Source organism: Sedimentitalea sediminis, from assembly GCF_042687825.1.
GTDB lineage: Bacteria > Pseudomonadota > Alphaproteobacteria > Rhodobacterales > Rhodobacteraceae > Sedimentitalea.
Map to the genome: position 1 here is coordinate 1 of NZ_JBHUQE010000007.1, position 57,671 is coordinate 57,671.

The 57,671-nt window shown below is 65.0% G+C and carries 47 protein-coding genes; 17 read left to right on the top strand and 30 right to left on the bottom strand.

Going from position 1 to position 57,671, the window contains the following annotated elements; all coding sequences use genetic code 11:
• Window positions 1-19: 19 nt before the first annotated feature.
• From ACFMPD_RS07575 to ACFMPD_RS07585, 3 genes are read right to left on the bottom strand one after another with little or no spacing between them, the layout of a single operon-like run.
• A complete protein-coding gene (locus ACFMPD_RS07575; protein WP_380993195.1) occupies window positions 20-742 on the bottom strand; it encodes a GNAT family N-acetyltransferase in 723 nt (240 codons plus the stop codon).
• A gap of 59 nt (window positions 743-801) precedes the next feature.
• Window positions 802-1,974, bottom strand: coding sequence for a DUF1501 domain-containing protein (locus ACFMPD_RS07580; RefSeq protein ID WP_380993196.1), 1,173 nt, complete (start codon window positions 1,972-1,974; stop codon window positions 802-804).
• 10 nt (window positions 1,975-1,984) lie between these two features.
• Window positions 1,985-3,361: a DUF1800 domain-containing protein gene (locus tag ACFMPD_RS07585; RefSeq protein WP_380993197.1), complete on the bottom strand. Its 1,377-nt coding sequence runs from the start codon at window positions 3,359-3,361 to the stop codon at window positions 1,985-1,987.
• A gap of 223 nt (window positions 3,362-3,584) precedes the next feature.
• On the opposite strand from ACFMPD_RS07585, the gene ACFMPD_RS07590 reads away from it, so the two are divergent.
• Together ACFMPD_RS07590 and ACFMPD_RS07595 are read left to right on the top strand one after the other, a co-directional pair.
• The gene (locus ACFMPD_RS07590; RefSeq protein WP_380993340.1) at window positions 3,585-4,217 is read left to right on the top strand and encodes an MT-A70 family methyltransferase; all 633 of its coding nucleotides are present in this window, start codon (window positions 3,585-3,587) and stop codon (window positions 4,215-4,217) included.
• A 25-nt stretch (window positions 4,218-4,242) separates the two neighbouring features.
• A complete protein-coding gene (locus ACFMPD_RS07595) occupies window positions 4,243-4,980 on the top strand; it encodes a BglII/BstYI family type II restriction endonuclease (RefSeq protein WP_380993198.1) in 738 nt (245 codons plus the stop codon).
• A gap of 33 nt (window positions 4,981-5,013) precedes the next feature.
• Here the strand turns inward: ACFMPD_RS07595 and aspS are convergent, their stop codons facing one another.
• Window positions 5,014-6,792, bottom strand: a complete 1,779-nt coding sequence (gene aspS / locus ACFMPD_RS07600) for an aspartate--tRNA ligase (protein ID WP_380993199.1) — start codon at window positions 6,790-6,792, stop codon at window positions 5,014-5,016.
• Window positions 6,793-7,176: 384 nt separating this feature from the next.
• On the opposite strand from aspS, the gene carB reads away from it, so the two are divergent.
• The 3 genes from carB to ACFMPD_RS07615 all read left to right on the top strand — a co-directional run bounded on the left by carB (window position 7,177) and on the right by ACFMPD_RS07615 (window position 11,590).
• On the top strand, window positions 7,177-10,509 hold the full coding sequence (gene carB / locus ACFMPD_RS07605) for a carbamoyl-phosphate synthase large subunit (RefSeq protein ID WP_380993200.1): 3,333 nt from the start codon (window positions 7,177-7,179) through the stop codon (window positions 10,507-10,509).
• Window positions 10,510-11,229: a hypothetical protein gene (locus ACFMPD_RS07610; protein WP_380993201.1), complete on the top strand. Its 720-nt coding sequence runs from the start codon at window positions 10,510-10,512 to the stop codon at window positions 11,227-11,229.
• A 112-nt stretch (window positions 11,230-11,341) separates the two neighbouring features.
• Complete coding sequence (locus ACFMPD_RS07615) at window positions 11,342-11,590, top strand: ParB N-terminal domain-containing protein (RefSeq protein WP_380993202.1); 249 nt, start codon at window positions 11,342-11,344, stop codon at window positions 11,588-11,590.
• A 9-nt stretch (window positions 11,591-11,599) separates the two neighbouring features.
• Here ACFMPD_RS07615 and ACFMPD_RS07620 read toward each other — a convergent pair whose 3' ends face one another.
• The 3 genes from ACFMPD_RS07620 to ACFMPD_RS07630 form a co-directional block, all read right to left on the bottom strand.
• The gene (locus ACFMPD_RS07620) at window positions 11,600-13,120 is read right to left on the bottom strand and encodes a malonate--CoA ligase (RefSeq protein WP_380993203.1); all 1,521 of its coding nucleotides are present in this window, start codon (window positions 13,118-13,120) and stop codon (window positions 11,600-11,602) included.
• A 166-nt stretch (window positions 13,121-13,286) separates the two neighbouring features.
• Window positions 13,287-13,967: a DUF1045 domain-containing protein gene (locus ACFMPD_RS07625; RefSeq protein ID WP_380993204.1), complete on the bottom strand. Its 681-nt coding sequence runs from the start codon at window positions 13,965-13,967 to the stop codon at window positions 13,287-13,289.
• A gap of 238 nt (window positions 13,968-14,205) precedes the next feature.
• A complete protein-coding gene (locus ACFMPD_RS07630) occupies window positions 14,206-14,571 on the bottom strand; it encodes a hypothetical protein (protein WP_380993205.1) in 366 nt (121 codons plus the stop codon).
• Window positions 14,572-14,734: 163 nt separating this feature from the next.
• Between ACFMPD_RS07630 and ACFMPD_RS07635 the strand changes: the two genes are divergently transcribed.
• The gene (locus ACFMPD_RS07635) at window positions 14,735-16,429 is read left to right on the top strand and encodes a hypothetical protein (protein ID WP_380993206.1); all 1,695 of its coding nucleotides are present in this window, start codon (window positions 14,735-14,737) and stop codon (window positions 16,427-16,429) included.
• A 31-nt stretch (window positions 16,430-16,460) separates the two neighbouring features.
• Here ACFMPD_RS07635 and ACFMPD_RS07640 read toward each other — a convergent pair whose 3' ends face one another.
• The 17 genes from ACFMPD_RS07640 to ACFMPD_RS07720 form a co-directional block, all read right to left on the bottom strand.
• A complete protein-coding gene (locus ACFMPD_RS07640) occupies window positions 16,461-16,994 on the bottom strand; it encodes a DUF2478 domain-containing protein (protein WP_380993207.1) in 534 nt (177 codons plus the stop codon).
• A gap of 109 nt (window positions 16,995-17,103) precedes the next feature.
• The gene (locus tag ACFMPD_RS07645; protein WP_380993208.1) at window positions 17,104-19,170 is read right to left on the bottom strand and encodes an ABC transporter permease; all 2,067 of its coding nucleotides are present in this window, start codon (window positions 19,168-19,170) and stop codon (window positions 17,104-17,106) included.
• Window positions 19,167-20,228, bottom strand: a complete 1,062-nt coding sequence (locus ACFMPD_RS07650) for a quaternary amine ABC transporter ATP-binding protein (RefSeq protein WP_380993209.1) — start codon at window positions 20,226-20,228, stop codon at window positions 19,167-19,169. Before ACFMPD_RS07650 ends, ACFMPD_RS07645 begins: the two co-directional genes overlap by 4 nt.
• 10 nt (window positions 20,229-20,238) lie before the next feature.
• Window positions 20,239-21,189: an ABC transporter substrate-binding protein gene (locus tag ACFMPD_RS07655; RefSeq protein ID WP_380993210.1), complete on the bottom strand. Its 951-nt coding sequence runs from the start codon at window positions 21,187-21,189 to the stop codon at window positions 20,239-20,241.
• Window positions 21,190-21,287: 98 nt separating this feature from the next.
• Entirely contained in the window at window positions 21,288-22,184 is an 897-nt protein-coding gene (locus tag ACFMPD_RS07660) for a bile acid:sodium symporter family protein (protein ID WP_380993211.1), read from the bottom strand.
• A 120-nt stretch (window positions 22,185-22,304) separates the two neighbouring features.
• On the bottom strand, window positions 22,305-22,952 hold the full coding sequence (eda, locus tag ACFMPD_RS07665; RefSeq protein WP_380993212.1) for a bifunctional 4-hydroxy-2-oxoglutarate aldolase/2-dehydro-3-deoxy-phosphogluconate aldolase: 648 nt from the start codon (window positions 22,950-22,952) through the stop codon (window positions 22,305-22,307).
• A gap of 3 nt (window positions 22,953-22,955) precedes the next feature.
• A complete protein-coding gene (gene edd, locus ACFMPD_RS07670; RefSeq protein WP_380993213.1) occupies window positions 22,956-24,767 on the bottom strand; it encodes a phosphogluconate dehydratase in 1,812 nt (603 codons plus the stop codon).
• Window positions 24,768-24,897: 130 nt separating this feature from the next.
• Window positions 24,898-26,193 carry an amidohydrolase family protein gene (locus ACFMPD_RS07675; protein WP_380993214.1) on the bottom strand — a complete coding sequence of 432 codons (1,296 nt, stop codon included), beginning with the start codon at window positions 26,191-26,193 and terminating at the stop codon, window positions 24,898-24,900.
• An 11-nt stretch (window positions 26,194-26,204) separates the two neighbouring features.
• The gene (locus ACFMPD_RS07680) at window positions 26,205-27,146 is read right to left on the bottom strand and encodes an ABC transporter permease (protein WP_380993215.1); all 942 of its coding nucleotides are present in this window, start codon (window positions 27,144-27,146) and stop codon (window positions 26,205-26,207) included.
• On the bottom strand, window positions 27,146-28,210 hold the full coding sequence (locus ACFMPD_RS07685) for an ABC transporter permease (RefSeq protein ID WP_380993341.1): 1,065 nt from the start codon (window positions 28,208-28,210) through the stop codon (window positions 27,146-27,148). The genes ACFMPD_RS07680 and ACFMPD_RS07685 overlap by 1 nt, the downstream gene beginning before the upstream one ends.
• Window positions 28,210-29,727 (bottom strand): ABC transporter ATP-binding protein, encoded by a 1,518-nt coding sequence (locus ACFMPD_RS07690; protein ID WP_380993216.1) that lies wholly within the window; start codon window positions 29,725-29,727, stop codon window positions 28,210-28,212. The genes ACFMPD_RS07685 and ACFMPD_RS07690 overlap by 1 nt, the downstream gene beginning before the upstream one ends.
• 41 nt (window positions 29,728-29,768) lie before the next feature.
• Window positions 29,769-30,761: a BMP family protein gene (locus ACFMPD_RS07695; protein ID WP_380993217.1), complete on the bottom strand. Its 993-nt coding sequence runs from the start codon at window positions 30,759-30,761 to the stop codon at window positions 29,769-29,771.
• Window positions 30,762-30,886: 125 nt separating this feature from the next.
• The gene (gene upp / locus ACFMPD_RS07700) at window positions 30,887-31,519 is read right to left on the bottom strand and encodes a uracil phosphoribosyltransferase (protein WP_380993218.1); all 633 of its coding nucleotides are present in this window, start codon (window positions 31,517-31,519) and stop codon (window positions 30,887-30,889) included.
• A 78-nt stretch (window positions 31,520-31,597) separates the two neighbouring features.
• Window positions 31,598-32,809, bottom strand: coding sequence for a phosphopentomutase (locus ACFMPD_RS07705; RefSeq protein WP_380993219.1), 1,212 nt, complete (start codon window positions 32,807-32,809; stop codon window positions 31,598-31,600).
• On the bottom strand, window positions 32,806-34,116 hold the full coding sequence (locus tag ACFMPD_RS07710; RefSeq protein ID WP_380993220.1) for a thymidine phosphorylase: 1,311 nt from the start codon (window positions 34,114-34,116) through the stop codon (window positions 32,806-32,808). Before ACFMPD_RS07710 ends, ACFMPD_RS07705 begins: the two co-directional genes overlap by 4 nt.
• A gap of 4 nt (window positions 34,117-34,120) precedes the next feature.
• On the bottom strand, window positions 34,121-34,513 hold the full coding sequence (locus ACFMPD_RS07715) for a cytidine deaminase (RefSeq protein ID WP_380993221.1): 393 nt from the start codon (window positions 34,511-34,513) through the stop codon (window positions 34,121-34,123).
• The gene (locus ACFMPD_RS07720) at window positions 34,510-35,601 is read right to left on the bottom strand and encodes a cupin domain-containing protein (protein WP_380993222.1); all 1,092 of its coding nucleotides are present in this window, start codon (window positions 35,599-35,601) and stop codon (window positions 34,510-34,512) included. The genes ACFMPD_RS07715 and ACFMPD_RS07720 overlap by 4 nt, the downstream gene beginning before the upstream one ends.
• Window positions 35,602-35,747: 146 nt before the next feature.
• Here ACFMPD_RS07720 and ACFMPD_RS07725 point away from each other — a divergent pair, with 146 nt between their 5' ends.
• The gene (locus ACFMPD_RS07725; protein ID WP_380993223.1) at window positions 35,748-38,021 is read left to right on the top strand and encodes an NADP-dependent malic enzyme; all 2,274 of its coding nucleotides are present in this window, start codon (window positions 35,748-35,750) and stop codon (window positions 38,019-38,021) included.
• Between the two features lie 231 nt (window positions 38,022-38,252).
• Here the strand turns inward: ACFMPD_RS07725 and ACFMPD_RS07730 are convergent, their stop codons facing one another.
• A complete protein-coding gene (locus tag ACFMPD_RS07730; RefSeq protein WP_380993224.1) occupies window positions 38,253-39,281 on the bottom strand; it encodes an endonuclease/exonuclease/phosphatase family protein in 1,029 nt (342 codons plus the stop codon).
• A 153-nt stretch (window positions 39,282-39,434) separates the two neighbouring features.
• Here ACFMPD_RS07730 and ACFMPD_RS07735 point away from each other — a divergent pair, with 153 nt between their 5' ends.
• Entirely contained in the window at window positions 39,435-40,856 is a 1,422-nt protein-coding gene (locus ACFMPD_RS07735) for an amidase family protein (protein ID WP_380993225.1), read from the top strand.
• A 329-nt stretch (window positions 40,857-41,185) separates the two neighbouring features.
• On the opposite strand, the gene ACFMPD_RS07740 is transcribed toward ACFMPD_RS07735, so the two are convergent.
• Window positions 41,186-41,947, bottom strand: coding sequence for an NAD kinase (locus tag ACFMPD_RS07740; RefSeq protein ID WP_380993226.1), 762 nt, complete (start codon window positions 41,945-41,947; stop codon window positions 41,186-41,188).
• Window positions 41,948-42,122: 175 nt separating this feature from the next.
• On the opposite strand from ACFMPD_RS07740, the gene glyA reads away from it, so the two are divergent.
• Both glyA and ACFMPD_RS07750 read left to right on the top strand, forming a co-directional pair.
• Window positions 42,123-43,418 (top strand): serine hydroxymethyltransferase, encoded by a 1,296-nt coding sequence (gene glyA / locus ACFMPD_RS07745; protein ID WP_380993227.1) that lies wholly within the window; start codon window positions 42,123-42,125, stop codon window positions 43,416-43,418.
• 201 nt (window positions 43,419-43,619) lie between these two features.
• Entirely contained in the window at window positions 43,620-44,732 is a 1,113-nt protein-coding gene (locus ACFMPD_RS07750) for a TFIIB-type zinc finger domain-containing protein (RefSeq protein ID WP_380993228.1), read from the top strand.
• A 15-nt stretch (window positions 44,733-44,747) separates the two neighbouring features.
• On the opposite strand, the gene ACFMPD_RS07755 is transcribed toward ACFMPD_RS07750, so the two are convergent.
• Window positions 44,748-45,167, bottom strand: coding sequence for an Hsp20/alpha crystallin family protein (locus tag ACFMPD_RS07755; protein WP_380993229.1), 420 nt, complete (start codon window positions 45,165-45,167; stop codon window positions 44,748-44,750).
• Between the two features lie 152 nt (window positions 45,168-45,319).
• Between ACFMPD_RS07755 and ACFMPD_RS07760 the strand changes: the two genes are divergently transcribed.
• The 7 genes from ACFMPD_RS07760 (at window position 45,320) to ACFMPD_RS07790 (ending at window position 52,936) form a co-directional block, all read left to right on the top strand.
• The gene (locus ACFMPD_RS07760) at window positions 45,320-46,000 is read left to right on the top strand and encodes a nitroreductase (RefSeq protein WP_380993230.1); all 681 of its coding nucleotides are present in this window, start codon (window positions 45,320-45,322) and stop codon (window positions 45,998-46,000) included.
• A complete protein-coding gene (gene dtd / locus ACFMPD_RS07765) occupies window positions 46,000-46,437 on the top strand; it encodes a D-aminoacyl-tRNA deacylase (RefSeq protein ID WP_380993231.1) in 438 nt (145 codons plus the stop codon). Before ACFMPD_RS07760 ends, dtd begins: the two co-directional genes overlap by 1 nt.
• Window positions 46,438-47,541 carry a glycerate kinase type-2 family protein gene (locus ACFMPD_RS07770; protein WP_380993232.1) on the top strand — a complete coding sequence of 368 codons (1,104 nt, stop codon included), beginning with the start codon at window positions 46,438-46,440 and terminating at the stop codon, window positions 47,539-47,541.
• 290 nt (window positions 47,542-47,831) lie between these two features.
• On the top strand, window positions 47,832-49,418 hold the full coding sequence (locus ACFMPD_RS07775; protein WP_380993233.1) for an ABC transporter substrate-binding protein: 1,587 nt from the start codon (window positions 47,832-47,834) through the stop codon (window positions 49,416-49,418).
• Window positions 49,419-49,420: 2 nt separating this feature from the next.
• Entirely contained in the window at window positions 49,421-50,377 is a 957-nt protein-coding gene (locus ACFMPD_RS07780; RefSeq protein WP_380993234.1) for an ABC transporter permease, read from the top strand.
• Window positions 50,378-50,483: 106 nt separating this feature from the next.
• Window positions 50,484-51,299 (top strand): ABC transporter permease, encoded by an 816-nt coding sequence (locus ACFMPD_RS07785; RefSeq protein WP_380993235.1) that lies wholly within the window; start codon window positions 50,484-50,486, stop codon window positions 51,297-51,299.
• Window positions 51,299-52,936 (top strand): ABC transporter ATP-binding protein, encoded by a 1,638-nt coding sequence (locus ACFMPD_RS07790; RefSeq protein ID WP_380993236.1) that lies wholly within the window; start codon window positions 51,299-51,301, stop codon window positions 52,934-52,936. The genes ACFMPD_RS07785 and ACFMPD_RS07790 overlap by 1 nt, the downstream gene beginning before the upstream one ends.
• 182 nt (window positions 52,937-53,118) lie before the next feature.
• On the opposite strand, the gene ACFMPD_RS07795 is transcribed toward ACFMPD_RS07790, so the two are convergent.
• The 3 genes from ACFMPD_RS07795 to ACFMPD_RS07805 form a co-directional block, all read right to left on the bottom strand.
• Window positions 53,119-53,445, bottom strand: a complete 327-nt coding sequence (locus ACFMPD_RS07795; protein ID WP_380993237.1) for a hypothetical protein — start codon at window positions 53,443-53,445, stop codon at window positions 53,119-53,121.
• A gap of 28 nt (window positions 53,446-53,473) precedes the next feature.
• Entirely contained in the window at window positions 53,474-55,363 is a 1,890-nt protein-coding gene (locus tag ACFMPD_RS07800) for an acyl-CoA synthetase (protein ID WP_380993238.1), read from the bottom strand.
• Window positions 55,364-55,659: 296 nt separating this feature from the next.
• Entirely contained in the window at window positions 55,660-57,480 is a 1,821-nt protein-coding gene (locus ACFMPD_RS07805) for an ABC transporter transmembrane domain-containing protein (RefSeq protein WP_380993239.1), read from the bottom strand.
• Window positions 57,481-57,671: the final 191 nt, after the last annotated feature.

The following is a 57,671-nucleotide window of genomic DNA, read 5'->3' on the forward strand; positions in this document are numbered from 1 at the left end:
AAGCTGATCTCTTCACGCGCTAGAGCGTCGGATCCGAGGCGACCCGGATCGACCGGGTCAGATCACCCAGGCGCAGGATCTGCCGGCCGTTTCCGTCGAAATTCGCCGGCTCCAGCCAGCGGTCATAAGCCGCCCGCAAGCGCGGCCATTCCGAGTCGATGGCCGCGAACCAGGCGGTATCGCGGTTGCGGCCCTTGACGATCAAGGCCTGACGGAACACCCCCTCATAGCTCAGCCCCAGGCGCTGCGCGGCCCGCCGCGACGGCGCATTCAGGGCGTTGCATTTCCATTCATACCGGCGATAGCCGGCCGCAAAGGCCCAGCCCGTCATCAGCGTCATCGCCTCGGTCGCGGCGCGCGTGCGCTGCAGCACCGGGGCGAAACTGATGTTCCCCACCTCGATCGAACCCGCCTGGGGATTGATCCGCAAATAGCTGGCCATTCCGCCAAGCTGTCCGGACTGCAGATCGGTGATCGCATAGAACCGATGCGCCGGATCGGCGACAGTATCCCGCACCCAGCGCGCGAATTCATCGGCGTCGGCAAATGGCCCGGCCCCCATGTAGTCCCACAGCGCGTCATGGCCGGCATAGGCCTGGAACAGCGCGCTGGCATGGGTCCTGGCATCCAGAGGCTGCAGCCGCGCATAGCGACCCTGCAGCACCGCGCCCGTGGGCGCCGGCGGCGGCACCCAGTTCTCGACCGGCGGGCCGATGGGGCGATCTGAATTCACGGCATTCATGCCGCCAGCCTAGGTCCCGCGCCCCGGAAAGGACAGCGCCTTTTCCGGCCCGGCGCGCCTCAGGCCAGCAGGCCCGGATCGCGCCCCATGTCCAGCCCGGGGAATACCGTGCGTTCGAGTACCGGCCGGTCCAACCCGGCCAGCCCGCGCATCAGCCAGGCCACCGGCGCGCGCACATCGCCGGTGGGCATCAGGTCGCGCCGGTCATACAGCGCCGCCTCGTCCAGCCCCGGCCAGTCGCCCAGCACCCGGCCGCCGCGGATCGCCCCACCCGCAAACAGCATCGCCCCTCCGGTGCCGTGATCGGTGCCGCCGGTGCCGTTCAGGCGCACGGTGCGCCCGAATTCGGTCATCGCGACGATCGCGGTTTTCTGCCAGACCGCCGCGCCCAGGCCCCGCTGCAGGGTCAACAGCGTGTCCGCCAGGCGCTTGAGCGCCTGGTTCAGCCCCCGCTCCTGACGACTATGGGTGTCCCAGCCATTGATCGAAAACGACGCCACGCGGGTTTCGCCGCGCAACTGGCGAGCGGCGAAATCGGCGATCTTGACATGCGCCCTGCCCTTGCGTGGCGCTGTTTCTTCCTCCTCGCCGGACAGCATCGCCGCCTCGCTCAGGGCGGCATGAAAGGCGGCATCCTCCTGCATCACCAGATCGGCCAGTTGCAATGTCGGCGGGCTCAGGGTCAGATCCGCCTCGGGCGACCAGTCGGCCACCGGTGCCGCACCGTCCAGCAGCTTCATCTCGCCGCGGCCGATGGCAAAGGCGGTGCGCGGCCGCACACCGGGCACCTGGGTCAGCATGCGATTGAGCCAGCCATCGCGCGCGCCCTGCAGGCTGGCGGTGCCCGCCTCGAGCAGATCCTGCCCGTCGAAATGGCTGCGCTTGTCGCGATAGGGGGTCGAGACCGCGTGCACAAATCCCAGATCTCCGGCCGTCCATAGCGGCAGCAACGGGGCCAGCGCGGGGTGCAGCGCAAAAAAACCGTCCAGATCCGCGGCACCGTTTCGGGGGCCCGACCCGGCGCGCAGATGCGCGAATTCCGGCGCGCCCCAAGGCTGTACCACCGACAGACCGTCCATGCCGCCGCGCAGGATGATCACCACCAGCCGGCTGTCCCAGGGGGCCGCGGCAAAGCTGACCGGGGTCAGCAGCGGACCGGCCGCCGCGGAACAGCCGATCAGGGCGGATCGGGTCAGAAAGGCACGGCGCGACAGGGGCGGTGACATGGGCATCGGCAATCTCCTATCGGCGTTGAAAGGCGGGGGCCGCCAGCACCAGCCCGATCGCGTCGGGACGGCTTTCGGCGGCCTTGGCGGCGAATCGCACCGGGGCGGTTGCGCGCACGCCCAAAGCCGTCCGGACAAAGGCGCGCGGATCCGGCAGTTGCGGTTGCAGCATCTGCGGCGCGGCCACGGCCCAGCGCAACCGTGCCGAAACGCCCTGCGGCGTGATCCAGGCGCTGTCCGCCTCCGGCCAGCCATCCGGCCCGTTCGGTCGCAGCAAAGGCTGGCCCATCAGACGCAGGGGCCGCAACAGACCACGGCGCATCTGGCGCGGGGTCAGCGCCGCCATCCGCTCGGGCCGCAGCGCCAGGGCGCGACACGCGCTGGCAACGAAATCAAAGGGAGGTTTGACATTGCCGGGTGCGGCCGTCCACGCCGCCGGATGTTCCAGCAACGCGCCATAGACCGCCAACAGGTCGCCGCCGGTCTGCAAAAACCTGGCGGCAACGTGATCGACCAGCGCCGGGTCCGGCAGGTCCGAGACAAAATGCACCGCAAGTTTGCCGGCGATGTGGCGCGCGGTGGCCGGATGCGTGGCCAGGTCATGCAGCGCCGAAAGAACCGGCGCCAGCGCACCCCGATCGCCGCCATATTGGCGGCCCAGCACCGTCTCGGCCCCCGGTTCGGCAAACCCGGCGCGGAACTTGAAACCCTGGCCATTGCGATAGCTGAGCCCGGTGAACAGTTCGGCCAATTGCCGCACATCGCCTTGCGTATACGGCCCGTTCACCCCCAGCGTGTGCAGTTCCAACACTTCGCGCGCCAGGTTCTCGTTCAGCCCGCCCAGCCGTTTGGCGCGGGCCGCCGCCGGGCTGTTGGGTCCGACCGAACGCGCCTGGTCGAGATAGTGCAACATCAGCGGATGGGTGGTGGCCGCGACCAGCAGATCGGCAAATCGGCCCGTCAGGTTGGGTCGAATCGCTTCTTCGATATAGGGGAACCCCGCCGCCGCCGTCAGCATGGTCTTGCCCCGGGCGGTAAAATGGTCGGCCCAGAACAGGGTCAGACGTTCGCGCAGCGGCGTCTCGCTGTGGCTCCAGCGTAGCAGGTTGGCGGCAAACCAGCGCATCCGTTCGCCCGCCAGCGCCTTGCCGATCTCGACGATCTGCCGCCGCGCGGCATCCTGCGTGCCGGTCTTGCGGCCGCGCGTTCGAATCCGGTCTGCGGTGGCCAGATGCCAGGCATAGTCCGCAAAAAGCGGAACGGCAAAGCGCTGCGCCATGGCGTCCGGCCGGCGCAGCCCGTCCAGCATGTCGGCGCCGGATCGCGGCGGCGGCAGATGCGGCGACAACCCGCAGCCGAAACGGATATCGGCCAGTTCACCGTAAAAGGGCAATTTGCGAAAACCTGTCTTGGGTCAGTCCCGCCCCAGATATAGCACCGCTGCGCGACGATTTCATCACCCTGTTGGCACCGCCGATCACAGACCCGCATCCGAACCCGGGCAGTCCGATGATGGCATTCTCACCCCCGTCACGCCGGATCAGCAATTGCGAAAGATTTTTTGTTCTACTATTGTTCTGATGACAGCAGAGGAAAGTTCTAGCTATATGTTGGATATGACCGAGACGCCTTCGCAAAATCTGTCCAAATTCCTGGGTTCCGACCGGTTCGCAACCGTCATGGCGGACCCACCGTGGCGGTTCACCAACCGCACCGGCAAGGTCGCACCGGAACACAAGCGCCTGGCGCGCTATCCGACGATGACGCTGGACGACATCTGCAACCTGCCCGTGTCCGATCATCTGGAGGATCGCGCGCACTGCTATATGTGGGTGCCCAATGCGCTGCTGCCGGACGGGCTGCGGGTGCTGGACGCCTGGGGCTTTCAATACAAATCCAACATCATCTGGCACAAGGTGCGCAAGGATGGCGGCAGCGACGGGCGCGGCGTCGGTTTCTATTTCCGCAACGTGACCGAGATTCTGCTGTTCGGCACCCGTGGCAAGAATGCCCGCACCCTGCCCCCCGGGCGGCGGCAGGTGAACATGATGCAGACCCGCAAGCGCGAGCATTCGCGCAAACCCGACGAACAATACGACCTGATCGAAAGCTGTTCGTGGGGGCCCTATCTGGAGCTGTTCGGCCGCGGCGTGCGTCAGGGCTGGACCGTCTGGGGCAACCAGGCGGATGCCGATTACAAGCCCGACTGGAAGACCTACAGCTATAATTCCTCGGTCGCGGCGGAGTAGCGCGCTGAACCGCCGCCTCGCAGACATGGTGTTTGACACCTGCGACGTCGCCGATCTGTTCGGCCCCGACCTGGCCGGTCGCTACAGCGTCACCAGCTATCGCAGCGCCGCGACCATTCTGGAACGGCGGGCGCCGCAGGAACTGGCGATGATCCGCGACGTATTGCGCGAGTTTCGCATATCCCAGCGGGAAATCCGCATGCCCGGCGGCAACGAGATGGCGGCGACGCGGCGGTTCGGGCATCTGGCCGAGACGGCGGGGTTTCACACCCAGGTGCGGATCGAAGCCGATCTGACCGTGCGCCTGCGGGCCGGCAAGGGCGATGCCGCGCCGGTCATCGACAGTATCCTGCGCGAGGATTACATCCACAACCATCTGGTCGATTTCTGGCGCGGGCGGGTGGCGTTCGACTATGAATGGAACTCCAAGGACCAGACCTATGACCGCGACCTTTATGCGTTTCGCTCGTTTTTCGAGGCCGGCGTGATCGATGTCGGGGTGATCGTGACCCGGGAATTGTCCAACGCCTATTTCAAGTCGCTGGGCCCGGCCCTGGACAAGCAGGGGCGGGAAACCGGCAAGTCAGTGGCCGCCAAGTTCGGTGCCAGCACCACCGGCACGCACAAGCTGATCAGCCGCATCGGCGCCGGGCGCTCGGGCGGCTGCCCGGTACTGGCGGTCGGCATTCTGCCGGGCAATATCACCACGGATGATCCACCCCGTGCCGGGGCCGGAACCGACAGCCCGCGGCTGGACCTCTAGCGTTGGCGCTGCCGGTCGAGACGCCGGGCCGGATCAGTCCGCTTGCGGGATCACCCGCAGACTCAGCTCCATCAGCTGATCGCTGGTGGGATCGCCGGGGGCCGCCATCATCAGGTCTTCGGCGCGCTGGTTCATCGGGAACATGATGACCTCGCGGATATTGGCGGTATCCGCCAGCAGCATGACGATACGGTCGATGCCGGCGGCGCAGCCGCCATGCGGCGGTGCGCCGTACTGGAACGCGTTGACCATGCCGCCAAAACGCTTGCGCACCTCGTCGGCACCATAGCCGGCGATCTCGAACGCCTTGAACATGATCTCGGGCTTGTGGTTGCGGATCGCGCCGGACAGGATTTCATAGCCGTTGCAGCTGAGATCGTACTGATAGCCCAGCACCTGCAGCGGGTCGCCTTCCAGCGCCGCCATACCACCCTGCGGCATCGAGAACGGGTTGTGTTCAAAGTCGATCTTGCCGGTCTCGTCATCCTGCTCGAAGATCGGGAAATCGACGATCCAGGCAAAGGCGAACCGGTCCTGCTCGGTCAGGCCCAGTTCCTGGCCGATCACGTCGCGCGCCTTGCCGGCCACGCGCTCGAAACTCTTGGGTTTGCCGCCCAGAAAGAAGGCCGCGTCGCCGACACCCAGCCCCAGCTGCTGACGGATCGCCTCGGTGCGCTCGGGGCCGATATTCTTGGCCAGCGGTCCGGCGGCTTCGAGCCCGTTGCCCTGGTCGCGCCAAAAGATATAGCCCATGCCGGGCAGCCCTTCGGATTGCGCGAACTTGTTCATCCGGTCGCAGAATTTGCGGCTGCCGCCGCCCTGGGCCGGAATCGCGCGAATTTCGGTGCCGTCCTGTTCCAGCAGTTTAGCGAAAATCGCGAAACCCGAGCCGCGGAAATGCTCGGAACAATCCTGCATCTTGATCGGATTGCGCAGGTCGGGCTTGTCGGTGCCATACCACAGGGCGGCGTCGCGATAGCTGATCTGCGGCCAGATCTGATCGACCTTGGCGCCCCGCCCGAATTCCTCGAACACGCCCCGGATCACCGGCTGGATCGTGTCGAACACGTCCTGCTGGGTGGCAAAGGACATTTCCATGTCCAGCTGGTAAAAGTCGGTGGGGCTGCGGTCGGCGCGCGGGTCTTCATCGCGGAAACAGGGCGCGATCTGGAAATACCTGTCAAAACCGCTGACCATGATCAGCTGTTTGAACTGCTGCGGCGCCTGGGGCAGCGCATAGAACTTGCCCGGATGCAGACGGGACGGCACCAGGAAATCGCGCGCGCCCTCGGGGCTGGATGCGGTGATGATCGGGGTCTGGTATTCGCGGAACTTCTGGTTCCACATGCGCCGGCGCATGCTGGCCACCACGTCGCTGCGCAGCGCCATATTGCGCTGCATCGCCTCGCGCCGCAGGTCCAGATAGCGATAGCGCAGGCGGGTTTCCTCGGGATATTCCTGTTCGCCGAACACCATCAGCGGCAGTTCCTCGGCCGCCCCCAGCACTTCGAGATCGCGCACATAGACCTCGATCTCGCCGGTCGGCAGCTTGGGGTTCACCAGCTGCGGATCGCGCGCCTTGACGGTGCCGTCGATGCGGATGCACCATTCGCTGCGCACTTTTTCCAACTCGGCAAAGGCGGCGCTGTCGCCGTCGCACAACACTTGTGTCATGCCATAGTGATCGCGCAGGTCGATGAACAGGACCCCGCCGTGATCGCGCACCCGATGCACCCAGCCGGACAGGCGAACGGTATCGCCGACATTGGCGGCGGTCAGGTCGGCGCAGGTATGGCTGCGATAGGCATGCATGGATCGGATCCCTTCGGGCGTTGAAACGTCGCGCCGATACAGCGTGCTTGGGCTGGGAAGTCAACCCAAAGCGCGGCGTACAAAGGGCCGAGGCCCGACGGCCGGGTCACCCTGCGCCCTGCCGGACACAACGCTGACAGGCCCGTTCTTTGGTCCGGACCGATCGGGTCACCCCGCCAGCTGCGGAAATCGCCCTTGCCGGCTTTGCGAACAAACCGCGAATGCACCGGGTTTCGTATCCCGGACGGCGATAATTCGGGTCGCGGCCACACAGCGGCCCAAGATGATCCGAACCCCCTTGCACCCGCGCGGACCATGCCTATAACGCAGGACAATTTGGGCGCATTGGGGGCGCCTGACTCGCATATCACAAGGGGCCGCGCCATGCCGAAGAGAACCGACATCAAGTCGATCATGATCATCGGAGCTGGTCCCATTGTCATCGGACAGGCCTGCGAGTTCGACTATTCCGGCGCCCAGGCCTGCAAGGCGCTGCGCGAGGAAGGCTATCGCGTCATTCTGGTCAATTCGAACCCGGCGACGATCATGACCGATCCGGGTCTGGCCGACGCCACCTATATCGAACCGATCACACCCGAGGTGGTCGCCAAGATCATCGCCGTCGAACGTCCCGACGCACTGTTGCCGACCATGGGCGGACAGACCGGGCTGAACACCAGCCTGGCGCTGGAGGAAATGGGTGTGCTGGCGGAATATGGCGTCGAGATGATCGGCGCCAAACGCGAAGCCATCGAGATGGCCGAAGACCGCAAGCTGTTCCGCGAAGCGATGGACCGGCTGGGCATCGAGAACCCCAAAGCGACCATCGTCACCGCCCCTACCGGCGCCAATGGCAAAAAGGACCTGACCGCCGGGCTGGCGCTGGCCATGGACGCACTGGAGGAAATCGGCCTGCCGGCGATCATCCGCCCTGCCTTTACGCTGGGCGGTACCGGCGGCGGGGTGGCCTATAACCGCGACGACTACGAACATTTCTGCCGCTCGGGCATGGATGCCAGCCCAATGGGGCAGATCCTGATCGACGAAAGCCTGCTGGGCTGGAAGGAATACGAAATGGAGGTGGTGCGCGACACCGCCGACAACGCCATCATCGTCTGCTCGATCGAGAACGTCGATCCGATGGGCGTGCACACCGGCGACAGCATCACCGTCGCCCCGGCGCTGACCCTGACCGACAAGGAATACCAGATCATGCGCAACGGCAGCATCGCCGTCCTGCGCGAGATCGGCGTCGAGACCGGTGGCTCGAACGTGCAATGGGCGGTCAACCCGGCGGACGGGCGCATGGTGGTGATCGAGATGAACCCGCGGGTGTCGCGCAGTTCCGCTCTGGCTTCCAAGGCTACCGGGTTCCCGATCGCCAAGATCGCCGCCAAGCTGGCGGTGGGCTATACGCTGGACGAGCTGGACAACGACATCACCAAGGTCACGCCCGCCTCGTTTGAGCCGACCATCGACTATGTTGTCACCAAGATCCCGAAATTCGCGTTCGAGAAATTCCCCGGCTCGGAACCCTATCTGACCACGGCGATGAAATCGGTGGGCGAGGCCATGGCCATCGGCCGCACCATCCACGAGAGCCTGCAAAAGGCGCTGGCCAGCATGGAAAGCGGGCTGACCGGGTTTGACGAGGTCGACATCCCCGGCGCCCCGGACAGTGCCGCGATCACCAAGGCCATTGCCCAGCAGACGCCGGACCGGATGCGCACCATCGCCCAGGCGATGCGCCATGGCATGTCCGACGACGAAATCCATGCGGTCACGATGTTCGACCCCTGGTTCCTGGCCCGCATCCGCGAGATTGTCGAGGCCGAGGCCGAGGTCCGTGCCAACGGTCTGCCCGAGGGTGCCGAGGGCCTGCGCGCGCTCAAGATGATGGGCTTTACCGATGCAAGGCTGGCCAAGCTGACCGGCCGCGCCGAGACCGACATCCGCCGGACCCGCCACGCCGCCGGTGTTACCGCCGTGTTCAAACGCATCGACACCTGTGCCGCCGAATTCGAGGCGCAGACGCCCTATATGTACTCGACCTACGAGGCCCCGATGATGGACGAGGTCGAATGCGAGGCCCGCCCCAGCGACCGCAAGAAGGTGGTAATCCTGGGCGGCGGTCCGAACCGCATCGGCCAGGGGATCGAGTTCGACTATTGCTGTTGTCACGCTTGTTACGCGCTGACCGATGCCGGATATGAAACCATCATGGTCAACTGCAACCCGGAAACCGTCAGCACCGATTACGACACCAGCGACCGGCTGTATTTCGAGCCGCTGACCTTTGAACATGTGATGGAAATCCTGCGGGTCGAGCAGCAGAACGGCACGCTGCACGGCATCATCGTGCAGTTCGGCGGCCAGACGCCGCTGAAACTGGCCAATGCCCTGCATGACGAGGGCATTCCGATCCTGGGCACCACGCCCGACGCCATCGACCTGGCCGAGGACCGCGAGCGGTTCCAGCAGCTGGTGCAGGGGCTGGGTCTGAAGCAGCCGAACAACGGCATTGCCAGCACCGATGCGCAGGCGCTTGAAATAGCAGAGGAAATCGGATTTCCGCTGGTGATCCGGCCGTCCTATGTGCTGGGCGGGCGGGCGATGGAAATCGTGCGCGACCAAAGCCAGCTGGAACGCTATATCTCGGACGCGGTGGTGGTGTCGGGCGACAGCCCGGTCTTGCTGGACAGCTATCTGGCCGGCGCCGTCGAACTGGACGTCGATGCAATCTGCGACGGCACGCAGGTGCATGTCGCCGGCATCATGCAACATATCGAAGAGGCCGGCGTGCATTCCGGCGACAGCGCCTGTTCGCTGCCGCCCTATTCGCTGCCGCCCGCGATCATCGACGAGATCAAGACCCAGACCCACGCGCTGGCGCATGCGCTGAACGTGGTCGGTCTGATGAATATCCAGTTCGCGGTCAAGGACGGCGAAATCTATCTGATCGAGGTCAACCCCCGCGCCAGCCGCACCGTGCCCTTTGTCGCCAAGGCGACGGATTCCGCCATCGCGTCCATCGCCGCGCGGGTCATGGCCGGCGAGCCGCTGTCGAATTTCCCGATGCGCCCGCCCTATGACGTGGATGCCGACTACGACACCGTGCTGCCGCTGGCCGATCCGATGACCCTGGCCGATCCGGACATGCCGTGGTTTTCCGTCAAAGAGGCGGTGCTGCCCTTTGCCCGCTTTCCCGGCGTCGACACGATCCTGGGTCCGGAAATGCGGTCGACCGGCGAAGTCATGGGCTGGGACCGCGATTTTCCCCGCGCCTTTCTCAAGGCGCAGATGGGGGCCGGCATGGCGCTGCCGACCTCGGGCTGTGCCTTTCTGTCGATCAAGGATGACGACAAGACCCCGGAAATGCTGCAGGCGGCGCAGATTCTGACCGGGCTTGGCTTTTCCATCGTCGCCACACGCGGCACCCAGAGCTGGCTGGCGGCGCATGGCATCACCTGCGACGTGGTCAACAAGGTCTACGAAGGCCGCCCGGACGTCACCGACCTGATGAAGGACGGGCGGGTGCAACTGGTGATGAACTCGACCGAAGGCGCGCAGGCGGTCGAGGACAGCAAGTCGATCCGCACCATCTCGCTCTATGACAAGATCCCCTATTTCACCACCGCCGCCGGCTCCCACGCCGCCGCGCTGGCGATCAAGGCCCAGGCCGAGGGGGACGTGGGGGTGAAGGCGTTGCAGGGTTAGATGGACGAAACGGAGAAGCGAGCGCTGCAATTGTTGTATGCGCTCGAACCCGGCTCATGGTGCTACGAACCGGACGGAAACTGCCCACCGGATTTCGCTTTGAATGGCAAGGTCGCGGTCGAGGTTACGCGGCTGAACAAGGCAATCGAAATAGACCGAAAACAGATAAATCTGGACAGCGATATACGCAGCATTTGCGATAGTTTCACTGGACAGCTCAAAAGGTTCGACAGCAAGAACAATACCACCACGTGGTTTGTTAGATTTAGCCTGAAACGGCCAATTGACTGGCGACAAGTTCGAACCGATCTGCGCCAATTCCTGAAACAGGTATTTCACGAGGAGAACATCCCAGCGGAGCCTGTCCGCATCTCGTCAGGCTTCTGCCTCCACTTTTATCAGGCGAGTTTTGAGCCAGATATTCGGTATCGGTTTGCCGGCTATTTAGACAGAAACAATACCGGATGGGTGATCCCCACATTGGCGGATAACATTCGCCGAATATCCAGTCGTAAGTTTGATTTGACGCAACCTTTTCGCGATACATACTCCAGTTGGTGGCTCGTCCTAGAGAACCATATCTCTTTTTCTCTAGCAGGGCCGATCGAGTTGAACGAGCTCTTAGACGCACTCCCAATTATTCGCGGATGGCATCGCATCTTGATCTTTGATCCGCGACATCCAACAAAATTCGCTGAAATCCCAAGTAGAGAAAGTTGATATTGGCGACTGCCCAGACGTGATGCATCATCCACTTTCTTTTCTCCGGCCAAGCCTTGTATGTCAATAAATTGACCTTCCAAAAAATTTTCATTCCGGTCATGCTGGCCCCATGCTGGAAAAACACACCATCGCCCTGTCCGACATCCGGGTCCCGGCCAAGCGCGCGCGGACGCTGCAGGCGGACAAGGTGCAGGCGATTGCCGAGGACATGATCGACAACGGTCAGACCACGCCGATCCGGGTCCGGGCCGAGGGCAAGGGATTCATTCTGGTCGAGGGGCTGCACCGGCTGGAGGCGTTGCGCGCACTGGGCGAGACCACGGTCGTGGCCTTTCTGGTCCGCGCGCAGCTGCACTGACGGCCCGGTCTAACCGGCTGTGGCGAACATATCCTTGTACTGGTCGCGCAGCAGGTTCTTTTGCACCTTGCCCATGGTGTTGCGCGGCAGTTCCGGCAGCAGGACCAGCTTGCGCGGATGCTTGAACCGGGCCAGCGATTTTCCGACCGCATCGGCGATGGCATCCAAGTCCGGGCCGGCCCCGTCCTCGGGAACGATCACCCCCAGAACGGTCTCGCCGAAATCCGGATGCGGCACGCCGATTACGGCGCTTTCCAGCACGCCGGGCTGTTCGTCCAGCACCAGTTCGATCTCTTTCGGATAGATGTTGTAGCCGCCCGAGATGATCAGGTCCTTGTCGCGCCCGACGATCTGCACATAACCCTGCTCGTCGATCAGCCCCAGGTCGCCGGTAATAAAGAACCCGTCGGGGCGCAGTTCCTCGCGGGTCTTTTCCGGCATCTGCCAATAGCCCTTGAACACGTTGGGGCCGCGCACCTCGATCTGGCCGATCTCGCCATTGGGCAATGGATCGCCGCTGGCCGGATCGGTGATCTTGAGATCGACCCCGGGCAGCGGAAAGCCGACCGTGCCGGCGCGGCGGTCGCCGTCATAGGGGTTCGAGGTGCTCATGTTGGTCTCGGTCATGCCATAGCGTTCCAGGATGCGGTGGCCGGTGCGGTTCTGGAACTGGACATGGGTTTCGGCCAAGAGCGGCGCGCTGCCCGAGACGAACAGGCGCATATGCGCCACCAGGTCTCGGGTGAACCGCGCATCCCCCAGCAGCCGCGTGTAAAAGGTCGGCACCCCCATCATCGCCGTTGCCCGGGGCAGCGCCGCCAGCACCTGATCCAGATCGAATTTCGGCAGGAAAATCATCGATCCGCCGGTTGCCAGCACGATGTTGGTGGCCACGAACAAACCGTGCGTGTGAAAGATCGGCAGCGCGTGCAGCAGAACGTCCTTGTCGGTGAACTGCCAGTACTCGGCCAGCACCTCGGCATTGGACAGCAGGTTCGTCTGGGTCAGCATCGCGCCCTTCGAACGCCCCGTGGTGCCGGACGTATAGAGAAACGCCGCCAGGTCCTCGGCCGTGCGCTCTACGGTCTCGAACCGGTCGGGCATGTGTGCAGCCCGGTCGCACAGGCTGCCGCTGCCATCGGCATTCAGGACCTCCAGTACCGCCCCGGCACCGGCCGCCACCGGACCCAGCGCCGCAGCCCGGGTGCCGTCGCACACCAGGATCCGCGCGCCGCTGTTCTCGACGAAATACGACACCTCGTCAGCGGTATAGGCAATGTTCAGCGGCAGAAACACGATCCCGGCCTGCACGCAGGCGGCATAGATCGCCAGGGCCTCGGGTGATTTTTCGACCTGAACCGCCAACCGGTCGCCCGGCTTGGCCCCGAGTTCCCGAAAAACATGCGCGAACCGGGCCGCCATCGCCAGAAAGGCGGCATGGGTGACATGGCCGCCGTCCTCGCTGTGCAAAAACGGGCTGTTCTGGCCGCTATAACGGCCGAACAGGGTGTCATAGAGTGGGTTTGCCATGGTCTTTCGTCCTTGCTCGGGTCGGGTCGCGGCCGGCTTGGCCCCGGGTGCCACAGAAGGTGTGGCGCCCCCCCTTTTCCAGATTGGCATAGCGTCCCCGGTTCAGGAGAATCAAGCCGATGTCACCGGGACCCATCGCCGCTTGTCCCGGAACAGGCGGCGCGGATCATCGCCCGGCGACCAGCGGGCAAGAGCGGATCGCATGAAAACGGCCTTCGGCATCTTCGCCCGCCAGGGTCAGCGCCTTGACCACGTAGGGGCCGGTCAGCAACGGCGCCAGATGGGGCGTCAGCGCCGCTTGGGCTCTGGCTGCGGTGACGGGGTCCAGCGGACCGGTCAGGGTGATGTGAAATCGAAACTGCCCCATCACGTGGGGATAACCCCAGTCGTACAGGTTCTGCCGCTGTTCCGGCGACAAGCGGTCCGGGCGCCGCCGCGCCAGTTCCGCCGCATCGGGAGCGGCGCGAAATCGGTCGAGATCGCGCACCACCCGCGCCGCCAGCCCGCTGATCGCGGCCTGATCACCGACCGGCATCAGCGCCAGAAACCGGCCCATGCGCCCCAAATGTAACCCGGCCAGCGGCACCGGCGCCAGATCGCCGGCCAGCGCGGTCAGGGATGCACCGAGATCGCTGGCCTCGGTGCCCGGCGCCAATCGAAAGGGCGGCTTGATCGTTGCGTGCAACCCATAGCGGCGCGGCCGCCGTGTCAGCGGCGCCGGATCTAGCCCCAGACCCGGCGGCGGCGCGCAGGTTCTGCCACCATGGATGTCCCATCCCAGCCATGCAGCCCCGAACCGGCCAAGCGCCCCGCCCGGTGCGACATAGATTGCATAGCGCTTGAACATGGCTGCCGCCCCTCCTGCCTGCACCCTGCAATGCCACAGGGCGGCGGCAGCGCCAATGGTGTGCTCTTCCCGGCACCGACCGGAATCGGCAAGCCCGGGGGATGTCCGGCCATCCTGCCGGTTGCATCCCCCGCGCCCGCCGTGCGGCCCTCCCTGCGGGTCTCGTGCGGACCGGCGGTCGCCCGCCGGCCCGCTCCGGCGCGGGCGGTGTTCCGGTGCCGACCCGCGCCGGATCGCGTCAGCCGTCGTCCAGCATCTGTGCGGCCACGTCATGCGCGTCCTGCAACATGTGTTTGAGATCGTCGAGATTGCGATCTTCGGCATAAGCGGCCAGATCCCGCAATACATCCAGAACCCATTGGTGCTGGGTCTGCCTGTCGATGCGGGCGTCGGTTTCAAGCCTGTCCGGGTCGGCCGGGTGCGCGGGCTTGTCCATCTTGTCGCCTTTCAGGATTTCGGCCAACCGGATCGACGCCTGCCGCTGCGCCGGACCCTTTGTCGGGGCGTGCAGCGTCTCGGCCAGGTGATACAACTCCTGCACCAGCTTTCCGCCCGGGCCTTGTACAAAGGGGTCCCGGGATGTTTGTTTGTCATGATGCGGCATGGGGTCCTTTCCCGTCTGGCTGTGACCACCAATTGCGGCGCGGCATCGCTCAACGCCAGCACGTACCCCGCTGTGACAAAGGTAACAAATTGATTTTCTGCATTATTTTTCCAAACCAGCCCCGCCGCGACGCCCCCTGCTGGACGGCAATATGACTGGCTCGATGGGGAATCACACCGCCGCGATTCAGGCGGCGGCCGAGGCCATCAAGAGCTCGGGGCGGCTGGGCCGGTCGGACCGGCGCGCGCGATTGCTGGACTATCTCATCGCCGCCGAATGCAACGGCGACGGCGACGGGATCAAGGCGTTTACCATCGCCGTGGACGTGTTCGGCCGCGACGAATCCTTTGATCCCAACAGCGACAGTATCGTGCGGTCGGAAATTGGCCGCCTGCGCGACGCTTTGCGAATGTTCTATGCGGAAAACACCCGATCCGATCTGGTCGTGATCGACATCCCCAAGGGGGCGTACCGACCGGTCTTTACCCTTCCAGAACCGGCACCAGAGACCACCTCCCGCCTTGGCCGGGTCGGCGGGGTCGGCGGTGCGCTGGTGGCCGTGGCACTGGCTTTGGCGCTGGGGCTGGGGCTGGCGGTGTGGGTGCTGCCACAACCGGCCCCGGTCGTTCCCCCCGACACCCGCCCGGCGCAACATGGCGACCAGAACGATGCGCCGCCCTTTGGGCTGTTGCGCATTGCGGTCATGCCGTTTGACAAAAGCGGCAATCACCCGGAACTCGACCAGATCGCCTTTGGTCTGTATTCCGAATTGACGCTCGACCTGTCGGCCTATCCCTGGGTGGCGGTGGTGTCGCCGCTGGACCCTGATGACTTTGGTGCCGATTACGTGCTGAAGAGCGGCTTGTTGTGGCAGGATGATCTGTTGCAGACCAATTCCCAGCTGATTTCGCTGCCCGACCAGCAACTGATCTGGAGCAAGTCCGATACCGCCTCGACGACCGTCGAAGAAATTCAGGCCGTTCAGGGCCGCATCGCCAGCGGCATCGCGCGCAGCCTGGGTTCGGATAGCGGCATTGCGCCCGACCTGATCGTGGCCCGCAAGGCGCGCAGTTCAAAGACCAGCCTCGATGCGTTTCTGTGTTTTCTCGGCATCTATGACTATCTGGCGACCCCGACCGATGACGAACACCGCGCGCTGCGCACCTGTCTCGAAGGGGTCGTGCGTGATTTTCCCGACTATGGCGAGGCCTGGGCCGCGTTGGGGGTTCTTTATATGGACGAGGCCCGTTTCGGCCGTAATCCGACCCCGGACCGCGACCCATGGGCGGCGGCCGGGACGGCGATCGAGACCGGGCTGCAACTGGCGCCGCTGCATAACCCGACGCTGATGGCGGCACTGATTCTGGCCATTGAGGCACCGCAACGGGATCTGCAGGCGGCTGAACGGCATGCGCGCAAACTGCTGGACCTGTTCCCGCGCCATCCCGAAACGCTGGCGCTGATCGGATCCCGGCGCGCCGAGTTTTTCGGAGAGTGGGAGGCGGGACTGGCAGAGATCGAACAGGCACTGGCCCTCGAGCATTCACCGCCCAGCGCCTTTTATCTGACGCACGCCTTTCACGCCGCGATGGGACCGGACGACACCGCAGCCGCACAGGCCGCGGAACGGCTGACCGGCGAAACGTCAAAACCGCAGTTGCTGCTGCGGTATCTGGCGGCAGCCCGGACCGGACAGACGGACGAGGTTCAGCGGCAGCGCGTGCTTTTGGCCGAACAGGGCCTGACCGACAAGGGCAGCCTGGTGCAGTTTGTCCGCCAGCGCAGGTACGATGACGCGTTGGAACGAGCCTTGCTGGATCAATTGCAGGCCGCGTCCGATCTGGACCCGCGCCCCTGAGCTCCGCCGGCCCGACGCGCATGTCCTGCGCTCAGACGTTGGAGGCGACGCCGGCGGGCCGTTGCGCCACCCATTCCAGCAATGCCGGCAACTGATCCGGCAAACAGCGCGCCAGGCCTTCGGAAAAGGCCAGGAATGCGGCCTCGTTGGTCGGATTCACCGCGGTCAGCACCGGAATGCCGGCCATCAGCGCCTCGGCGATCAGCGGCCGAAACCCGCGCCCGTCGACCTCGTGCTTGCCGAACTTGTTGACGATCATCAGCGCCGGGCGCCGTTGGTCCGGCCCTGCCAGCGATTGCGCCACATGCGCGACCGCCTGTTCCAGCGCCGCCGGATCCAGCCGGCAGCCCCGCGCCCCGGCGCCCAGCGATTGCGATATGCGAAAGACCGGCCCGTCGGGCAGCACCCGGACATCCATGTCGCACAACTGGGAATCGGAACAGGCGGTATTGGACTGCACGACACCGCACAGCCGGACGCCTTGTTCAGCAAGGTGCCGCGCGAGGTCGGACAGCAGCAGGTCGGTTTTGCCGCGCGCTTTGGTTCTGACATAGGCCAGCGTCATGACCGCCCTCTCCCTTTTGGCGCGATTGAATCGGCGCGAACCGCCCGGTTCGGTTCGCCACCCGAATTGGTGCCGGAATTCCCGCAGCGGGGCAAGGGGGGGGCCACGCCTATAGGCCCAAGGCGCGACGGCGTTCCTCGGCAAAGCCCTGCACCAGCCGGTCGGCGATCAGGGCCAGAATCGCCATCGCCGCCCCCGCCGAGATGCCCAGACCGACATCGGCCTGCCCCAGTGCCAGATAGATCGACTGGCCCAGCCCGGTGGTGCCGATCAGCGCGGCGATCACCAGCATCGCAAAGGCGTATAGGATGGTCTGGTTCAATCCCAGCAGGATGGTCGGCGCGGCATAGGGCGCGCGCACGTCGCGCATGGTCTGCCAGGCGGTCGCGCCCGAGGCAGTGGCGGCTTCCAGCATCTCGGTCGGGGTGGATACCAGACCATGGCGTGTATAGCGGATCATCGGCACGATGGCATAGGCGCAGATCGCCAGAAAGGCACTGAACTCGCCAATCTGAAAGAACATCAGAACCGGGATCAGAAAAACGAACAGGGGGATCGTCTGCAACATGTCGCAGATCGGACGCATCATGCGCCAGGCCAGCGGGCTGACCGCGCAGACCAGACCGATAGCGCCGCCAAATAAGGCGCAGGCAAATACGGCCGCGCCGGACAGGTACAGCGACAACAGGGCACGCGGAAACAGGCCCGACAGCAGGATCGTCAGCAACAGCAAGGTGACGATCAGCGCCAGCTTGCGCCCCTGCGCCAGCCAGGCCAGCGCCGCCGCACCGGTAAGAACGAACGGCCAGGCCAGGTTCGCGACGCCGGTTTCCAGTATGCCAACAGCAATGACCAGCAGGGCGCCAGCGGTTGCCCGACCGGCAAAAGCCAGCACCAGCCCGCCGGCGGCGGCCAGCGCATACAGCGCCAGGCTCATTGCCGGGGTCCATTGAAACCCCCAGGTGAATTCCAGCACCGCATCGTCCAGACCGATCCGCAGTGGCAGCAGCCCATAGAACATCGCGCCGTTCTTGATCGCGTCCAGCGTCGCGCCATTGGCTGCCGTAAAGGCGCCCAGCCCCCGGTCCACCGCCTCGGCCACCGGCGCCAGCAGGGTGAACCCGGCCGGGTCCGGCAGGCTGCGCCAGAACAGGGCGGTGACCGCGACCGCCAGCAGGACCAGCCCGGCGGTGACGCGCTGATCCTGCCGGTTGCGCTCGGAGGCCAGGGCCGCGCTCATCCGGTCGATGATGACCGCAAAGGCGACAATCACCAGCCCCGCCAGCAGGCTTTGCCCGAACTGCGCCTTGCGCATGGTCAACAGGACTTCCCAGCCGATATCGTCGAACCCGCCGATCACTGCGGCGATGATCACCATCGACAGCGCCGCCATCAGGCACTGGTTGACGCCGACCATGATCTGCGTGCCGGCCGAGGGGATCTCGACCTGAAACAGCTGTTGCAGGCGGCTGCCGCCGCTCATGATTGCGGCTTCCTTGATCTGGCTGTCGACCCGTTCCAGCCCCAGCAGCACGTTGCGTGCCATGGGCGGCGCGGCATAGATCGCGCTGGCGATCAGCCCGACCACCGGGCCAAAGCCGAACAGCAGCAGCAGCGGCGTCAGATAGGCAAAGGTCGGCACCGTCTGCATCACGTCCAGCAGCACCTGCACCGGGCCGCGCAGGCGCGGGACCTCGTTGGCCAGGATGCCGATACCCATGCCCAGCACCAGCGCCAGCGGCACCGACACGGCCACCAAAGCCAGGGTGTTCATGCTTTGCACCCAATAGCCCGAGGCCAACACGAACCCCAGCCCGACAGCCCCCAGCGCGGCCATCGGCGCCCCGCCAATGGCCCAGCCCAGCGCCGTCACCAGCCCGATGACCAGAGGCCAGGGCGTCACCGCCAGAGCGGCGTCTGCCCAGTCCATCGGGTAGCGCAACATCTCGGAGAACCCGCGGGCGACCGGCTTGATGCCGCCCAACAGCCATTCCAGCGCCGCACCGACCCAGTCGGTGGCCGGCACGGTCCAGCCGGCGGGCCATTCCACCAACCATGGCAGGCGCGGCCCCAGCAACAGGCAGGCGGCCCCGACCAGCAGAACCAGCAATGCCGCCCGGGTCGCGGGCGCCGGCCGGGTCAGGCCGGCACCGGCGCCTTGCGTCCCCATGCTCATGCCTCGTCGACCTGCAGCGCCGCGGCCAAATCGGCGGGATGCACCGTACCGACGCAATTGCCCGCTGCGTCCCAGACCGGCACCGGTTCGTACAGTTCCATGCATTTGGCCAGGGCCGCGTCCAGAGTCATGTCGCAGCACAGGCCCGGATCGTCCGCGCCGCGCTCGTGCAGGCCCTGGTCGATGCCGCGCATCACAGACGCCACCCGCGCATGCCGGCCCTTGGCGACATCCTTGGCGAATTCGCGCACATAGTCGTCGACCGGGTTCAGCACGATATCGGTCGGCGTGCCGATCTGCACGATCTTGCCGTCGCGCATGATCGCGATCCGGTCGGCCAGTTTCAGCGCTTCGTTGATGTCATGTGTAATGAACACGATGGTGGTGTTCAGCTTTGCGCGAATCTGCAGGAACTCGTCCTGCAATTGCCGCCGGATCAGCGGGTCCAGCGCCGAAAACGGTTCGTCCAGAAACCAGACCTGGCAATCGGTCACCAGCGAGCGGGCAATGCCGACACGCTGGCGCTGGCCGCCGGACAATTCGCGCGGATAGTTGTGTTCGCGCCCCGACAGGCCGACCAGGTCGATCACCGTTTGCGCCTTGGCCCGCCGCGCGGCGCGCGCCATGCCCTGAACGCGCAGGGGATAGGCGACGTTCTCGGCCACGGTCATGTGCGGAAACAGGCCGAAATGCTGAAACACCATGCCCAGCTTGTTGCGCCGCAATTCGATCAGGCGCTGCGCGCTGGCGGTGACGATATTCTCGCCATGAATGCGGATTTCGCCGCCCGTCGGATCCAGCAGTTTCGAGATGCACCGCACCAGCGTCGACTTGCCCGACCCGGACAGCCCCATGATGACGAACAGTTCCCCCTCGGCCACCTGAAACGAGGCCTCCTGCACCGCCGGGATCAGCCCGGCCTGCCGCAACCGGTCCGCCGCCGCATCCGCGTCCCCGCCCGTTCGCGCCAGCGCGTCGGTCAGGGCGGATTTGGCGGCGGCTCCGAATACCTGCCACACCTGGTGGCAGGAGATCGCCGGTTGCGATTGGTCGCTCACACGTCGCGGCTCATTCAAGGGCCGCATCGACGACAGGGCGCCAGCGGTCCTCATGCGCCGCCATCCAGTTGGACACGACGGTTTCCACCGTGCCGCCTTCGACGTCGATGGCGCCCATCATCGGCTGCTGATCCTCGACCGCCAACTGATAGTTGGACAGGATTTCAAACGCCGCCGGCCATTTTTCGGCAGTGCCGGACCAGGCCGCCTTGAAGATGCGCGAGGGTGCAAAGTCGCAATCGTTCACCGCGTTCGGATTCGGCCCCCAGGCCGGATCGGTAAAGCAGGCCTCGTTGCCGACCGGCAGATCGACGAACTGGACGTCATAGGCCGACATTGCCCAATGCGGCTGCCAAAAGGTGATCAGCAGCGGCGATTTCTTTTCCGTGGCGGCGCGCAGTTCGGTGATCAGCGCCCCCTCGGAACCCGCCGGCACCGCCTTGAACGGCAAATTCAATCCGGTCATGCGATCCGCGCCCGGCGTGCCCCAGTCGGCAGGGTAATCCACCAGACGGCCCTGCGGAATGGTCTCGGCGGTGGCGAATTTCTGGGCGCAGTCGGCCAGTGCCTCCCAGGCCGGCAGGCCGGGGCAGATGTCGGCCACATGCGCCGGATAGGCGATGCCTTCCTTGGCATCCAGTCCCAGATCGCCGATCTCGACCACGCCACCGGCGGCGACCTGCTTGGCGTACTCATCCGAGACGTTGGACGACCAGATCTCCAGCGTCGCGTGCACGTCGCCATCGCCGATGGCCTGGAACTGGTTCATCATCCCGGCGGTGACATATTCCACCTGGTAGCCGGCGGCCTTGAGCATTTCGCCGGCGATATGCGTGGTCACATGCTGGCCGGTCCATTCGTTGATCGCCAGCTTGATCGGTTCGTCCACGGCACCCAGTTCAGCGGCCGACACGGAACCGGCCAACGCTGTCAGCGCCAGCCCGTAGCTGATTGATTTCATCTTGAGACTCCCTGGTTTGTTTTTTGCAAGTATTTCGGACTTGCCGGCGGTTGTCACGCGACCAGTGCGCCAGGCTGCGGCCATGAATACGCGCAGCGCTAGACGATCGCATGGCGCCGCAGCAGCGCCGCCAGGACCAGGCCCGAAACCGCGTGCCACAGCCCCCAGAACGCCGCCACCACCGCCATGCCCCCCAGCCCGCCGAAAAAGGCGAAAATCAGCGCCAGCCCCAGGCCGGAATTCTGAATACCGGTCTCGATGGCGATGGCCCGGCGGTCCGGCACGGATTGTCCGGTCAGCGCGGCAAACCCATAGCCGCCCCCCAGCGCCAGCGCGTTGTGCAGCAGCACCAGCGCCGCAACCGAACCGGCATACAGCCGGAAAGTCTGCCAGTTGCCCACCAGCGTCAGCAGGACAAAAGCCAGAAAGATCGCAAAGGCCAGCCCCTGCACCGGGCGGCGCAGCCGCGAGCTCAGATCGGGGCGCCGGTCGTTCAGCGTGATGCCCAGAACCAGCGGCAGGATCAACACCAGCCCTACCGTGACCGCCACCGTCTGCGGATCGACCATCGTCGCGCGCAGTATGGCCTGGGTCGGCGGGTAAAGACCGCCCCAAAAGGCCAGGTTCAGCGGTGTCAGCAGGATCGCCCCGACCGTACCGACAGCGGTCATCGACACCGACAACGCCGCGTTGCCACCGGCGCGGTGGGTGATGTAATTCGAGATATTTCCACCCGGACAGGCCGCCACCAGAATCAGTCCCAAGGCGATGGACGGCGGCGGCGCGGTGGCCAGCACCAGCAGAAAGGTCAGCGCCGGCAGCAGCAGGAATTGCGAGGCCAGCCCGATCATCAACGGCAGGGGCGCGCGGCGCAGGCGCTGGAAATCCGCGGGTTTCAGATCGATCGCCACAGCGAACATGATCACCGCCAGAATGAGGTTCAACAGCGCTATCGAGCCGGGGCTGAAATTCAGAGCCACCTCATCTATGCCCATGTCGCGCCCGCCCCGCCTGTCTGTTGCCCGCCCCTTCATAGGACAGCCCCTTCTTTGCGCCAAGCCGGCACATGTTCAGCCGCCGGGGGGCGGAGTTCGGCTGACGGTCAACGGTCGTTGCTAGGCCGACAATCTGGCAGCGGCGCGCGCCCTGTCCTCGATTTCCGACCAGTTGCGGGCGGCGATCAGGTCGGGCGGCGCGATCCAGCTGCCACCGGCGCAGATCACGTTGGCAAGGCTCAAATAGCTCTGCGCGTTGTCCGGATTGACACCGCCGGTCGGGCAAAAACCGATCTGCGGTAGCGGAGCGCCGATGGCCCTGAGCGCTGGTGCGCCACCTGACGTCTCGGCGGGAAAGAATTTCAGCATGTCATAGCCGCGTGCCAACAGCGCCATCGCCTCGCTGGCCGTGGCCGCACCGGGCAGCAGCGGCAGATTTTCGGCTTCGCAGGCCGCCAGCAATTCACCGGTCGCGCCGGGCGAGACGCCAAAGGTCGCCCCGGCCTGTTTCGCGGCCCGCACGTCGTCGGGCGTGATCAGCGTACCCGCCCCGACCCGGCCGCCGGAAATCCCGGCCATGGCACGGATCGCCTCCAACGCCGCCGGGGTGCGCAGCGTGACTTCCAGCGCCGGCAGTCCGCCGGCGATCAGCGCCTCGGCCAGCGGCTCGGCGTGGCGGGTGTCATGGATCGTCAGGACCGGCACGATCGGGGCCATCGCGCAGATTTCGCGGATCGTCCGGCTGGCATCGCGGGGCGGCAGCGTCATGTTTCACCGCCCTCCAAAGATCGAGGCTCCGTCGGTGGCCCTGCCGACATGATCGCGAAAAGCCGCGAACAGTTCCCGGCCCATGCCTGACGCATTGGCAGACAGGTCCGGCGCGACCGGATCCCGATCGGCGACCCCGTCGGTCAGGACATCCAGGGTTCCGGCCACCGCATCAACGCGCAGCACATCGCCGTCGCGTAACCGCGCCAGCGCACCGCCTTCCAGCGCTTCGGGGCAGACATGGATGGCGGCGGGCACCTTGCCGGACGCGCCGGACATGCGCCCGTCGGTGACCAGCGCCACTTTTTGCCCCCGCCCCTGCAGGATCGACAGGATCGGCGTCAGGCTGTGCAGTTCCGGCATGCCATTTGCGCGCGGACCCTGAAAGCGAACCACGACGATAACATCGCCGGTAAATTCGCCGGCCTTGAACGCCGCCTTGACCGCGTCCTGATCGTGAAACACCCGCACCGGCGCCTGCACGACATGATGCTCCGGCGCCACGGCGGACACTTTCATCACCGCCGTACCCAGCGATCCGGTCAGGCGTTTCAGCCCGCCGGTCGGCTGGAACGGATCTTGCGCCGCGCGCAGGATCTTGTCGTTCAGGCTGTGCCCGGCGCCGTCCTCCCAGACCAGAAGACCATCGCGCAATTTCGGCTCGGTCCGATAGCGCGCCAGACCCTGACCGGCAATGGTGCGCGTATCCGGATGCAGCAACCCGGCCCCCAGCAACTCGCCGATCAGATAACTCAGTCCGCCGGCGGCGTGGAAATGATTCACATCCGCCAGACCATTGGGATAGACCCGCGCCAGCAGCGGCACGACCTCGGACAGGTCGGCAAAGTCCTGCCAGTCCAGCAGGATGCCGCCCGCACGCGCCATCGCCACCAGATGGATCAACAGGTTGGTCGAGCCGCCCGTCGCATGCAGCCCCACGATGCCGTTCACAAAGGCCTTTTCGTCCAGGATGTCGCAGACGGGGGTATAGGCGTTGCCCAGCGCGCTCAGGGCCAGTGCCCGGCGCGCGCCCTCCTGGGTCAGCGCATCGCGCAGATCGGTGTTCGGGTTGACGAAACTGGCGCCGGGCAGGTGCAGGCCCATGAATTCCATCAGCATCTGATTGGTGTTGGCGGTGCCGTAGAACGTGCAGGTACCGGGACCGTGATAGGCGGCCATCTCGGCGGCCATCAGCGCCTCGCGCCCGACCTCGCCGGCGGCGAATTGCTGACGCACCCTGGCCTTTTCGTCATTGGCCAGGCCGCTAGTCATCGGCCCGGCGGGCAGAAACACGATTGGCAGATGGCCAAAGGCCTGCGCCGCGATCACCAGGCCCGGCACGATCTTGTCGCAAACCCCCAGGAACACAGCCGCATCAAAGGTGTTGTGGCTCAGCGCCACCGAAGCGGCCAGCGCGATCACGTCGCGCGAAAACAGCGACAGTTCCATTCCGGCCTCGCCCTGGGTGACGCCATCGCACATCGCCGGAACACCGCCGGCGACCTGCGCCGTGCCCCCCGACGCGCGTGCCGCGGCGCGGATCAGGTCGGGAAAGCGTTCAAAGGGCTGATGGGCCGACAGCATGTCGTTATAGGCGGTGACGATGCCCAGATTGCCCGCGGATCCGCCGGCCAGCGCCGCCTGATCCGGCCCGGCCGCCGCAAAAGCATGCGCCTGCCCGCTGCAGGACAAATGCGCCCGCGCAGGTCCCCGGCGCCGCGCCGCATCCATCCGCGCCAAATACTGCGCCCGGCTGTCGGCGCTGCGCGCGACAATCCGGTCGGTCACCTGCAATACTCGGGATTGCAGCGTCATTGGCACCTCTCCTAGTCTGGCCGGACCGCAATGGCGGGCGGCGCCGGTCCATGCCGGGTGCCGCAAGCCCTGTGATATACCGGCGCGGCGGAAATTGATAGCGCTAACGTCCCCCCAGCGACCGGTCCCTTCACCAGCCGGTCCCGCCGGGCGCATAATCGGCAGGGTCCAGCGACGCGGGCCGCCCCGGCAGGTCCAGCTGCGTCCGCTGCGCTGGTGTACGGGCAATGACCCGCCCGGCGCGGATCACCGCCAGTCGCGTGGCGCGCAGACGGATGGCCTCGATCGGATCGCGCGCCTGCAGCAGTACCATGTTCGCAGCACACCCCTTTTTCAGCCCGTAGTCCTGCAAGCCCATGATCCGGGCGGAATTCACCGTCACCGCATCAAAACACCAGCCCATGTCGACGCGGCTGCTCAGCTGCCCGACATGCAGGCCCATGGCCGCCACGTCCAGCATGTCGGCACGGCCCAGCGAATACCACGGGTCCATCACGCAATCCGAGCCAAAGCCGACCGTCAGGCCGGCATCGCGCAATTCGCGCGCGCGGGTCAGGCCACGGCGTTTCGGATAGCTGTCATGCCGCCCCTGCAGCATGATGTTGATCAACGGGTTGGGAATGACATGCAGGCCCGCCTCGACCATCAAGGGGATCAGCTTGGAGACATAGTAATTGTCCATCGAATGCATCGAGGTCAGGTGCGATCCGGCCACCCGGCCTTGCATCCCCAATCGTTGGGTTTCATGAACCAGGGTTTCGACATGGCGGCTGTGGGGATCGTCGCTTTCGTCGCAATGCATGTCCACCATCAGCCCGCGATCGGCCGCAATCCGGCACAGCTGGCGCACCGACTCGGCGCCCTGGGACATGGTGCGTTCGAAATGCGGGATGCCGCCGACCACATCGACCCCCATGTCCAGCGCCCGGATCAGATTGGCCATGGCCGTCGGATCCCGCAATACCCCGTCCTGCGGGAAGGCGACCAGTTGCAGGTCGATATAGGGCGCCACCAGTGCGCGCACCTGCAGCAGCGCCTGTACGCCCTTGAGATCATCGTCACAGACATCCACATGGCTGCGGATCGCACCGATGCCCATCGCGACCGCCAGATCGCAATAGCGCAAGGCGCGCGCGACGATCCGATCCACCGTCTGGATCGGCTTCAGCTCGCCCCACAGGGCGATGCCCTCCAGCAGCGTGCCGGAGACATTCATCCGCGGCGTGCCCAGCGACAGGGTCGCGTCCATGTGGAAATGCGGATCGACAAAAGGCGGCGCAACAAGGTGTCCGGCGGCGTCAATGATCTGGCCCGCCTCGGCGGCGATACCCGGTTCGACGGCGGCGATCCGCCCGTCGGCGCAGGCCATGTCTATCCCGGTGCGTCCGTCGGGCAGGGTGGCGTTCTTGACGATCAAGTCGAACATTGGCTCTCCTTTCAGCGTTGGCCCTTGAACCAGGGGGTCAACAGGGCGCGGGGATAGTCGGCGCGGCGCGCGGCGACGACCAGCGCAAAGATCGACAGGATATAGGGCGCCATCAGGAACACCTGCCCGGGCACCAGCGCGCCCACCTCGGTCTGCAACCGCACCTGCAGCGCGTCAAACGCCCCGAACAGCAACGCCCCCAGCAAGGCCTTGCCGGGCCGCCAGCTGGCAAAGATCACCAGCGCGATGCAGATCCAGCCGCGCCCGTTGACCATGCCGAAAAAGAACGCATCAAAGGCCGACATGGTCAGGAACGCGCCTCCCAGCGCCATCAGGGCCGAACCCGCCATCACCGCGCCGATCCGCAGCCCATAGACCGACAAGCCCTGGGCATCGACGCTGTCGGGGTTGTCGCCCACCGCCTGGATCGCAACCCCCAGCGCGGTGCGGTTCAGCACATGCCAGACCAGCCCCACCGCGCCCAAAGCCAGCCAGGTCAGTGCCGTCTGTTGAAACAGCACCGGGCCCAGAAACGGAAGGTCGGACAACATCGGGATGTCCAGCGCCCGGAACGGCTCGATCCGGGGCGGCGAGCTGACATTGGGCAGCGCGGTCCGATAGACGAAATAGCTGACCGAAGTGGCAAACAGGGTGACGCCCAACCCCGACACATGCTGTGACAGCCCCAGCGGCACCGTCAAAATGGCGTGGATCAACCCAAAGAATGCCCCGGTGAGCGCCGCCACCAGCACCCCGCCCCACAGCCCGGCCCCCAGCCAGACGGCCATCCAGCCGGCCATGGCGCCGGCGACGAAGATACCTTCGATGCCCAGGTTCAGCACACCGGATTTCTCGCAGAGCAGCGCGCCGAGCACGCCAAAGATCAAAGGGGTTGCGATGCGCAGCGCGGCCGCCCAGAACGAGTCGCTCAGAAGGATTTGCAGGATATCCATCATGCCTGCCTTGCGATACTGCGCACAATCCGGAACCGGGCGAAGAATCCGCCGATCAGCACGCAGAGCAGCGACATCGACACCACCAGATCGGCCAGATAGCTGGATACGCCGATCGCCCGGCTCATGCTGTCGGCACCGACAAAGACCGAGGCGATGAACAGGGCCGAAACCACCACACCCGCCGGCGACAGTCCCGCCAGCATCGCCACGACGATACCGGTATAGCCGAAACCCGGTGACAGATCCGCGGTCAAATAGCCCTTGAGCCCGGCAACCTCGCTGACCCCGGCCAACCCGGCCAGTCCGCCGGACACGACCGCGACGCCGAACAGGGTGCGGCTGACCGGGATGCCCGCGTGGCGCGCGGCAGCCGCGTTCTCGCCCACGGCGCGCAGCCGAAACCCCCAGACCGAGCGCGCCAGCATGAATTGCGCCACCGCCGCGGCCACCAGAGCGATCAACAGACCGGAATGCACCCGCATCCGATCCATCAGCGCCGGCAGCATCCCCTGATCCAGGATCGGCGCGGATTGCGGCCAACCCAACCCCATCGGGTCTTTCAGCGCGCCCTCCAGCATCATCTGCACAAAGATCAGGATCACGAAATTCAGCAGCAGCGTCGTCACTACCTCGTCGGCACCGAACCGGGTTTTCAACAGCGCCGGCACCGCCATGCCGGCCGCCCCCGCCGCCGCGCCCAAAAGGACGATGACCGGCACCAGAAGGAACCCCGGCAGGTCGAACGCGCCGGCCCCAACGGCAACGGCGGCCATGGCACCCAGGTACAACTGGCCTTCGGCACCGATATTCCACAATCGGGCGCGAAACGCCAAAGCCGCCGCAAGACCGGTAAAGATCAGCGGCGTGGCACGGGTCAGCATCTCGGAAAAGGCAAAGACCGATCCGAACACGCCCCTGAACATTTCGCCATAGGCAGCGACGACATCCGCCCCGGCAAAGGTCAGCGGCAGCGCCGCCAGCGCCAGGGCGACCAGCGCCGAAAGCACCGGAATACCCAATGTCAGAAAGCGCGGCGGTGCCGTGCGGGGTTCGATGCGGATCATGCGTGTACTCCCGCCATGATCAGGCCGATCTGTTCACGGTCGCGCGTATCGATGGCGCTCAGTGCGCCATCATGCATCACCATGATCCGGTCGGCCAAACCCAGGATTTCGTCCAGGTCCTCGGAGATCAGCAACACTCCGGCACCCCGGGCGCGTGCCGCAAGCAACCGCCGCCCGACCTCGGCGGCGGCGCCCATGTCCAGACCGCGCGTCGGCTGATTGGCCAGGATCAGCCGCGGGCCTTGCTCAAAGACCCGGGCCAGGATCAGTTTCTGGATATTGCCGCCCGACAACAGCCGGGCCGGCGCCGCGATGCCCGGGCCGCGCACATCATAGGCGGCAGCCAGCCGTTCGGCGTTCGCTGCAATCGCCTCGCGCCGCAACAGGCCGCGACGCTGGATGTCAGGATCGTCCAGCCGTTCGATCACCATGTTATCGGCCACCGAAATCGCCCCGATGATGCCGTCATGATGCCGGTCCTCAGGAATGCGCCCGACCCCGGCCCGGATCATCGTCAACGGATCATGGCGCACAATCGGTTGGCCGGCCACGCTGACCTGTCCGGTCTCGGGACGGCGCAGACCCGAAATCACCCCGGCCAGCGCGGACTGGCCATTGCCCGAGACCCCGGCGATTCCCAGGACCTCGTGCGCTCGAACCGTCAGATCGACGGCGCACAGGCTGTCGCGGGCCGAGCGACCGGTGACGCTGACCCCCTGCAGGGTCAGCACCGGTGCGCCGGCCTGCATCGGCGCGCGCGGTGTCACCGGCGTGTCGGCGCCGACCATCATCCGCGCAATGGCGCGCTCGTCCGCCTGATCGGTGGCCATTTCCCCGACCTTGACGCCGTGCCGCAGCACGGCGATGCGGTGCGAAAAGGCCAGAACCTCGCGCAGCTTGTGACTGATGAAAATCACCGCCAGCCCGTCCCGGGTCATGGCGCCGATGTTCTCGAACAACGCATCCGCCTCCTGCGGTGTCAGAACCGCCGTGGGTTCGTCCAGGACCAGGATGCGTGCATCGCGATACAGCGCCTTCAGTATCTCGACGCGCTGACGTTCGCCCACCGACAGGCGCCCCACCGGCACGTCCAGCGGTGCGCTCAACCCGCTCTGCGCCATGATCGCCTGGACCCTGGCGCGCATGCGGCCCCGGTTGCGACGCAGCGCCAACAGCGGCTCGGATCCCAGCGCGATATTGTCCAGCGCCGTCAGGTTTTCGGCCAGAGTGAAATGCTGGTGCACCATGCCGATGCCCGCAGCCAAAGCCGCCTGCGGATGCCCCAGCGCCAGCGGCTGCGCCCGCCCGTCCTGATCATACAGGTCAATGCTGCCGCCATCGGGCAGGTAATGTCCGAACAGCATGTTCATCAGCGTCGTCTTGCCGGCGCCGTTCTCGCCCAGCAGCGCCAGCACCTCGCCGCGATGCAGGTCCAGACTGACCGCATCATTGGCGATAACCGGGCCGAACCGCTTGGACAGGGCATTTAACGAAAGGACTTTGGGCGATGTCATGCAATCCGGCGGGCCGGCCACCGGGGCCGGCCCTGTCCCGCTCATTTGTCGGACACGGGCGGGGCGTCGTTGACGTTGACGCGGAACATGCCCTGGCGAATTTCGGCCTCGGTCTCGCGCACCTTGGCGACCACCTCGGCGGGCACCAGGGCCTCGTCGATCACCAGCGAGCCGCCGCCATAGCCCATGAAACTGTACTGGCCGAAATCGGCGGCCTCGAACGTGCCGCCAGCGACCGCGGCAATGGCCTTGTCGATGGTCGGTTCCATGTGCCACAGCGCCGAGGTCAGGATGGTGTCGCGATAGTCGCCCGACGTGTCGATGACGTTGCCCACGGCCTTGACGCCGCGCTCGACCGCGGCGTCGGCGACGCCGAAACGTTCCGCATACATGATGTCGGCGCCGGCATCCATCATCGCAAAGGCGCTCTCCTTGGCCTTGGGCGGGTCATACCAGCTGTCGATGAAGTTCACCAGGAACCGCACATCGGGATTGACCGTGCGCGCCCCGTCCATAAAGGCGTTCATCAGCCGGTTCACCTCGGGAATGGCATAACCGCCCACCATGCCGATCACGTTGCTTTCGGTGGCGGCCCCGGCGATCATGCCGGTCAGATAGCTGGGTTCGTGGATCCAGTTATCAAACACCGAGAAATTCGGCGCCACCGGGCCAAAAGACGAACCCATCAGAAACGCCGTATCCGGATAGTCGGCGGCGACCTTGCGCGCTGCGCGTTCCAGCCCGAAAACTTCGCCGACGACCAGGCTGACCCCCTGTTCGGCATATTCGCGCATCACCCGTTCATAGTCGGTATTGGCGACGTTTTCCGAGAACACGTATTCGATGTCGCCCCGGTCCTGCGCCGCGTTCAGCGCCTTGTGGATGCGGCTGATCCACTGCTGTTCCACCGGCAGCGTATAGATCGCCGCCACCTTGATGGCCTCGGCCCAAGCCGCGCCGGCCGACAGCGCCAGCGCCGCCGAAACCGCCCCCGCCATCACGCCGCGGCGCGAGAAAATCGCCCTTCTTTTCATATCCGTCTCCCCCTGTTTTCTGATTTACGGGAAGTGACGCATTTTTTAATCAAACGGTCAATAATTTCGTGACCCGCGGCTCAGGACCAGCGCAGAAGCGCGTTCGAACTGGGCGGACAGGCCGTCTATTTCGTGCCGAACATCCGGTCGCCGGCATCCCCCAGCCCGGGCATGATATAGCCCTTGTCGTTCAACCCCCGATCGATGGCGGCGGTGACGATGGGCACGTCCGGATGGGCCTTTTGCATGCGCGCGACGCCCTCGGGCGCGGCCAGCAGGCACAGAAAGCGGATATTCGTCGCGCCGGCCTGTTTCAAAAGGTCCACCGCCGCAGCCGAGGAATTGCCGGTCGCCAGCATCGGATCGACGACGATCACCAGCCGGTCCTGCAATGCTTCGGGCACCTTGAAGTAATACTGCACCGGTTGCAGCGTTTTTTCGTCCCGATAAAGACCGACAAACCCGACCCGGGCCAGCGGGATCAGCTGCAGCACCCCGTCCAGCATGCCGTTGCCGGCGCGCAGGATCGACACCAGCGCCAGTTTCTTGCCGGCCAGGGTCGGCGCATCCATTTCCTCCAGCGGTGTCTCGATGGGTTTTTTCGTCATCGGCATTTCGCGGGTGATCTCATAAGCCAGAAGCTGGGTGATCTCGTGCAGCAACTGCCGGAACACGGCAGTCGAGGTGCCTTTTTCGCGCATCAGGGACAGTTTGTGCTGAACCAGCGGATGATCGACGACGGTGACGGTTTCGGACATGGCGGTTCTCCCCTGAGCATGCGCCGCCTTTGTGCGGCAGCGCCGGCGCCGCCGCAACCCGCGCGGCATATGCGACAATCAGAAAAAGCTGTGCCCGGGCCCCTGCGGCGGCACGCCCAGATGGTCGGCGACGCTGGCCGCCACGTCGGCAAAGCCGACATGGCCGATCGACCCGGCGCCGCGACCAGCCACCAGCACCGGCACCCGTTCGCGGGTGTGGTCGCTGCCGGTCCAGCTGGGATCGTTGCCGTGATCCGCCGTCAGGATCAGGATGTCGCCCTTTCGCAACCGCCCCAGGATCGGACCCAGCGCCGCATCGAACCATTCCAGCGCGGCGGCATAGCCCGCAATGTCGCGGCGATGCCCGAAGCGGCTGTCGAACTCGACGAAATTGGCAAAGGTCAGGCTGCCGTCTTCGGCGCTGTCCACCAGATCGGACAGGTGGGTCATCAATTGCGCATCGTCGCCCTTGTGCAATTCGTCGATGCCCTGCATCGAAAAGATATCGCCGATCTTGCCCAGCGCATAGACCCGGCGCCCGGCATCCTGAACCCAATTGCTCAGCACCGGCGACGGCGGCGTGATGGCGAAATCGCGGCGGTTATGGGTGCGGATGAACCCGGTCTCGGCATTGCCGACAAAAGGCCGCGCGATGACCCGACCGACGCGCATGGCATGCAGGGATGGCGCCATTTCGGCACAGAGATCGATCAGACGCTGCAGACCGAACACCTCTTCATGCGCAGCAATCTGAAACACCGAATCCGCCGAGGTGTAGCAGATCGGCCAGCCAAGGCGCATGTGCTCGGCGCCCAGCCGTTCGATGATGGCGGTGCCGGGGGCATGGCAATTGCCCAGAATGCCGGCGGTGCCGGCAGCCCTGGCCACCCGCTCGCTCAGGCTGGCCGGAAAAGCCGGCACCGCGTCGGGGAAATAGTGCCAGTCCCACGGCACCGGCACGCCGGCCAGTTCCCAATGGCCGGTGGGTGTGTCCTTGCCGCGCGAGGTTTCGGTGGCCGCGCCCCAGCGCCCGGTAGGCGCCACGCTCAGCCCCGGCGCGCTGTCGCCCGAGGCCAGGCGCACCGCCGCCCCCAACCCCAGCGCCGCCATGTTCGGAACGTGCAGCGCACCGCTGCGCCCGCGCTCGGCCCGGCCCGCCATGCAGGCCTGGGCGATGTGACCCACCGTATTGGCGCCGGTATCGGGCACGGTGCCGTTATAGAACCGCCCGGCATCCGGCGCGCCGCCGATGCCGACGGAATCCATGACCACAAGAAACGCCCGTGTCATGCGTCCACCCTTTCGTGAATGAGGTCGGGAACGGGCGCCGGCTGCGGCCCCACGGTGATCGCTGCGCGCACCGCCGCCTCGGCGCGCCGGGCGGCATCCTCGCGCCCGGCATGGACCACCGCCAGCGGCTGGCCGCGATCGACCCGCTGACCCAGCCGGACCATCCCGGACAGGCCGACCGAGGGATCGACCCGGTCGGTTTCCACCTGACGCCCGCCCCCCAGCGCGACAACAGCCAACCCCAGCGCCTCGCCATCCATCGCCGCCACAAAACCCGATGCCGGGGCAGAGACTTCGAGGATCACATTGGCTTCGGGCAGGAAACGCGCCCAGTCCTGAACAAAGCCCAGCGGCCCGCCCTGTGCCGCAATCATCCGGCCGAACCGATCAGCGGCGCGGCCCGAGCAGATCGCCCGGGCGACCCGATCCGCCCCCGCCTGCACATCGTCGCACAGCCCGGCATCGCACAACACGACGCCCCCCAAGGCCGCGGACAACCGCACCAAGGGCCCGTCGCCGACGCCCTCGGTCAGCACCCGCATCACCTCGGCCACCTCCAAGGCATTGCCCAGCGCCGGCGCCAGCGGCTGGTTCATGTCGCTGATGATCGCGCTGGTCCTGCAGCCGGCGGCATTGGCGGTCTCGGTCAGCGCCCGGGCCAGGGCGCGGGCCTGGTCGGCGGATTTCATGAAGGCGCCGCTGCCCAGCTTGACGTCCAGCACCAGAGCATCCGGTCCGGCCGCCAGTTTCTTGGACAGGATCGACGCGGTGATCAGATCCAGACTTTCCACTGTCCCGGTCACGTCGCGGATCGCATAGAGCCGGCGATCGGCTGGCGCGATCCGGGCCGAGGCGCCGACAATGGCACAGCCCTCGCGCGCGACGATACCCGCCAGCCGATCCTGCGGCATCGCCGTGCTGACACCTGGGATCGCCTCGAGCTTGTCCAGCGTGCCGCCAGTATGGCCCAGCCCACGCCCCGAGATCATCGGCACATAGGCCCCGCATTCCGCCAGCGCCGGGGCCAGAAGCAGCGAGATGCAGTCGCCCACGCCGCCGGTCGAATGCTTGTCGATCACCGGCCCGTCCAGGTCCCAGGTCAGCACCTCGCCACTGTCGCGCATCGCGCGGGTCAGGGCGGCGCGCCCCTGCATCCCCAACCCGCCCATGCAGACCGCCATGGCAAAAGCCCCGGCCTGGGCGTCGCTGACCGTGCCGTCGGCCAGCCCTTGCGCGAACCAGCCCAATTCGTCCTTGTCCGGCACCTGACGACGGCGCAGTTTGGCGATGATGGCGCGGGCATCCATCGGATCAGCGCCCGGCGATATGATCTGTGTTGAAAGCCCCCGGCAGCAGCTGGTCCAGGGTCATCACGCGCTCTACCCCATCGGTGTTGGCCATCGTCACCGCCACCGCACCGCCGCCGAACTCGGCCAGCCGCTGCCGGCAGCCGCCGCAGGGCGAGACCGGCACCGGACTGTCGGCGATCACATAGACCTCGGTCAGGACGGTCTCGCCGGCAGCGACCATCGCCGCAATGGCACCGGCCTCGGCACAGGTGCCCTCGGGATAGGACACGTTCTCGACATTGCAGCCAACATAGATGCGGCCCGACCCGGCGCGGACCGCCGCGCCGACCCGAAAGCCGGAATAGGGCGCATGGGCGTTCTGTCGAACGGCGGTGGCGGCGTCTTGCAGGTTCATGCGGGCTCCAATTCCGTGTTGAACCGGCCGGGCAGCGACACTTCGAGCAACTCGATATCGTCGCTGGGGGCGGCCAGACAGGTTTTCATACCCGGCGGAATGACAAAGGCATCGCCGGATTGCATCCGATACGGCTCGCGGCCCTCGCCCTGCAGAGTCATCTGTCCCTGCATCACGAAAGTGAACAGGATGTCGGTATCATGCACCGCCCAGACCGGGACGCCGGTGCCGCGCCGCACCACCTGAACGCTGGCGACGTTCCCGGTGTTTTCAGCGATCGTGGTGTCGCGCGCCAGATAGCCCGGCAGTCGAAACGGCGCCCAGGTCGCGTCCTTGGCCTGATTGAACACGAACCGCTGACCGTCCCACTGGCGATCCGGCCGCAGATACGGCGTTGGCAGTTCCATCTGGTGATCGATCTCGGTCACATGTTCGGCCGGCACGCCGATCTCGATCACCTCGACATTGTCGCTGGCCGTCAGCACCCGGTGGCGGATTTCCGGCGGCTGGATGAAACAATCGCCGGCGGTCAGGCGCAGCGGACCGCCCTGATCCTCGTAGACCACGTCGACCCAGCCGCGATAGCAAAAGATCAGCTGGAACCCGACCTTGTGGAAATGCACCATGTCCGGCACCGGTCCGCCGTCGGGAATGCGGATATGCGAGGCGATGATCGACCCGCCCAAGCGATCGGGGATCAGGTCGCGATACTGCATCCCGGCGCGGCCGATGATCCAGGGTGCCTGGTCGGCCAGCCGGCGCACTACAAAGGAGTGCTGGGTTTCCGGCAGCACCAGCGGCGGATTGCGTTCGGCGATTTCGATCCGGGTGCCGTTGGGGGCGACCAAAGCGCGCTGACCGCCGGCAAAACCTGCGGGGTCGTCGGTCAGAATGCGGATCGTGCCCGGAGATTCTGGTGCGTCCTTTTCGACACGCAGCCGCAACCCATGACCGGAAAACACCGCCACCTGCGGATTGTCCGCCGGGTAAATCATGTCCAGACGCATGCCCAGCGTGCCGGTGAAGAACGGAAGATCGTCGCGCAACTCTTTCGTGGGCAGGCGCATTTCAGCTGTGGTATCAGACATGGGATCCCGAAGCGTTTGCGCAACAGTGGCGGCCAACCCGGTATTTTGCAAGCTTTCGCGGTGCCGCAGACGCGCGTCATTTTCGCAGTTGCCCCCGCGCTGCGGATTAGTTTAGGCCTAAACTATACCTCAGAGGAGTCCCGGGCATGTCCGAAAACGAGACCTTGCGTCAGGCGGCGCTGTTCTATCACGAATACCCAAAGCCCGGAAAACTGGAAATCCGGGCAACCAAACCGATGGCCAATGGCCGGGATCTGTCGCGCGCCTATTCGCCAGGCGTCGCCGAGGCCTGTCTGGAGATCCAGGCCGACAAGGCGAATTCGGCGCGGTACACGACCAAGGGCAATCTGGTCGGCGTGGTCAGCAACGGCACCGCGGTTCTGGGTCTGGGCAACATCGGCGCCGAGGCCAGCAAGCCGGTGATGGAGGGCAAGGCGGTCCTGTTCAAGAAATTCGCCAATATCGATTGCTTTGACATCGAACTGGATGAACCCGACCCGGAAAAGCTGGCCGAGATCGTCTGTGCCATGGGGGCGACCTTTGGCGCCATCAACCTTGAGGACATCAAGGCCCCCGACTGTTTCGTCGTCGAAAAGATCTGCCGCGAGCGCATGAACATCCCGGTCTTTCATGACGACCAGCACGGCACCGCGATCGTGGTCGGCGCCGCGGCCACCAACGCAGTGCATGTGGCCAAGAAGGCATTCGAGGACATCAAGATCGTCAGCACCGGCGGCGGAGCCGCCGGCATCGCCTGTCTGAACATGCTGGTCAAGCTGGGCGTCAAGCGCGAGAACATCTGGCTGTGCGACATTCACGGGCTGGTTTACAAGGGCCGCACCGAAGACATGAATCCGCAAAAGGCGTCCTTTGCCCAGGACTCGGATTTGCGGAGCCTGGATCAGGTAATCGACGGCGCCGACATGTTCCTGGGCCTTAGCGGGCCAAACGTGCTGAAACCCGAGATGGTCCGCAAGATGGCCGCGCGGCCGATCATCTTTGCCCTGGCCAACCCGACCCCCGAGATCATGCCCGACGCCGCCCGCGAGGTGTCGCCCGACGCGATCATCGCCACCGGACGCAGCGATTTTCCCAACCAGGTCAACAACGTCCTGTGCTTTCCGTTCATCTTTCGCGGGGCGCTGGATGTCGGAGCCACAGAAATCAACGACGCGATGCAGCTGGCCTGCATCGACGGCATCGCCGAACTGGCCCGGGCCACGACCAGCGCCGAGGCGGCGGCGGCCTATAGCGGCGAGCAACTGACCTTTGGCGCCGAATATCTGATCCCCAAACCCTTTGACCCGCGTCTGGTCGCCGTGGTTTCGGCGGCGGTCGCCAAGGCCGCCATGGACAGCGGCGTGGCGACCCGCCCCATCGACGATCTCGAAGCCTATCAAGAGCGCCTGAAACAGAGCGTGTTCAAGTCGGCGCTGCTGATGCGCCCGGTCTTTGAGACCGCGCGGAATTCCAGCCGCCGCATCGTTTTTGCCGAGGGCGAGGACGAACGCGTGTTGCGCGCCTCGCAGGCGGTGCTGGAAGAGACCACCGAAACCCCGGTTCTGATCGGCCGCCCCGAGGTGATCGAACAGCGCTGCGAACGTCTGGGGCTGGACATCCGGCCGCTGCGGGATTTCCAGATCGTGAACCCGGAAAACGACCCGCGCTATTACGATTTCTGGACCAGTTATCATGCGCTGATGCAGCGCCGCGGCGTGACACCCGACATCGCCAAGGCGGTCATGCGCACCAACAGCACCGCCATCGCCGCCGTCGCCGTGCACCGGGGCGAGGCCGACAGCATGATCTGCGGCACCTTCGGCGAATACAACTGGCACCTGAATTACGTGAACCAGATCCTGGGCCACGGCGATCTGCGCCCGCATGGCGCCCTGTCGCTGATGATCCTCGAAGACGGCCCGCTGTTCATCGCAGATGCCCATGTGCATCTGCGGCCCAGCCCCGAGGAACTGGCCGAGATCACCCTGGGCGCGGCCCGGCATGTGCGCCGTTTCGGCATCGAACCCAAGATCGCCTTTTGCTCGCAGTCGCAATTCGGCAACCAGGCGTTCGACACCGGCAACCGGCTGCGCGCGGCGATCGACATCCTGGACAGCGAACCGCGCGATTTCGTCTATGAGGGCGAGATGAATGTCGACACCGCGCTCGACCCGGAATTGCGCGAACGCATCTTCCCGAATTCGCGGCTCCAGGGCGCGGCCAACACGCTGATTTTCGGCGCCGCGGATTCCGCCAGCGGCGTGCGCAACATTCTCAAGATGAAGGCCGACGGGCTCGAGGTCGGGCCGATCCTGATGGGCATGGGCAACAAGGCGCATATCGTGTCGCCCTCGATCACCGCGCGCGGGTTGTTGAACATGGCCGCCATCGCCGGCACGCCGGTCGCGCATTACGGCTGACGGCGCCAAAGCCCCGGATGCGGACACCGCAATCCGGGGCCCCGCAGCCCTGGATGCGCCGGGCCGCCTGTATAAGGCGCGCCACTGCCGGGGTCTCAATAGCTGCAATCCCCCAAGCGGGCCGGATGCGTTCACATCCCCCGCAATCTGACCGCTCCCCTCTGCAAATTGTTGCGAACCCGTCCTTCCGAAGCCCGCATTCTCTTGCCCCGCCCCGGAAAAGGCTGCGGCCTAACCGCCTGTGGCCGACGCGATGCCCGACAGGTAGTCATCGGAATAATCCACCTCGATCTCGATCCAGATCGGCAGGTGATCGGACATCTCATGCGTGGTCCAGCCCGGATAGGTGCCGGGCCAGTTGGCATAGGGCTTGCCGGTGTCCGGCCGGCTGCGGATATCGCGGGCGATCTGTTCGTAATCCGCCATGTCGCCGGGGCGGAACACCGCGCCGCGCCAGTCGAACTTGCCGCGCCGTAACAGCCGCGTGCGGTCACCCTGACCGGAAAAGGCGATCTGATCGAACAGCTTGTCACCGCCCAGGTTGGTCGCGCCGAAATCCGGTACGTGAAACCCCGCCCCCTTCAGCGCCGCCATCATCGCGTCTTCGCTGGTCTCGATGTTCATGTCGCCCAGCAGGATATAGACCTCTTCTTCGTTCCGGGCGCGCGCGGCCAGCATCTGCGCCAGGATCGAGATCTCGCGCGCGCGCAGGCCATGATCGTCGCCAAAGCGGATATGCGCGGTGCACAGGGTGAACCGGAACCAGCCGGCCTGAAACGAGGCAAAGAACGGCGACCGCGCGATCTGCTCGCCGTCAATCAGCGCCTCGCGCGGCAGCACCACCTCGCCGATCAGATTGCGAAAGAACACCCGGTTGCGGTTGTAGAGAAACGCCATGCGTTCGTCGTTGCCGCCATCCCCGGCAGTCACGTCGGTCACGAAATAGTCCCAGTTGCCGCCCAGCAGCGCCATCAGCCGTTTCAGCGGCCCCAGATCGGGTTTGATCTCCTGCACCGCGCAGATATCGAAATGGTCGATGATCTCGGCAATATAGTGATAGCTTTCGTCCAGCCGGCTGCGGCCACCGTCAAAGGCGCGGATGTTCCACGATCCGATGATCAGCGAATTGGCGCGGCGCTGGTCTCCGATCTGATCCGCCAGATCGGCGCGCAGGCGCAGCAGACCCTGCGCGATCCAGCCGCTCTGGCCGGGCGCGTCGGTCCCCGGCGGATAGTCCTTGATGGATTTGTAATACGCCATGCGCGCGGCACCCCTGCTGAAAAACCAAAGCTGAAATCGACCGCCAGTCTAGCCTGGAATACCACGACCGACAATTTCCGAACCACCGGAAGGGTTGTTTCGCTTGCGTACGTCTCGCCGCTGTTTAGGTTGCCCTGAAACAAGGAGGATTGCATGACCGACCGCCCGACCTGGCAACTCTGCGCCGCGGAAATCAGCACCGCGATCCGCGCCCGAAGACTGACGGCCGTACAGGCCACCGAGGCGGCCCTGGCGCGGATGCACCAGGTCAACCCCGATCTGAACGCCGTGGTCGAGGATTTGGGCGATGAGGCGCTGCGTCAGGCGGCAGCCTTGGATGCCCAGATCACGCCGACCGGTCCGCTGCACGGGGTCCCGGTCACGATCAAGATCAATGTCGATCAGCAGGGTCACGCCACCAGCAACGGTGTGACCGCCGACAAGGACCTGATCGCCCCGGATGACGCGCCGGTGGTGACCAACCTGAAAAAGGCCGGCGCGGTGATCATCGGGCGCACCAACACGCCGGAATTCTCGTTTCGGGCCGACACCGACAACCCGCTATTTGGGCGCACTCACAATCCCTGGGGGAAACACGTGTCGGCGGGCGGCTCGTCGGGGGGGGCCGGTGCGGCGGTGATGGCGGGGATCGGTGCCTTGGCGCATGGCAACGATATCGGCGGCTCGCTGCGGTTTCCGGCCGCCGCCAACGGCGCGGTGACTGTGAAACCCGGTCTCGGCCGCATCCCGGCCTGGAACCCCAGCCAGAAGGCCGAGCGCGGCATGCTGGCCCAGGCGATGTCGGTACAGGGGCTGATCGCCCGCTCGGCCGCCGATCTGCACCTGTCGATGCCCGCCGCGATGGCCCCGGACCCGCGCGACCCGTTCCACGTGCCCCTGCCCTATCGCGGCGCCCTGCTGGACGGACCGATTCGCGTCGGATTTACCAAGCAGACCTATGAATTCGATCTGCATCCCGAGGTCGAAAAGGCGCTGGACGCGGCCCGCGATGCGTTGACCGATGCCGGCTATGTGGTGCAGGAGATCGACCCGCCCTTGCTGCGCGACGCCGGGCGTGACGGCTATCGCGCGCTGATGGGCGAGGTGCTGGCGCTGCTGGAACCCGAAGTGCGCCGCAACGGATCGCCCACGATCAACGGAATTTTCGAAACCTATTTCGAACTGTTCCCCCCCTTCAAGGGCGAGGACCTGTTGCAGGCTATGTCCCGGCGCAGCCATTACGCCCGCGAGTGGTCGTTGTTGCTGGAAACCTATCCGCTGGTGCTGACACCGTTCCTGCCGCAACCGTTCTTTGCGCCGGACCGCGACACCCAGGGCGTAGAGGGCGTGCAAGAGGTATTGGGATCGGCCCTGTATTCCTATGCGATGAATTTCATGGGCCTGCCGGCGGGCTGCCTGCCGACCCGATTGGCCGAACTGCCGGCCGGGCCGCAGCCGATCAATGTCCAGATCGTCGGCCGGCGCTGGCGCGAGGATCTGATCGTCAATGCCTGCGTTGCGATCGAGCATCGCGTCGGGCGCATGTGCACGCCCCTGTGGGACAGGATGGGCTGACGGCCGGAGCCGCAAAAGACCGGCCGCCAATCCGGCCCGCCCTGGCGCGATCCCAAGTCGAGGGATCGGAAACCCGGTTCTGAACAAATTCTTATTTACAAAAGGATACGGGCGCAGAGTTGCCTCTACGCCCGACAAAAAAGATACTCGTTACCAAACTACCCTCATGGTGCCTAATGTCTGATCGAAATGTCTCGCTTCAATAAAAAGACATTGCCACAGACGTGCCCTAGACCTCTGTGAGCTTGTTCACACAAGATGAAAAAATCGTGCAGACCGTCGGGTTTTTTCGAGCCACACCCCGAAAAATCCGACGGTCTGCGTCGTTTTCAGGCGAATTGTTCGGAAATCAGGCGTTCTTCCAGCCCGTGCCCCGGATCGAACAGGATGCGATGGCGGATCGATGGCTCCGAGCGGATTTCGACCCAGTCGATATCCATGATCGAGATCGAATCGGCATCTGCCATGACCGGGCGCTTGTCGGGTTCGACCACGTCAAAGCGCACCATGGCAGTCTTGGGCAGCAGCGCCCCGCGCCAGCGGCGCGGCCGGAACGCGGCGATGGCGGTCAGCGCCAGCACGTCGGCGCCGATGGGCAGAATCGGTCCATGCGCCGAATAGTTATAGGCGGTCGAACCCGCCGGTGTCGCCAGCAGCGCCCCGTCGCAGACCAGTTCCGCCAGCCGCACCCGGCCATCCACGGTGATCTTCAGCTTGGCTGCCTGCGGACCGGCCCGCAACAGCGAGACCTCGTTGATCGCCAGCGCCCGGTGCAGGTGCCCGGCCTGGTCCACCGCTCGCATCGACAGCGGGTTGATGACCGCTTCTTCGGCGTGCCGCAGCCGGTCCAGCAGATCGGTTTCGCTGTATTCGTTCATCAGAAACCCAATGGTGCCGCGATTCATGCCATAGACCGGCACCGCCAGTTCCTGAGTCAGGTGCAGCGTGCGCAGCATGAACCCGTCGCCGCCCAGCGCCACGACGACCTCGGCCTCTTCCGGCGCAACGTCGCCATAGCGGCCGATCAGCGCTGCCCGCGCGGTCTGGGCGACCGGCGCATTACTGGCCATGAACGCGATTCGAAGGGTCATGCAGGCAGGTTTCCGGTGTTACGCATTCGGTTCCGAAACAAGCACACCTTTCCCGCCGTGACCAGCCTTGCCGCTGGGTTGGCGCATTTCGTCGCTTTCCCGTCTTTTCGCGCGCGCCGGATTCCGCTAGGAAACCCGCCAATCGTCGCCGCTTTTTCCAAGATCGGAGCCCGCCATGAATGCCCCTCACCGAGACACCGGATTTTTTACCGAAGATCTATCCTCGCGCGATACCGAGATTTTTGAGGCGATCACCCAGGAACTGGGCCGCCAGCGGCACGAGATCGAACTGATCGCCTCGGAAAACATCGTCAGCGCGGCCGTGATGCAGGCGCAGGGCTCGGTGATGACCAACAAATATGCCGAGGGCTATCCCGGGCGGCGTTACTATGGCGGTTGCCAATATGTCGACATCGCCGAAAACCTGGCCATCGACCGCGCCAAGCAGCTGTTCGGTTGCGACTTTGCCAATGTGCAGCCCAATTCCGGCAGTCAGGCCAATCAGGGTGTGATGCAGGCGCTGCTGAAACCCGGCGACACGATTCTGGGCATGAGCCTGGACGCTGGCGGTCACCTGACCCATGGCGCCGCCCCGAACCAGTCAGGCAAATGGTTCAACGCGGTGCAATATGGCGTGCGCAAACAGGACAACCTGCTGGATTATGACCAGGTCGAGGCGTTGGCCAAGGAGCACCAGCCGAAGCTGATCATCGCCGGCGGCAGCGCTATCCCGCGCCGGATCGACTTTGCCCGGATGCGCGAAATCGCCGACATGGTCGGGGCCTATCTGCATGTGGACATGGCGCATTTCGCCGGTCTGGTGGCGGCCGGCGAACATCCCAGCCCGTTCCCGCATGCCCATGTTGCGACCACCACCACCCACAAGACCCTGCGCGGCCCGCGCGGCGGCATGATCCTGACCAATGACGAGGCGATCGCGAAAAAGGTCAATTCGGCGATCTTCCCGGGCATCCAGGGCGGCCCGCTGATGCATGTGATCGCCGCCAAGGCGGTGGCGTTCGGCGAGGCGCTGCGCCCGGAATTCAAGACCTATATCAAGAACGTGGTCGCCAATGCCCAGGCCCTGAGCGACCAGCTGATCAAGGGGGGGCTGGACACCGTCACCCATGGCACCGACACCCATGTGGTGCTGGTCGATCTGCGCCCCAAGGGGGTCAAGGGCAACGCCACCGAAAAGGCGCTGGGCCGGGCGCATATCACCTGCAACAAGAACGGCGTGCCGTTCGATCCGGAAAAGCCGACCATCACCAGCGGCATCCGCCTGGGCAGCCCGGCCGGCACGACGCGTGGCTTTGGCGAGGCCGAGTTCCGGCAGATCGCCGACTGGATCATCGAGGTGGTCGACGGTCTGGCCGCCAATGGCGAAGAGGGCAACGCAGCGGTCGAGGCAAAGGTCAAGGCCGAGGTCGAGTCGCTGTGCGCGCGCTTCCCGATCTATCCCGGCCTCTGAGGTCCGCACCACTCATCCTTGCGCGGCCATCCGGACACCCGGGTGGCCGCGGCAGTTTTTCCGTGCTGCCAATCCCCCGCAGAGCCGCGTACAGGTCGAGCCGGCCAGCCCATTCCATCCGGTGTTTTCACATGTTTTCATCGCGCGCGGAAACGGGAATACTCCGGCAAGACCAACAGTGATGCCGGAGACCCAGACCTCATGAGTGGCCCCTCACCCGACAGCGCGCAGCCCCAGGAGCACCGGTTTCCCTGCGAGCAATGCGGCGCTGATTACCGCTTTGCCCCGGCCAGCGGCACGATGACCTGCGACCACTGCGGCCATTCCGAACCGATCGACAGCGGACCCTGGTCCGGAGCGGCACTGGCCGAGCTCGATTTGCGGGATGCCCTGGATCAGACGCTGCCGGCGGCCGAGATCGAGGAAACCCGGGTCCTTTCCTGTCCGAACTGCGCCGCCCAGGTCGAGTTCGACCCCGATACCCATGCCGCAGAATGCCCGTTCTGCGCCACACCGGTGGTGACCGACACCGGCACGAACCGGCATATCAAACCGCGCGGCGTTCTGCCTTTCGCATTGGAAGAGCGCGCAGCACATGCGGCAATGACCGATTGGCTGGGGCAGTTGTGGTTCGCGCCCAATGGCTTGACGCAATATGCCCGAAAAGGGCGCAAGATGCAGGGCATCTATGTGCCCTACTGGACCTTTGACGCCGACACACGCACGCGCTATCGCGGTGAGCGCGGCACGATCTATTACACAACCCGCACCGTGAACCGGAACGGCAAACGGGTTCAGGAACGCATCGCCAAGGTGCGCTGGAATCCCGCATCGGGCCAGGTCACGCGGTTCTTCGACGACGTTCTGGTCCTGGCCTCGCGCAGTCTGCCAAAGCGCTACACGGACGCATTGCAACCCTGGGATCTGTCCGCCCTGGAGCCCTATCAGCCGCAATATCTGGCCGGTTTCCGCGCCGAAGCCTATGGCGTCGAACTGGCCGAGGGTTTTGCCGAGGCGCGCCGGCACATGGCCCGGGCCATCGAACGGGACGTGCGGTTCGACATCGGCGGCGACCAACAGCGCATTCACGACATCGATACCCGCGTCCGCGACGTGACATTCAAGCATGTCCTGCTGCCGGTCTGGCTGGCCGCCTACAAGTATCGCGGCCAGACCTATCGCTTTGTGGTCAACGGGCAGACCGGACAGGTGCAGGGCGAACGGCCCTGGTCCTGGACCAAGATCTCGGTCGCCGTGCTGCTGGGCCTTTTGGTGGCGGCGGGCGTTGGGTATCTGGCGGCAACCGGACAATAGCCCGCCGCCCGCGCCTCAGCCTTTGGCGATTTCTATTTTCCTGGCACTGCTGGCCTCGTCGGGGGCCAGTTTCGGCACGGTGACATGCAGCACGCCGTCCTTCATGCTGGCGCTGGCCTTGGCGCCGTCGGCGTCCGCGGGCAGGCGGAAGGACCGGCGGAACGCGCCATACTGGCGTTCCGAGAAATACCAGGTATCGCCCTTCTTCTCGGTCGCGGTCTTCTTCTCGCCCCTGATGGTCACCACGCCATCCTCGACCGACAGGTCTATATCCTGCTCGCTGACACCGGGCAGTTCCATCGAGATGTCATACGCTTTCTCGCCGCCCGATGCCTCGGTGGCCGGGTTCAGCCAATCCGCCAGACGCGCGCCCATTGCGCGGAACGGGTCGTAGAGGGACGGCCAGAGACCGCTGCTATCAGTCTTTTCAACCATGTCTGTGTCCTCCTGTTCTGATCACACGGAAATTATATCTCCGATTCGGCATATGTGCATTGATCCGCTTCAATTCCAGACCGTTTGCCGCCCTTGCGGATCAGGGTCCCTGACGCCATCCTGCGCCGGAATAGATCAGAGGATCCGCCCGCATGACGCAGATACATTCCGACCTGGACGACCTGATGAGCCAGCGCCACTCGTGCCGCCGCTTCCGCCCCGACCCGGTGCCGCGGCCCGTGATCGAACAGATCGTCGGCACCGCGCGGCGCGCGCCGTCCTGGTGCAACGCCCAGCCCTGGCAATTGGTGGTCACCAGCGGCACCGAGACCGACCGGTTCCGGGACGCCTTGCTGCAAGAGGCGCGCACCGGTGCGCCGGAACCGGATCTCGACTGGCCGACCCGCTATTCCGGCGTCTATCAGGAGCGTCGCCGCGACTGTGGCTGGCGTCTGTACGAGGCCGTGGGCGTAACAAAAGGCGACCGCGACGCCTCGGCCCGGCAGATGATGGAAAATTTCGCCCTGTTCGGTGCGCCCCATTGCGCGATCCTGTCCAGCCCGGCCGAACTGGGCCCCTATGGCGCGATGGATTGCGGCGGCTTCGTCACCGCCTTTACCCTGGCCGCGCAGGCGCTGGGGGTGGCCAGCATTCCGCAGGCGGCAGTGGCCTCGTACGGGCCGTTCCTGCACCGCTTTTTCGATATTCCCAAGGACCGGCTGATCCTGTGCGGAATATCCTTTGGCTACAGCGACACTGCGCACCCGGCGAACAGTTTTCGCACCGATCGCGCCGGTCTGGACGCGGTGATCGACTGGCGCGGCGCGGCCTGATGCGGACCCTGATCCAGCGCGTCGCACAGGCCAGCGTCTCCGTCGACGGCCAGGTCATCGCCGAGATCGGTCCGGGCCTGCTAATCCTGATCTGCGCGATGCAGGGCGACGACGACGCCGCGGCGCGCAAGCTGGCACAGAAGATCCCCAAGCTGCGCATTTTTCGCGATGCGGCGGGCAAGATGAACCGGTCACTGGCCGATACCGGCGGCGCAGCACTGGTGGTCAGCCAGTTCACCCTGGCCGCCGACACCTCGCGCGGCAACCGCCCGGGGTTCTCGGCCGCCGCCGCCCCGGCCGAGGGGGAAAGGCTGTACCGGCTGTTCGCCGACGAACTGGCGGCTCAGGGAGTGGCCGTGCAGACCGGGCGCTTTGGCGCCGACATGGCGGTATCGCTGATCAATGACGGCCCGGTGACGATCTGGATGGATGACTGAATGGATCCGCGGGCGGTCGATATCTGGCACGCAGGTGTCGCGGCGGTGGGCGGCCATCGCGCCACGCAGACCGCTCTGAACGGCTGGAGCGAACCGCCGCCGGACCGGATCGTGGCCATCGGCAAGGCCGCGGGCGAGATGGCGCGGGCCGCCCTTGAACGGTTCGGCCCGCTGCCGGCGCTGGTGGTGACAAAGGACGGACATGCGCGCGACCTTGCGGACCATGTCGAGGTGATCGAGGCCGCGCATCCGGTACCGGACGATCGCAGCCTGATCGCCGGGGGCGCGCTGATCGATGCGGTGCAGGACATGCAGCCGGGGACCCGGCTGTTGCTGCTGGTGTCTGGCGGCGCCTCGTCGCTGGCCGAAGCCCCGGTGCCAGGCCGGACCTTGGCCGAGTTGCAGGCGCTGAACACCCGGTTGTTGTCTCAAGGGTCGGATATTGCCACCATGAACGCCCAGCGACGAAAACTGTCGCGGATCAAGGGCGGCGGATTGTTGCGCGGATTTCGTGGCCGGGCCGTGCGGGTATTGGCGATCTCGGACGTGCCGGGCGACGATCTGGCGGTGATCGGGTCCGGGATCGGCTGCCCCCCCTCGCCCTGCGCCTTTGACCATCACGCGCGCATCATCGCCAGCAACGCGGTGGCGCGGCGGGCTGCGGTTGATCGCGCGCGGGCTCTGGATCTGCCGGTGCTGCGCAATGCCCAGAGCCTGCATGCCGATCTGAACCTCTTGGCCGTCCGCATCGGCGCCGATTTGCGGGCGATGCCGCCCGGGGTGATGGTGCTGGGGGGGGAACCCACGGTGGTGCTGCCACCGGAACCCGGGCGCGGCGGGCGCAATCAGGCCCTGGCGCTGGCGCTGGCGCGCGAGATCGCCGGGATCGGCGGGCTGACCGTGGTGGCTGGCGGCACCGATGGCAGCGACGGGCCGACCGACGCGGCCGGCGGCGTGATTGACGGCAATACCTGGGGACCGGGCGCGGACAGGGCGCTGGCCCGGGCCGACAGCGGCAGCTATCTGGCCCAAAAGGACGCGCTGCTGGTCACCGGGGCAACCGGCACCAACGTCATGGACCTGTTGATCGCTCTCAGGAACTGAGCGCGAAGGAACGGACGGTCTGGCGGTGCGGCTGGGACGTGATTGTCGTCGAGTCATGCGGGGTTGCGCCATTTCGCTACGCAATCGTTGGCGGCCGCGGGCACATCCGGCCAACAGCGTCCCGCCTTCACAGAGCGGACTGGCGGAACTCACATCTGAAATTCACATCAGAGGACGGCAAAAATCTGACGACTGCTTTTTTCTTGCGAGCTTGCCGGAAATGCGCAAACGTTGACCCGTCAATCAAGAAAAAATGCGCGGCAAGCGCAGCACTCAACCGGGAGACCCGAATGAACGACCAACTCGACTATATGGCCGGACGCGTGACGGCAGGCAAGATGACCCGCCGCGAATTCATCGGCAAGGCCACCGCCCTGGGTGTCAGCACAGCAATGGCCAGCACGATGTTTGCAGGCGCGGCCAGGGCTGCCGATCCTGTCAAGGGCGGCCATGTCAAACTGGGCCTCGGCGGCGGCGAAAGCTCGAACACGCTGGATCCCGCGCTGACGCTCAGCCAGGTGCCGTACAATGTCCTGGCGCATTTCACCGAGTCTCTGGTTCAGGTTGCGCCGTCGGGCGAACTGGACCGGAGGGTTGCCGAAGATTTCGAATCCAGCGCGGATGCCAAGGTTTGGTCCTTCAAGATCCGCCAGGGCATCGAATTCCATAACGGCAAGACCCTGACCTCGGAGGACGTGCTGAAAACCATGCAGCGCCACTCGGACGAAAAAGCGACTTCCGGTGCTCTGGGCATCATGAAAGACATCGAATCGATGCGCGCCGAGGGTGATTTGTTCGAAGTAACCCTGGGATCGGCAAATGCCGATCTTCCGTATCTGCTGGCCGACCGGCACCTTGTTATCCAGCCCAATGGCGGCATGGATGATCCTGCCAGCGGCATCGGTTCGGGCCCTTACAAAATTGTCGAAAACGACCCCGGCGTGCGCCACACGTTCGAGCGGTTCGACAATTACTGGGATGACACGCGCGGACATTTCGAGTCGTCCGAGATCCTGGTCATCAACGACGTGACAGCCCGAACCTCAGCCTTGCAATCCGGTCAGATCCATTTTGCAAATCTGATCGATCCCAAAATCGCGAAACTGCTGGACCGTGCACCGACGGTGACAGTGGAAAGCACCCAAGGCCGGGGCCAAAATGTCTTTGTCATGCACGTCGACACCGCCCCCTTTGACAACAACGATCTGCGGCTTGCGCTGAAATACGCGATGAATCGCGAAGAGATGGTTGAAAAAGTCCTGCGCGGCTATGGCTCGATCGGCAACGACATCCCGATCAATTCGGCCTATCCGCTGTTTGATGAAACGATTCCGCAGCGACCGTTCGATCTGGACAAGGCCGCAGAGCACTACAAGGCGTCTGGCCACGATGGCAGCCCGATCATCCTGCGCGTCTCGGATGTGGCCTTTCCCGGCGCGGTCGACGCCGCCTCGCTGTTCCAGCAAACGGCGCAAAAGGCCGGAATTCCACTGGAACTCAAGCGCGAGCCGGGCGATGGATACTGGTCCGAGGTCTGGAACAAACAGCCATTCTGCGCCTCATACTGGGGCGGTCGCCCGATACAGGACCAGATGTATTCGACGGCCTATCTGTCAACCGCAGACTGGAACGACACCAAGTTCCGCAACGAGACCTTCGACCGTCTTCTGGTCGAGGCCCGCGCCGAACTGGATGTCGAGAAACGCAAGGCGCTCTACAGCCAGATGGCATATATCATCCGCGACGAAGGCGGATTGCTGCTGCCGATGTTCAACAACTTTCTGGATGCCCATGCCGTGACGATCCAGGGTTGGGAGAGCAATCCGAACGGCGACATGATGAATGATCAAGCCGCCATCAAGTGCTGGATGGCCTGAAAATGCATCCCATGGCAAAACTGCTGCTCCAGCGCCTTGCGCTGGGGGTATTGTTGCTGTTTGCGGCCTCAGCATTGATTTTTGCCGGGACGACAATCCTGCCGGGTGACGTGGCGCAATCCATCCTGGGACAGTCGGCCACGCCCGAGACATTGGCGAATCTTCGTGCTGAACTGGGGTTGGACCAACCGCCCGTTACCCGCTATTTCAACTGGCTGTTCGCAGCAATTCAGGGCGATCTGGGCACCGCTTTGACCAATGGCCGGGATATCGCCGACTCGCTGGGCGACCGGCTGAGCAACACCCTGTTCCTGGCCTTCTGGGCCGCCGTCATCTCGGTTCCGCTGGCGATTTTTCTGGGTCTGTTGGCGGTGCGCTACAAGGATCGCTGGCCAGACAAGCTGATTTCGGCGGCAACGCTGACATCGATCTCTATTCCCGAATTTCTGATCGGTTATCTGCTGATGTATTTCATCGCCGTGAAACTGGGCTGGTTCTCGTCCGTGGCGATGATCAACGATTCCATGAGCCTGGGTCAGAAACTGCATGCCATCGCCTTGCCGGTGATGGTGCTGACGCTGGTAGTGCTGGCGCATATGATGCGCATGACCCGCGCCGCCATTCTGAACGTGATGCAATCGGCCTATATCGAAACCGCCGAACTGAAGGGGCTGACCGCCTTTGACGTGATCCGCAAACACGCCTTTCCCAACGCCATCGCCCCGATCGTCAACGTGGTGATGCTGAACCTGGCCTATCTGGTGGTCGGCGTGGTGGTGATCGAGGTGGTCTTTGTTTATCCCGGCATGGGCCAGTATCTGGTCGATCACGTCAGCAAGCGCGATGTGCCCGTTGTGCAGGCCTGCGGGTTGATCTTTGCCGCCGTCTATATCGGCCTGAACATGATCGCCGACATTGTCTCGATCCTTTCCAACCCCCGGCTGAGGCATCCCAAATGAATTTTTCCCCGAGAAAATTCAATTCGCGCAGCCAAGCGTCTTCGCTCTGCGAAAACGCGGGAAGGCACCCGGTCGCACATTCAGGTATGATCATCGAGGCCGCGAAATGAAGAACATGCCCATTTCGGCCATGATCGGGCTGGCCTTTACCAGCGTCTATTTCCTGACCGCGATCTTTGCGCCGCTGCTGGCCCCCTATGGCATGGCCGAGATCGTCGGCGACGTCTGGGAGCCCTCGTCATCGACCTTTCTGCTGGGCACTGACAGCATCGGCCGCGACCTGCTCAGCCGCATGATCTATGGCGGGCGCACCACCATCTTCATCGCCACCATGGCGACGATCCTCAGCTTTGTCACCGGATCGGTGCTGGCCTTTCTGGCCGCGGTGTCCGGCGGCTGGGTCGATCAGGTGCTGTCGCGTTTCGTCGACCTGATCATGTCGATCCCCTCGTTGATCTTTGCGCTGGTGGTGCTGTCGGTGATGCCGGTCACGATCCCGGTGCTGATCGTGGTGATGGGCCTGCTGGACGCCACCCGCGTCTTTCGCCTGGCCCGCGCCGTCGCGGTGGACATCACCGTGATGGACTATGTCGAGGCCGCCCGTCTGCGCGGCGAAAAGATCGCCTGGATCATCTTTCGAGAAATCCTGCCCAATGCCCTGTCGCCGCTGATCGCGGAAATGGGCCTGCGCTTTATCTTCGCGGTCCTGTTCGTGTCGACCCTGTCCTTTCTGGGCCTGGGCGTGCAGCCCCCCGAAGCCGACTGGGGCGGCATCGTGAAAGAAAACAAGGACGGCATCGTCTATGGCGTGCCTGCCGCGCTGATCCCTGCCTTTGCCATCGCAACGCTGGCGATTTCGGTCAATCTGGTGGCCGACTGGGTGCTGAACCGCACCACCAGCCTGAAAGGAGGGCGCGGCTGATGACTGAGCCTCTTGTCAAGATCCGTGGCCTCAAGATCGGTGCGACGGTTTATCCGCCGGGGGAAAAGCCGCATGACATCGAAATCGTGCATGGCGTCGATTTCGATCTGCAAAAGGGCGAGGTGCTGGGCCTGATCGGCGAATCCGGCGCCGGCAAGTCCACCATCGGCCTGGCAGCCATGGCCTATGGCCGCGGCGGCGTCGAGATCACCGGCGGCGAGGTCTGGGTCAACGGCCGCGACATCCTGCGCACGACGCGGCGCGACGTACGGCGGCTGCGCGGCGGCGAAGTGACCTATGTCAGCCAGTCCGCCGCCGCCTCGTTCAACCCGGCCAAACAGATCATGGAGCAGGTGACCGAGGCCGCGGTGCGGCACAAGAAACTCAGCCGCCGCGCGGCCGAGGCCCGCGCCGTCGATCTGTTCACCAAACTGGGCCTGCCGGACCCGAAAAACATCGGCAACCGCTATCCGCACCAGGTCTCGGGCGGGCAATTGCAACGCTGCATGACAGCGCTGGCGCTGTGCCCGGAACCCGATCTGGTGGTGTTTGACGAACCGACGACGGCGCTGGACGTCACCACCCAGATCGACGTTCTGGCCGCCATCAAGGACGCGATCCGCGAGACCGGCGTCGCCGCGCTCTACATTACCCACGACCTGGCTGTGGTGGCCCAGGTCAGCGATCACATCATGGTGTTGCGTCATGGCGATATGGTGGAATATGGCAGCACCGATCAGATCATCAACGCCCCAAGCGAGGAATATACGCGCGCGCTGGTCTCGGTGCGCTCGATCAAACACGTGGAAAAGCCGCCCACGGCCGAGCCGGTCCTGAGTGTTCAGAACATCACGGCACGCTATCCCGGCACCAATTTCGACGTGCTGCACGATGTCACCGTCGAACTGCATCCGGGCCAGACCCTGGCCGTTGTCGGCGAAAGCGGTTCGGGAAAATCGACCCTGGCGCGGGTCATCACCGGCCTGTTGCCGCCCAGTGCCGGCGAAATCGGCTTTGGCGACCGCAGCCTGTCGCCGGATCTGGCCGGGCGCCGCCGCGAGGATCTGCGGGAATTGCAGATGATCTACCAGATGGCCGATGTGGCGATGAACCCGCGCCAGACCGTGGGCACCATCATCGGCCGACCGCTGGAATTCTATTTCGGCATCCGCGGCACTGAAAAACGCAAACGCATCGCCGAGCTGCTCGACGAGATCGAACTGGGCGCCGGGTTCATCGACCGGTATCCGGCCGAACTGTCGGGCGGGCAGAAACAACGGGTCTGTATCGCCCGCTCGCTGGCGGCCAAGCCCAGGATGATCATCTGCGACGAAGTCACCAGCGCTCTGGATCCTCTGGTCGCGGACGGCATTCTGAAACTGCTGCTCGACCTGCAGAAGATCGAGAATGTCGCCTATCTGTTCATCACCCACGATCTGGCGACGGTGCGCGCCATCGCCGACAGCATCGCGGTGATGTATCAGGGCAAGGTGGTGCGCTATGGCAGCAAGACCGAGGTCCTGTCACCGCCCTTTGACGACTATACCGACCTCCTGCTGTCCTCGGTCCCGGAAATGAAACTGGGCTGGCTGGAAGAGGTGATCGCCCATCGCAAGATGGAAAGCGCGGGAAACTGACCCGATTGCCTTTCTCCACTGCCCCGGGAACCCATCCTGCCGAGGATGCGGCCAAAGGCCAAAGACGAGTAGAAAAGCATGCGCCGCAGGCGCACGATCTGGTCGCGCCGTGGCGTACCGTTTCCGGACAGCCTGCAAGCACCGGCCTTCCTGACCTGATGTCGCCGCAGGGAACAGGCACCTCACTCATAGGCCCACATCTCCTGCCCCAGCGCCTTGATGGCCAGCACGATCCGCTCGAAACTCTCTGCTGCGCGCTGCACCGAAGCGCGGGCGCCCAGATAGGCATTCACCGGCCCGGCTCGGGAGATCAGATGCACCGGCACGACGTTCGCCCGGCCATCGACCGCATGCACCGCGGCAGGCCGCGGTTGCCGGAACCCCGGCACATTGCGTCGTAATCCGCGCGCGCGGGCCAGACTGCGGTCACCGAGAGGGTCGGCACAGACTTCCCGACTAGGGCAGATAAAGCCCCAGATTTCCGCGTCGATCAGGCGCTCATCATCCATTTGGGCCTTGCGCCGTGGCGCGCGGCGCTCAATCCAGCCATTCCCAGGGTCGGGTATAGCTGCCCAGAACGGTGGCCACCGCGGCCTCGTCCGCCCCGTGACGGCGCAACTGCGCCACCAGGCCACGCTTCTTGTCGTCGATGACGCTTTCCACCCGCGCTGCGAGGCCGGCGTCTTCCAGCGCCGCGTTGTAGACACGCGTGATCGCATGCTTGCGCAGGTCCGGCTTGAATATCTTACCGACCGCGGTCTTGGGCAACTCGTCCAGTATGGTGACATATTTGGGCCGGGCGGCACGTTCATGCACATGCACCTTGCAATACTCCAGCAGTTCCTCGGGCGTTACCGTCGCACCGTCAACCAGTTCGACAAAGGCGCAGGGCAGTTCGCCGGAATGCGCATCCGGCTGACCGATCGCCCCGGCAAAGGCCACCGCCTCGTGCCCCAATAGTGCCTCCTCGATCTCGGCGGGGTCGATATTGTGCCCGCCCCGGATGATCAGATCCTTGGCCCGGCCGGTGATCCACAGATACCCATCCGCGTCGATCCGGCCCAGATCGCCGGTGCGCAGATATTTGCCGTTGTAATACAGATCCGTGTTCTTGGCCTCTTCGGTATAAGTGTGGCCATCATAAACACCGGGATTGGAAACGCATATTTCGCCGATCTCGTCCACCCCGGCCTCGACCGGACCGTCCGGGCGCGCGTTCAGAATGCGCACATCCGAATAGGGAAAGGGAATGCCGATGGACCCGACCTTTTTTTCCCCCTCTACCGGGTTGCCAGAGACCAGACAGGTCGCTTCGGTCAGCCCATAGCCTTCGATGATCGTCACGCCGGTGGCCTTTTCAAACCGCCGGAACAGTTCCAGTGGCAGCGGCGCCGAGCCGGAAAACGCCTTCTTGATGGTCGAGATATCGGCATCCACCGGTCGCTGCATGGTGGCGGCAATGGCAGTGGGAACAGCGGCGATAAACGTGGTCCCCCAGCGCTCGTTCAGCTTCCAGAAATTGTCGATCACCCCATCGCCGCGATAGCCCTGCGGCGTCGGCAGGACGACATGACAGCCGCAATAGACCGCCGCCATCAGCATGACGTGGCAAGCCATGACGTGAAACAGCGGCAAGGGGCACATGATGGTGTCCTCGGCCGACAGCATCAGTTCGCCGCCTACCCAGCCATTGTAGACGACACCGGAATAGGTGTGCTGCGCCACTTTCGGCATACCGGTCGTGCCACCGGTGTGAAAATGGAACGCCACCCTGTCATCGCCACTGTCGGCGAAACTCAGGCTGGTGGGGTGGCGCGCCATCTCGCGCCCGAAATCCAGGTAATCGGCATGGGCCAGATGGGCCCGGTCCGGCATTTTCGGGCGGATCAGCGGCACGATCCAGGACTTCGGCGGGGTAAGGTACCGGTTCAGATCGACTTCCAGAACCGTGTCCACCTCGGGCGCGTGGCGCACCGCCTCAGCGACTTTCTGCGCGACATCGGTCTTGGGAAAAGGTTTGAGCGTGACCACGACCTTGGCCCGGGTTTCACGCAGGATCGAAGCGATCTGTTCGGGCTCCAGCAACGGGTTGATCGGGTTGGCAATACCAGCGATGGCAGCACCCAACAGGGTCAGAACCGTTTCGTTGCAATTGGGCAGCACGAATGCGACCACGTCGCGCTCGCCGATCCCAAGCGCACGGAACAGGTTCGCCGTCTGACAGGTCCGGCCCAACAATTGCGACCAGTTCAGCGTCTCGGCCTTGTCCTTCGGGCCGGACAGGATCTGGAAACTGACGGCCTTGTAATCGGGATACCGCTGGGCTGTGCCCGACAGCATCTGATATAGGGTCCTGGGAACATCCCGCTCGGCCCAAGGCATCTCGTTTTCGATGGCATTGCGGTCTGCCATATTCGCGATGGACATGCCGTCATTCTCCCCTGTTTCCCGGTTTCCGGTGTTGTTTCTGCCCCCAGAGTGGTCGGAAACCGCGCGTCGCGCAAGCATGCCCCTGCGGCCGCGAGCGGGGAACCGGTCTGTGACGTTGCGCCACATCCCCGTCGCCGCATCGTCGCAGCCCTGGCCAAACCGGGACCACAGTGGCAATCCCGCCGCGTTTTCCCGAAGGAAAACGCCAAAAGCATGGCGTGGCCCGGAACGGGCCGCCGCTGGATCGACCTGCTTGGAAAAGCGGCGGACAGGGGCGTGCCCCGCCGTGCCGCCTATTCGGCGGCGATACCGTCGGTGAATTGCAGTCGGGCCAGCCGCGCATACAGCCCGCCCTCGGCCACCAGTTGGTCATGCGGTCCGGTGGCGACAATGCGCCCCTGGTCCAGAACGACGATGCGGTCGGCTTTTTTCACCGTGGCCAGACGATGCGCCACGATCAGCGTGGTACGCCCCGCGCTCAGCTCGTCGACCGCATGCTGCACCGCGCGCTCGCTTTCGGCGTCCAGCGCGCTGGTGGCCTCGTCCAGCAGCAGAACCGGCGCGTCGCGCAGGATTGCCCGGGCAATGGCGATACGCTGTTTCTGCCCGCCCGACAACATGACGCCGCGTTCACCGACAAAACTGTCATATCCCTGCGGCAGCGCTGAAATAAAGTCATGCGCGGCGGCGGCGCGGGCGGCGGCCTCGACCTCGGCGTCGCTGGCTTCGGGGCGGCCAAAGCGGATATTCTCGCGCGCCGAAGCGGCAAAGATCACCGGATCCTGCGGCACCAGCGCGATATGCGACCGGAAATCGGCGCGCGCCAAGGCGGCCAGATCGACCCCATCCAGCGTGATCCGCCCCTGATCGGGGTCGTAAAAGCGCTGGATCAGCTGGATGATCGTGGTCTTGCCCGCCCCCGAAGGGCCGACAAAGGCCACGGTTTCCCCGGGCGCGATCTGCAGGGACACGTTCTGCAGCGCCGCGGTCTCGGGGCGCGCCGGATAGCGAAAGGACACGTCCTGGAACGCGATCTCGCCGCGCACCGGGCGCGCCAGTTGCGCCGGCTGCGTCGGGTCGCTGACCGTGTCGATGCTTTGCAGCAGCTCGATCAGACGCTCGGTGGCCCCTGCTGCGCGCTGCAGCTCGCCCCAGATTTCCGACAAGGCCGCCACCGACCCGGCCACCATCACCGAATAGATCACGAACTGGATCAGCGTGCCCTCGGTCATCGCACCGGACCGCACGTCATGGGCCCCCATCCACAGCACCCCGACAATGCCGGTAAAGACCAGAAAGATCACGATCACCGTCATCAGCGCGCGCGTACGGATACGCCGGCGCGACACGTCATATGCGGTTTCGGTCATCTCGGCGAATTGTGCCCGGCTGGCCGCCTCGTGGGTAAAGGACTGGACGGTCTGCACCGCTCCCAGCGCCTCGGACGCATTGCCGGAACTGGCGGCGATCCAGTCTTGGTTCTCGCGGCTGATCGCCCGCAGACGCCGCCCCAGCACCAGAATCGGCACCACCACCACCGGAACGATCAACAGGACCAGCCCGGTCAGCTTGCCCGAGGTCAGCAGCATCAGCACCAGCCCGCCCAGGAAAATCAGCAGATTGCGCAGCGCGATCGAGATCGACGAGCCCAGAACCGACTGGATCAGCGTGGTGTCCGTGGTGATCCGGCTCAGGACCTCGCCGGTCATGATCTTTTCAAAGAATTCCGGGCTCATGCCGATCACCCGGTCAAACACCGCCATCCGGATATCGGCCACGACGCGTTCGCCCAGCCGGGTGACCAGCGCATAGCGCAGCCCGGTGCCCAGCGCCAGCAGCCCGGCAATCGCCAGTGCGGCCAGGAAATACTGGTCCAGAACCGCAGCGTCTGCGATGCGGAAATTGTCGACCACCCGGCGCACGGCCAGGGGCAGGGTCAAGGACAGGCAGGCGGTCAGGATCAGCGCCAGCCCCGACGCCAGGATCAGTCCGCGATAGGGCGCCATGAACGGCCAGAGTGCCTGCAACCCGCCTATACGCTTGGAACGCGCGCGCTCGTCGCTGGCGCCGGGCGCGGTGGCGGACGCGGATCGGGCGGTCTGTCGTCGTGCCATTGCGGGTCCTCATGTCGTGCTGCAGGTTGCCCATGCGGCGCATCGGCATTCTGGCCACGCTACATGGCCGGGCCGGGCCGCGGGGTCAAGCGGTCAGTTGCCGCGCCGAAACCGGCCGGCAATGCGGCCGATCGCGCGCCGCGCTCGTTGCCGGAGTATCGGACCGGCCCGGATACCTGCGAAACGCCCTG

Excerpts from the sequence above, each read along its gene's own strand:
- ACFMPD_RS07575 (WP_380993195.1), bottom strand. The coding sequence starts at position 742 with ATGAATGCCGTGAATTCAGATCGCCCCATCGGCCCGCCGGTCGAGAAC.
- ACFMPD_RS07580 (WP_380993196.1), bottom strand. The coding sequence starts at position 1,974 with ATGCCCATGTCACCGCCCCTGTCGCGCCGTGCCTTTCTGACCCGATCC.
- ACFMPD_RS07590 (WP_380993340.1), top strand. The coding sequence starts at position 3,585 with ATGACCGAGACGCCTTCGCAAAATCTGTCCAAATTCCTGGGTTCCGAC.
- ACFMPD_RS07595 (WP_380993198.1), top strand. The coding sequence starts at position 4,243 with ATGGTGTTTGACACCTGCGACGTCGCCGATCTGTTCGGCCCCGACCTG.
- aspS (WP_380993199.1), bottom strand. The coding sequence starts at position 6,792 with ATGCATGCCTATCGCAGCCATACCTGCGCCGACCTGACCGCCGCCAAT.
- carB (WP_380993200.1), top strand. The coding sequence starts at position 7,177 with ATGCCGAAGAGAACCGACATCAAGTCGATCATGATCATCGGAGCTGGT.
- ACFMPD_RS07610 (WP_380993201.1), top strand. The coding sequence starts at position 10,510 with ATGGACGAAACGGAGAAGCGAGCGCTGCAATTGTTGTATGCGCTCGAA.
- ACFMPD_RS07615 (WP_380993202.1), top strand. The coding sequence starts at position 11,342 with ATGCTGGAAAAACACACCATCGCCCTGTCCGACATCCGGGTCCCGGCC.
- ACFMPD_RS07620 (WP_380993203.1), bottom strand. The coding sequence starts at position 13,120 with ATGGCAAACCCACTCTATGACACCCTGTTCGGCCGTTATAGCGGCCAG.
- ACFMPD_RS07625 (WP_380993204.1), bottom strand. The coding sequence starts at position 13,967 with ATGTTCAAGCGCTATGCAATCTATGTCGCACCGGGCGGGGCGCTTGGC.
- ACFMPD_RS07630 (WP_380993205.1), bottom strand. The coding sequence starts at position 14,571 with ATGCCGCATCATGACAAACAAACATCCCGGGACCCCTTTGTACAAGGC.
- ACFMPD_RS07635 (WP_380993206.1), top strand. The coding sequence starts at position 14,735 with ATGGGGAATCACACCGCCGCGATTCAGGCGGCGGCCGAGGCCATCAAG.
- ACFMPD_RS07640 (WP_380993207.1), bottom strand. The coding sequence starts at position 16,994 with ATGACGCTGGCCTATGTCAGAACCAAAGCGCGCGGCAAAACCGACCTG.
- ACFMPD_RS07645 (WP_380993208.1), bottom strand. The coding sequence starts at position 19,170 with ATGAGCATGGGGACGCAAGGCGCCGGTGCCGGCCTGACCCGGCCGGCG.
- ACFMPD_RS07655 (WP_380993210.1), bottom strand. The coding sequence starts at position 21,189 with ATGAAATCAATCAGCTACGGGCTGGCGCTGACAGCGTTGGCCGGTTCC.
- ACFMPD_RS07660 (WP_380993211.1), bottom strand. The coding sequence starts at position 22,184 with ATGGGCATAGATGAGGTGGCTCTGAATTTCAGCCCCGGCTCGATAGCG.
- eda (WP_380993212.1), bottom strand. The coding sequence starts at position 22,952 with ATGACGCTGCCGCCCCGCGATGCCAGCCGGACGATCCGCGAAATCTGC.
- edd (WP_380993213.1), bottom strand. The coding sequence starts at position 24,767 with ATGACGCTGCAATCCCGAGTATTGCAGGTGACCGACCGGATTGTCGCG.
- ACFMPD_RS07675 (WP_380993214.1), bottom strand. The coding sequence starts at position 26,193 with ATGTTCGACTTGATCGTCAAGAACGCCACCCTGCCCGACGGACGCACC.
- ACFMPD_RS07680 (WP_380993215.1), bottom strand. The coding sequence starts at position 27,146 with ATGGATATCCTGCAAATCCTTCTGAGCGACTCGTTCTGGGCGGCCGCG.
- ACFMPD_RS07690 (WP_380993216.1), bottom strand. The coding sequence starts at position 29,727 with ATGACATCGCCCAAAGTCCTTTCGTTAAATGCCCTGTCCAAGCGGTTC.
- ACFMPD_RS07695 (WP_380993217.1), bottom strand. The coding sequence starts at position 30,761 with ATGAAAAGAAGGGCGATTTTCTCGCGCCGCGGCGTGATGGCGGGGGCG.
- upp (WP_380993218.1), bottom strand. The coding sequence starts at position 31,519 with ATGTCCGAAACCGTCACCGTCGTCGATCATCCGCTGGTTCAGCACAAA.
- ACFMPD_RS07705 (WP_380993219.1), bottom strand. The coding sequence starts at position 32,809 with ATGACACGGGCGTTTCTTGTGGTCATGGATTCCGTCGGCATCGGCGGC.
- ACFMPD_RS07710 (WP_380993220.1), bottom strand. The coding sequence starts at position 34,116 with ATGGATGCCCGCGCCATCATCGCCAAACTGCGCCGTCGTCAGGTGCCG.
- ACFMPD_RS07715 (WP_380993221.1), bottom strand. The coding sequence starts at position 34,513 with ATGAACCTGCAAGACGCCGCCACCGCCGTTCGACAGAACGCCCATGCG.
- ACFMPD_RS07720 (WP_380993222.1), bottom strand. The coding sequence starts at position 35,601 with ATGTCTGATACCACAGCTGAAATGCGCCTGCCCACGAAAGAGTTGCGC.
- ACFMPD_RS07725 (WP_380993223.1), top strand. The coding sequence starts at position 35,748 with ATGTCCGAAAACGAGACCTTGCGTCAGGCGGCGCTGTTCTATCACGAA.
- ACFMPD_RS07730 (WP_380993224.1), bottom strand. The coding sequence starts at position 39,281 with ATGGCGTATTACAAATCCATCAAGGACTATCCGCCGGGGACCGACGCG.
- ACFMPD_RS07735 (WP_380993225.1), top strand. The coding sequence starts at position 39,435 with ATGACCGACCGCCCGACCTGGCAACTCTGCGCCGCGGAAATCAGCACC.
- ACFMPD_RS07740 (WP_380993226.1), bottom strand. The coding sequence starts at position 41,947 with ATGACCCTTCGAATCGCGTTCATGGCCAGTAATGCGCCGGTCGCCCAG.
- glyA (WP_380993227.1), top strand. The coding sequence starts at position 42,123 with ATGAATGCCCCTCACCGAGACACCGGATTTTTTACCGAAGATCTATCC.
- ACFMPD_RS07750 (WP_380993228.1), top strand. The coding sequence starts at position 43,620 with ATGAGTGGCCCCTCACCCGACAGCGCGCAGCCCCAGGAGCACCGGTTT.
- ACFMPD_RS07755 (WP_380993229.1), bottom strand. The coding sequence starts at position 45,167 with ATGGTTGAAAAGACTGATAGCAGCGGTCTCTGGCCGTCCCTCTACGAC.
- ACFMPD_RS07760 (WP_380993230.1), top strand. The coding sequence starts at position 45,320 with ATGACGCAGATACATTCCGACCTGGACGACCTGATGAGCCAGCGCCAC.
- dtd (WP_380993231.1), top strand. The coding sequence starts at position 46,000 with ATGCGGACCCTGATCCAGCGCGTCGCACAGGCCAGCGTCTCCGTCGAC.
- ACFMPD_RS07770 (WP_380993232.1), top strand. The coding sequence starts at position 46,438 with ATGGATCCGCGGGCGGTCGATATCTGGCACGCAGGTGTCGCGGCGGTG.
- ACFMPD_RS07775 (WP_380993233.1), top strand. The coding sequence starts at position 47,832 with ATGAACGACCAACTCGACTATATGGCCGGACGCGTGACGGCAGGCAAG.
- ACFMPD_RS07780 (WP_380993234.1), top strand. The coding sequence starts at position 49,421 with ATGCATCCCATGGCAAAACTGCTGCTCCAGCGCCTTGCGCTGGGGGTA.
- ACFMPD_RS07785 (WP_380993235.1), top strand. The coding sequence starts at position 50,484 with ATGAAGAACATGCCCATTTCGGCCATGATCGGGCTGGCCTTTACCAGC.
- ACFMPD_RS07790 (WP_380993236.1), top strand. The coding sequence starts at position 51,299 with ATGACTGAGCCTCTTGTCAAGATCCGTGGCCTCAAGATCGGTGCGACG.
- ACFMPD_RS07795 (WP_380993237.1), bottom strand. The coding sequence starts at position 53,445 with ATGGATGATGAGCGCCTGATCGACGCGGAAATCTGGGGCTTTATCTGC.
- ACFMPD_RS07800 (WP_380993238.1), bottom strand. The coding sequence starts at position 55,363 with ATGTCCATCGCGAATATGGCAGACCGCAATGCCATCGAAAACGAGATG.
- ACFMPD_RS07805 (WP_380993239.1), bottom strand. The coding sequence starts at position 57,480 with ATGGCACGACGACAGACCGCCCGATCCGCGTCCGCCACCGCGCCCGGC.